This window comes from Lactobacillus kimbladii, assembly GCF_000970755.1.
GTDB lineage: Bacteria > Bacillota > Bacilli > Lactobacillales > Lactobacillaceae > Lactobacillus > Lactobacillus kimbladii.
Genome location: NZ_KQ034007.1, coordinates 1353097 through 1409452, shown reverse-complemented (window position 1 = coordinate 1409452; position 56356 = coordinate 1353097). Strand labels below are relative to the sequence as shown.

At 35.2% G+C, this 56356-nt stretch carries 71 protein-coding genes, 1 other RNA gene and 1 other annotated feature (1 of these 73 cut by a window edge); of the genes, 68 read left to right on the top strand and 4 right to left on the bottom strand.

The features are described from left to right. The 13 genes from JF75_RS07075 to JF75_RS07020 all read left to right on the top strand — a co-directional run. Positions 1-72 carry the final stretch of an autorepressor SdpR family transcription factor gene (locus JF75_RS07075; protein WP_034980372.1) on the top strand. Its footprint begins 207 nt before the window's first position, so only the last 72 of its 279 coding nucleotides appear in the window; its start codon lies beyond the left edge, outside the window; it ends in the stop codon at positions 70-72. Beyond that, the gene (locus JF75_RS07070) at positions 59-694 is read left to right on the top strand and encodes an SdpI family protein (RefSeq protein WP_046332433.1); all 636 of its coding nucleotides are present in this window, start codon (positions 59-61) and stop codon (positions 692-694) included. Before JF75_RS07075 ends, JF75_RS07070 begins: the two co-directional genes overlap by 14 nt. Before the next feature lie 255 nt (positions 695-949). Continuing rightward, positions 950-1711 (top strand): sulfite exporter TauE/SafE family protein, encoded by a 762-nt coding sequence (locus JF75_RS07065; protein ID WP_046332432.1) that lies wholly within the window; start codon positions 950-952, stop codon positions 1709-1711. A gap of 33 nt (positions 1712-1744) precedes the next feature. Next, on the top strand, positions 1745-2425 hold the full coding sequence (locus JF75_RS07060; RefSeq protein ID WP_045928425.1) for a histidine phosphatase family protein: 681 nt from the start codon (positions 1745-1747) through the stop codon (positions 2423-2425). Positions 2426-2478: 53 nt separating this feature from the next. Next, positions 2479-3366: a cation diffusion facilitator family transporter gene (locus JF75_RS07055; RefSeq protein ID WP_046332431.1), complete on the top strand. Its 888-nt coding sequence runs from the start codon at positions 2479-2481 to the stop codon at positions 3364-3366. A 17-nt stretch (positions 3367-3383) separates the two neighbouring features. After that, the gene (locus JF75_RS10590; RefSeq protein ID WP_167334215.1) at positions 3384-3560 is read left to right on the top strand and encodes a hypothetical protein; all 177 of its coding nucleotides are present in this window, start codon (positions 3384-3386) and stop codon (positions 3558-3560) included. Position 3561: 1 nt separating this feature from the next. Continuing rightward, positions 3562-4242 (top strand): 2,3-bisphosphoglycerate-dependent phosphoglycerate mutase, encoded by a 681-nt coding sequence (locus JF75_RS07050; protein ID WP_046332430.1) that lies wholly within the window; start codon positions 3562-3564, stop codon positions 4240-4242. Positions 4243-4326: 84 nt separating this feature from the next. After that, positions 4327-5262, top strand: a complete 936-nt coding sequence (locus tag JF75_RS07045) for an AAA family ATPase (protein WP_045928421.1) — start codon at positions 4327-4329, stop codon at positions 5260-5262. A gap of 141 nt (positions 5263-5403) precedes the next feature. Next, positions 5404-6567, top strand: coding sequence for a galactokinase (locus tag JF75_RS07040; RefSeq protein WP_046332429.1), 1164 nt, complete (start codon positions 5404-5406; stop codon positions 6565-6567). A gap of 15 nt (positions 6568-6582) precedes the next feature. After that, positions 6583-8061 (top strand): UDP-glucose--hexose-1-phosphate uridylyltransferase, encoded by a 1479-nt coding sequence (locus JF75_RS07035; RefSeq protein WP_046332428.1) that lies wholly within the window; start codon positions 6583-6585, stop codon positions 8059-8061. Positions 8062-8229: 168 nt separating this feature from the next. Further along, positions 8230-9057, top strand: coding sequence for a hypothetical protein (locus JF75_RS07030; protein WP_052726887.1), 828 nt, complete (start codon positions 8230-8232; stop codon positions 9055-9057). Then, a complete protein-coding gene (locus JF75_RS07025) occupies positions 9054-9644 on the top strand; it encodes a hypothetical protein (RefSeq protein ID WP_046332427.1) in 591 nt (196 codons plus the stop codon). Before JF75_RS07030 ends, JF75_RS07025 begins: the two co-directional genes overlap by 4 nt. 9 nt (positions 9645-9653) lie before the next feature. Then, positions 9654-10253 carry an ABC transporter ATP-binding protein gene (locus JF75_RS07020; RefSeq protein ID WP_046332426.1) on the top strand — a complete coding sequence of 200 codons (600 nt, stop codon included), beginning with the start codon at positions 9654-9656 and terminating at the stop codon, positions 10251-10253. 97 nt (positions 10254-10350) lie between these two features. On the opposite strand, the gene pepC is transcribed toward JF75_RS07020, so the two are convergent. Together pepC and JF75_RS07010 are read right to left on the bottom strand one after the other, a co-directional pair. Next, on the bottom strand, positions 10351-11697 hold the full coding sequence (gene pepC / locus JF75_RS07015) for an aminopeptidase C (RefSeq protein WP_046332425.1): 1347 nt from the start codon (positions 11695-11697) through the stop codon (positions 10351-10353). Between the two features lie 128 nt (positions 11698-11825). After that, a complete protein-coding gene (locus JF75_RS07010) occupies positions 11826-12140 on the bottom strand; it encodes a hypothetical protein (protein WP_046332424.1) in 315 nt (104 codons plus the stop codon). A 113-nt stretch (positions 12141-12253) separates the two neighbouring features. On the opposite strand from JF75_RS07010, the gene JF75_RS07005 reads away from it, so the two are divergent. The 23 genes from JF75_RS07005 (at position 12254) to rplL (ending at position 29216) form a co-directional block, all read left to right on the top strand. After that, positions 12254-12805, top strand: coding sequence for a dCTP deaminase/dUTPase family protein (locus JF75_RS07005; protein WP_046332423.1), 552 nt, complete (start codon positions 12254-12256; stop codon positions 12803-12805). Further along, positions 12806-14182, top strand: coding sequence for a DNA repair protein RadA (gene radA, locus JF75_RS07000; protein WP_046332422.1), 1377 nt, complete (start codon positions 12806-12808; stop codon positions 14180-14182). A gap of 73 nt (positions 14183-14255) precedes the next feature. Then, the gene (gene gltX, locus JF75_RS06995) at positions 14256-15755 is read left to right on the top strand and encodes a glutamate--tRNA ligase (RefSeq protein WP_046332421.1); all 1500 of its coding nucleotides are present in this window, start codon (positions 14256-14258) and stop codon (positions 15753-15755) included. Positions 15756-15931: 176 nt separating this feature from the next. Next, a complete protein-coding gene (cysS, locus tag JF75_RS06990; protein ID WP_046332420.1) occupies positions 15932-17356 on the top strand; it encodes a cysteine--tRNA ligase in 1425 nt (474 codons plus the stop codon). Positions 17357-17462: 106 nt separating this feature from the next. Continuing rightward, positions 17463-17759 carry a type II toxin-antitoxin system Phd/YefM family antitoxin gene (locus tag JF75_RS06985; RefSeq protein ID WP_046332419.1) on the top strand — a complete coding sequence of 99 codons (297 nt, stop codon included), beginning with the start codon at positions 17463-17465 and terminating at the stop codon, positions 17757-17759. Further along, complete coding sequence (locus JF75_RS06980) at positions 17756-18118, top strand: type II toxin-antitoxin system YafQ family toxin (RefSeq protein ID WP_046332418.1); 363 nt, start codon at positions 17756-17758, stop codon at positions 18116-18118. The genes JF75_RS06985 and JF75_RS06980 overlap by 4 nt, the downstream gene beginning before the upstream one ends. Positions 18119-18207: 89 nt before the next feature. Continuing rightward, positions 18208-18651 carry a Mini-ribonuclease 3 gene (locus JF75_RS06975; protein ID WP_046332417.1) on the top strand — a complete coding sequence of 148 codons (444 nt, stop codon included), beginning with the start codon at positions 18208-18210 and terminating at the stop codon, positions 18649-18651. Continuing rightward, positions 18638-19393, top strand: coding sequence for a 23S rRNA (guanosine(2251)-2'-O)-methyltransferase RlmB (rlmB, locus tag JF75_RS06970; RefSeq protein ID WP_046332416.1), 756 nt, complete (start codon positions 18638-18640; stop codon positions 19391-19393). Before JF75_RS06975 ends, rlmB begins: the two co-directional genes overlap by 14 nt. 210 nt (positions 19394-19603) lie before the next feature. After that, on the top strand, positions 19604-20179 hold the full coding sequence (locus tag JF75_RS06965; protein WP_052726885.1) for a sigma-70 RNA polymerase sigma factor region 4 domain-containing protein: 576 nt from the start codon (positions 19604-19606) through the stop codon (positions 20177-20179). A gap of 71 nt (positions 20180-20250) precedes the next feature. Further along, on the top strand, positions 20251-20469 hold the full coding sequence (locus JF75_RS06960; protein ID WP_045928407.1) for a P8 family protein: 219 nt from the start codon (positions 20251-20253) through the stop codon (positions 20467-20469). Positions 20470-20647: 178 nt separating this feature from the next. Then, entirely contained in the window at positions 20648-20797 is a 150-nt protein-coding gene (gene rpmG, locus JF75_RS10365; protein ID WP_081945356.1) for a 50S ribosomal protein L33, read from the top strand. Positions 20798-20800: 3 nt separating this feature from the next. After that, positions 20801-20971 carry a preprotein translocase subunit SecE gene (secE, locus tag JF75_RS06955; protein ID WP_045928406.1) on the top strand — a complete coding sequence of 57 codons (171 nt, stop codon included), beginning with the start codon at positions 20801-20803 and terminating at the stop codon, positions 20969-20971. 102 nt (positions 20972-21073) lie between these two features. Then, positions 21074-21622 carry a transcription termination/antitermination protein NusG gene (gene nusG, locus JF75_RS06950; RefSeq protein ID WP_038523578.1) on the top strand — a complete coding sequence of 183 codons (549 nt, stop codon included), beginning with the start codon at positions 21074-21076 and terminating at the stop codon, positions 21620-21622. A 126-nt stretch (positions 21623-21748) separates the two neighbouring features. Then, positions 21749-22174 carry a 50S ribosomal protein L11 gene (gene rplK, locus JF75_RS06945; protein ID WP_034980336.1) on the top strand — a complete coding sequence of 142 codons (426 nt, stop codon included), beginning with the start codon at positions 21749-21751 and terminating at the stop codon, positions 22172-22174. 70 nt (positions 22175-22244) lie between these two features. Further along, positions 22245-22937 carry a 50S ribosomal protein L1 gene (gene rplA, locus JF75_RS06940; protein ID WP_046332415.1) on the top strand — a complete coding sequence of 231 codons (693 nt, stop codon included), beginning with the start codon at positions 22245-22247 and terminating at the stop codon, positions 22935-22937. Positions 22938-23076: 139 nt separating this feature from the next. Then, complete coding sequence (locus JF75_RS06935; protein ID WP_084605748.1) at positions 23077-23943, top strand: phosphate ABC transporter substrate-binding protein; 867 nt, start codon at positions 23077-23079, stop codon at positions 23941-23943. A 1-nt stretch (position 23944) separates the two neighbouring features. After that, entirely contained in the window at positions 23945-24937 is a 993-nt protein-coding gene (gene pstC, locus JF75_RS06930) for a phosphate ABC transporter permease subunit PstC (RefSeq protein WP_046332414.1), read from the top strand. Between the two features lie 7 nt (positions 24938-24944). Next, on the top strand, positions 24945-25838 hold the full coding sequence (gene pstA, locus JF75_RS06925) for a phosphate ABC transporter permease PstA (RefSeq protein ID WP_046332413.1): 894 nt from the start codon (positions 24945-24947) through the stop codon (positions 25836-25838). An 11-nt stretch (positions 25839-25849) separates the two neighbouring features. Then, positions 25850-26650: a phosphate ABC transporter ATP-binding protein PstB gene (gene pstB, locus JF75_RS06920; protein ID WP_046332412.1), complete on the top strand. Its 801-nt coding sequence runs from the start codon at positions 25850-25852 to the stop codon at positions 26648-26650. A 15-nt stretch (positions 26651-26665) separates the two neighbouring features. Next, positions 26666-27421 (top strand): phosphate ABC transporter ATP-binding protein PstB, encoded by a 756-nt coding sequence (pstB, locus tag JF75_RS06915; protein ID WP_046332411.1) that lies wholly within the window; start codon positions 26666-26668, stop codon positions 27419-27421. 14 nt (positions 27422-27435) lie between these two features. Continuing rightward, positions 27436-28104, top strand: a complete 669-nt coding sequence (phoU, locus tag JF75_RS06910; protein WP_046332410.1) for a phosphate signaling complex protein PhoU — start codon at positions 27436-27438, stop codon at positions 28102-28104. 33 nt (positions 28105-28137) lie between these two features. Beyond that, positions 28138-28262: a sequence feature (ribosomal protein L10 leader region), on the top strand. A 37-nt stretch (positions 28263-28299) separates the two neighbouring features. Then, positions 28300-28809: a 50S ribosomal protein L10 gene (gene rplJ, locus JF75_RS06905; RefSeq protein WP_046332409.1), complete on the top strand. Its 510-nt coding sequence runs from the start codon at positions 28300-28302 to the stop codon at positions 28807-28809. A 41-nt stretch (positions 28810-28850) separates the two neighbouring features. Next, complete coding sequence (rplL, locus tag JF75_RS06900) at positions 28851-29216, top strand: 50S ribosomal protein L7/L12 (RefSeq protein ID WP_045928398.1); 366 nt, start codon at positions 28851-28853, stop codon at positions 29214-29216. A 118-nt stretch (positions 29217-29334) separates the two neighbouring features. Here the strand turns inward: rplL and JF75_RS10155 are convergent, their stop codons facing one another. Continuing rightward, positions 29335-30474 carry a C40 family peptidase gene (locus JF75_RS10155; protein ID WP_052726884.1) on the bottom strand — a complete coding sequence of 380 codons (1140 nt, stop codon included), beginning with the start codon at positions 30472-30474 and terminating at the stop codon, positions 29335-29337. A 128-nt stretch (positions 30475-30602) separates the two neighbouring features. Here JF75_RS10155 and JF75_RS06890 point away from each other — a divergent pair, with 128 nt between their 5' ends. The 24 genes from JF75_RS06890 (at position 30603) to JF75_RS06780 (ending at position 48927) form a co-directional block, all read left to right on the top strand. Beyond that, on the top strand, positions 30603-31625 hold the full coding sequence (locus tag JF75_RS06890) for a D-alanyl-D-alanine carboxypeptidase family protein (RefSeq protein ID WP_052726883.1): 1023 nt from the start codon (positions 30603-30605) through the stop codon (positions 31623-31625). A 31-nt stretch (positions 31626-31656) separates the two neighbouring features. Then, a complete protein-coding gene (locus JF75_RS06885; RefSeq protein WP_052726882.1) occupies positions 31657-32226 on the top strand; it encodes a L,D-transpeptidase in 570 nt (189 codons plus the stop codon). Positions 32227-32237: 11 nt separating this feature from the next. Beyond that, positions 32238-33185, top strand: coding sequence for an SLAP domain-containing protein (locus tag JF75_RS10150; protein WP_052726881.1), 948 nt, complete (start codon positions 32238-32240; stop codon positions 33183-33185). A gap of 99 nt (positions 33186-33284) precedes the next feature. Beyond that, the gene (locus JF75_RS06875) at positions 33285-34055 is read left to right on the top strand and encodes a hypothetical protein (RefSeq protein WP_046332408.1); all 771 of its coding nucleotides are present in this window, start codon (positions 33285-33287) and stop codon (positions 34053-34055) included. Between the two features lie 119 nt (positions 34056-34174). Then, positions 34175-34795 (top strand): class I SAM-dependent methyltransferase, encoded by a 621-nt coding sequence (locus JF75_RS06870; RefSeq protein WP_046332407.1) that lies wholly within the window; start codon positions 34175-34177, stop codon positions 34793-34795. After that, positions 34795-35304 carry a tRNA adenosine(34) deaminase TadA gene (tadA, locus tag JF75_RS06865; protein ID WP_046332406.1) on the top strand — a complete coding sequence of 170 codons (510 nt, stop codon included), beginning with the start codon at positions 34795-34797 and terminating at the stop codon, positions 35302-35304. Before JF75_RS06870 ends, tadA begins: the two co-directional genes overlap by 1 nt. Before the next feature lie 28 nt (positions 35305-35332). Continuing rightward, an RNA gene (gene ffs / locus JF75_RS10270) (signal recognition particle sRNA small type) lies at positions 35333-35426 on the top strand. Between the two features lie 57 nt (positions 35427-35483). Further along, entirely contained in the window at positions 35484-37289 is a 1806-nt protein-coding gene (dnaX, locus tag JF75_RS06860) for a DNA polymerase III subunit gamma/tau (RefSeq protein ID WP_046332405.1), read from the top strand. 20 nt (positions 37290-37309) lie between these two features. Continuing rightward, the gene (locus JF75_RS06855) at positions 37310-37639 is read left to right on the top strand and encodes a YbaB/EbfC family nucleoid-associated protein (RefSeq protein WP_045928391.1); all 330 of its coding nucleotides are present in this window, start codon (positions 37310-37312) and stop codon (positions 37637-37639) included. After that, positions 37640-38239, top strand: a complete 600-nt coding sequence (gene recR / locus JF75_RS06850) for a recombination mediator RecR (protein ID WP_046332404.1) — start codon at positions 37640-37642, stop codon at positions 38237-38239. Further along, the gene (locus tag JF75_RS06845; RefSeq protein WP_045928390.1) at positions 38239-38469 is read left to right on the top strand and encodes a YaaL family protein; all 231 of its coding nucleotides are present in this window, start codon (positions 38239-38241) and stop codon (positions 38467-38469) included. The genes recR and JF75_RS06845 overlap by 1 nt, the downstream gene beginning before the upstream one ends. Positions 38470-38571: 102 nt before the next feature. Then, a complete protein-coding gene (tmk, locus tag JF75_RS06840; protein WP_046332403.1) occupies positions 38572-39219 on the top strand; it encodes a dTMP kinase in 648 nt (215 codons plus the stop codon). Between the two features lie 5 nt (positions 39220-39224). Continuing rightward, positions 39225-39548 (top strand): cyclic-di-AMP receptor, encoded by a 324-nt coding sequence (locus JF75_RS06835; RefSeq protein WP_046332402.1) that lies wholly within the window; start codon positions 39225-39227, stop codon positions 39546-39548. Then, complete coding sequence (locus tag JF75_RS06830) at positions 39548-40408, top strand: DNA polymerase III subunit delta (protein ID WP_046332401.1); 861 nt, start codon at positions 39548-39550, stop codon at positions 40406-40408. Before JF75_RS06835 ends, JF75_RS06830 begins: the two co-directional genes overlap by 1 nt. A gap of 9 nt (positions 40409-40417) precedes the next feature. Next, a complete protein-coding gene (yabA, locus tag JF75_RS06825) occupies positions 40418-40753 on the top strand; it encodes a DNA replication initiation control protein YabA (protein WP_046332961.1) in 336 nt (111 codons plus the stop codon). Between the two features lie 12 nt (positions 40754-40765). Then, positions 40766-41620, top strand: a complete 855-nt coding sequence (gene rsmI, locus JF75_RS06820; protein WP_046332400.1) for a 16S rRNA (cytidine(1402)-2'-O)-methyltransferase — start codon at positions 40766-40768, stop codon at positions 41618-41620. 8 nt (positions 41621-41628) lie between these two features. After that, positions 41629-42366, top strand: coding sequence for an acyl-[acyl-carrier-protein] thioesterase (locus JF75_RS06815; RefSeq protein WP_046332399.1), 738 nt, complete (start codon positions 41629-41631; stop codon positions 42364-42366). Positions 42367-42421: 55 nt separating this feature from the next. Beyond that, the gene (locus tag JF75_RS06810) at positions 42422-42940 is read left to right on the top strand and encodes a folate family ECF transporter S component (protein ID WP_045928384.1); all 519 of its coding nucleotides are present in this window, start codon (positions 42422-42424) and stop codon (positions 42938-42940) included. 27 nt (positions 42941-42967) lie between these two features. Next, the gene (gene tsaB / locus JF75_RS06805) at positions 42968-43714 is read left to right on the top strand and encodes a tRNA (adenosine(37)-N6)-threonylcarbamoyltransferase complex dimerization subunit type 1 TsaB (protein ID WP_046332398.1); all 747 of its coding nucleotides are present in this window, start codon (positions 42968-42970) and stop codon (positions 43712-43714) included. Then, the gene (gene rimI, locus JF75_RS06800) at positions 43698-44249 is read left to right on the top strand and encodes a ribosomal protein S18-alanine N-acetyltransferase (RefSeq protein ID WP_167334214.1); all 552 of its coding nucleotides are present in this window, start codon (positions 43698-43700) and stop codon (positions 44247-44249) included. Before tsaB ends, rimI begins: the two co-directional genes overlap by 17 nt. A gap of 16 nt (positions 44250-44265) precedes the next feature. Beyond that, positions 44266-45315 (top strand): tRNA (adenosine(37)-N6)-threonylcarbamoyltransferase complex transferase subunit TsaD, encoded by a 1050-nt coding sequence (tsaD, locus tag JF75_RS06795; protein ID WP_046332959.1) that lies wholly within the window; start codon positions 44266-44268, stop codon positions 45313-45315. Positions 45316-45968: 653 nt separating this feature from the next. After that, positions 45969-46592: an ABC transporter ATP-binding protein gene (locus JF75_RS06790; protein ID WP_245190716.1), complete on the top strand. Its 624-nt coding sequence runs from the start codon at positions 45969-45971 to the stop codon at positions 46590-46592. Then, a complete protein-coding gene (locus JF75_RS06785; RefSeq protein ID WP_046332397.1) occupies positions 46589-47758 on the top strand; it encodes a hypothetical protein in 1170 nt (389 codons plus the stop codon). Before JF75_RS06790 ends, JF75_RS06785 begins: the two co-directional genes overlap by 4 nt. Next, positions 47758-48927: a hypothetical protein gene (locus tag JF75_RS06780; protein WP_046332396.1), complete on the top strand. Its 1170-nt coding sequence runs from the start codon at positions 47758-47760 to the stop codon at positions 48925-48927. Before JF75_RS06785 ends, JF75_RS06780 begins: the two co-directional genes overlap by 1 nt. Before the next feature lie 406 nt (positions 48928-49333). Here the strand turns inward: JF75_RS06780 and JF75_RS06775 are convergent, their stop codons facing one another. Beyond that, on the bottom strand, positions 49334-49738 hold the full coding sequence (locus JF75_RS06775) for a GNAT family N-acetyltransferase (RefSeq protein ID WP_046332395.1): 405 nt from the start codon (positions 49736-49738) through the stop codon (positions 49334-49336). A gap of 462 nt (positions 49739-50200) precedes the next feature. Here JF75_RS06775 and JF75_RS06770 point away from each other — a divergent pair, with 462 nt between their 5' ends. The 8 genes from JF75_RS06770 to JF75_RS06735 are packed head-to-tail and all read left to right on the top strand — an operon-like array spanning position 50201 to position 56162. After that, entirely contained in the window at positions 50201-51142 is a 942-nt protein-coding gene (locus JF75_RS06770; protein WP_046332394.1) for a cupin domain-containing protein, read from the top strand. A 40-nt stretch (positions 51143-51182) separates the two neighbouring features. Further along, complete coding sequence (locus JF75_RS06765; protein WP_046332393.1) at positions 51183-52013, top strand: MurR/RpiR family transcriptional regulator; 831 nt, start codon at positions 51183-51185, stop codon at positions 52011-52013. Between the two features lie 18 nt (positions 52014-52031). After that, positions 52032-52532: a PTS sugar transporter subunit IIB gene (locus JF75_RS06760; RefSeq protein ID WP_046332392.1), complete on the top strand. Its 501-nt coding sequence runs from the start codon at positions 52032-52034 to the stop codon at positions 52530-52532. 15 nt (positions 52533-52547) lie between these two features. Further along, positions 52548-53372 (top strand): PTS sugar transporter subunit IIC, encoded by an 825-nt coding sequence (locus tag JF75_RS06755; RefSeq protein ID WP_046332391.1) that lies wholly within the window; start codon positions 52548-52550, stop codon positions 53370-53372. Beyond that, complete coding sequence (locus JF75_RS06750) at positions 53372-54193, top strand: PTS system mannose/fructose/sorbose family transporter subunit IID (RefSeq protein WP_046332390.1); 822 nt, start codon at positions 53372-53374, stop codon at positions 54191-54193. The genes JF75_RS06755 and JF75_RS06750 overlap by 1 nt, the downstream gene beginning before the upstream one ends. Before the next feature lie 23 nt (positions 54194-54216). Next, entirely contained in the window at positions 54217-54474 is a 258-nt protein-coding gene (locus tag JF75_RS06745) for a preprotein translocase subunit YajC (RefSeq protein ID WP_046332389.1), read from the top strand. Positions 54475-54531: 57 nt separating this feature from the next. Continuing rightward, on the top strand, positions 54532-55728 hold the full coding sequence (locus JF75_RS06740; RefSeq protein ID WP_046332388.1) for a mannitol dehydrogenase family protein: 1197 nt from the start codon (positions 54532-54534) through the stop codon (positions 55726-55728). A 14-nt stretch (positions 55729-55742) separates the two neighbouring features. Further along, the gene (locus tag JF75_RS06735; protein ID WP_052726880.1) at positions 55743-56162 is read left to right on the top strand and encodes a PTS sugar transporter subunit IIA; all 420 of its coding nucleotides are present in this window, start codon (positions 55743-55745) and stop codon (positions 56160-56162) included. Positions 56163-56356: the final 194 nt, after the last annotated feature.

The window sequence follows — 56356 nt, the reverse complement described above, 5'->3', positions numbered from 1 at the left end:
AATACTTCTATTATAGAAGAAATTATGGGTTGGCTTGTTGATCTGAAAGGAGATCATGATGAAAAAGAATAGTATTCGTCAAACAGAATTAATCTCGCTTCTGCTAATCTTATTTCCAATTTTGACCGGAGCATTTTTATATAATCGTTTGCCGCAAAAAATGGCCACACACTTTGGGATGACTGATATGCCAAATGCTTTTAGCAATAAATTATGGGTTATTATTGGTCTGCCTTTTTTGGGAATTATCCTTCAAGTAATGGTATTTTTAATCTTACGCAATCAAAAAGAAACCAAAAATCTTGATTTTAAGATAGTTAATATTACCCTTTGGCTTGTTCCTGTTATTACTAATATCGTAAATCTGTCACTTTATGCCTATGCACTGGGTCATAAAGTAAAAGGCTCCTTTATGCTTAGTGCTTTTTTGGGACTGTTCTTTATTATTTTTGGTAATTATCTGCCTAAAGTTAGTCCCAATCATGTCGTTGGCATTAAATTACCATGGACTTTAAATAATACGGAAAATTGGCGTAAAACACACAGATTTGCCGGATGGATCTTTTTTATCAGCGGCATTGTTCTGCTTCTAACTTCTTATTGGGAAATGTATTGGTCGGTTATATCCATCACTATTATAGTTATTTTGATTCCAACTTGTTACTCGTATCTGTTGAGTAAGAAAGGATATTAAGTATCTTAAGAAACTGAGAGATGAATTTAAAACAAAATATTTATTTTAGAGAAGAATTGGCTTTATTATCGACTAAAGTTAATTCTTTTTATGTGTGCAAAAACTATAATGTTTCAGTAATTATTAGTTAGAGACTAATTTGTTAAATCCAACTTCAATATTAAATAGAAAATGGGTCAGAATTAAAATACCTGCTTAAATTATTTTTCAAGAGCATTATAATAGAAATTAAGTTTTAAAAGGGAGTTAATTTGAATGGCATCTATTTTTTCACTGATCTTTATACTAATAGGGGGTGTAGCCAGCGGTTTGTTGTCGTCAGTGGCTTCAATGGCTTCTCTTGCATCATATCCGGTATTGCTGGCAGTTGGTATTCCACCAGTTTATGCCAATGTCACAAATGATGCTGCCTTGATTTGGACTAGTATTGGTTCGACTATTTCTTCAACAAAGGAGCTTAAGGGACATTGGCACCAAGTCGCGTTTTACTCTATATTTACTATTGTAGGTTCTTTAATTGGATGTCGTTTATTGTTAGCTTTTCCATCGAGTGTTTTTGAAAAAGTGGTACCAATTTTTATTGCTGGTTCAGGTGTTATGGTAATTGTTTCAGGTAAGCATCATAGTCTAGAACCGCATAAAAGACCACTTTGGCAGGAAATTTTTTATATTGCTGCATTATTAGGGATGGGTGTTTACACCGGCTATTTTGGAGCCGCCGGTGGTGTAATTGTGCTAGTTTTATTAACTTATATTACTGATGAAAAGTTTATAGTTGTCAATGCAATTAAAAATGTCATCTGTGGACTGGCGAATCTGGTAGCACTAATAGTTTTTATTTTTACTTCTCGAATATACTGGATGCAGGCAATTCCTCTTGCTATTGGGATGTTTATTGGCGGTTATTTAGGAATGGATATTTTGCGTAAAGTTCCAGCCAGATATGTGCGTATCTTTATTGCAGCACTAGCATTTATTCAGGCTGGGTATTTCTTTTATAAGGCATATATGTTATAGTTTAAAGCACGTTAAATGAAAGGAGAATGCAAATTGGCAACAGAAATTTATATTGTCCGTCATGGCGAAACAATGTTTAACCAGTTAAACAAAGTTCAGGGATGGTGTGATTCTCCGCTGACAGTCAAGGGCATTAATGACCTAAAGGTAACTGCAAATGCCTTGAGCCAAGTTCATTTTGACAACATGTATTCTTCTGATTTGAAGCGCGCGATTGATACGGTTCACTTAATGAAGGACGCTAACCAGGTTTCAGAAATTGGCAAGATTAAAAAATTGCCAGAATTTCGGGAAGTGTTTTTTGGTTCTTTCGAAGGTGATGATATAGAGGAAACCTGGAATGAAGTTGCACTGGCAGCAGGTATTGGTCCGCAAACAGATGTAACCAAAATTATCAATCAAGTTGGAATTTATGAATTTCGTGAAGCTACTAAAAAGGCGGATCCACGTCATTTGGCAGAGAATAAAAAAGAGCTGGATGAACGGATGGTTAGGGCGATTAACGTTCTCCATGATCTGACTAAAAATGAAAAAAGAGTTTTAATAGTGTCCCATGGTGATTTTATCAAAACCTTAGCCATTAAATATTGGAACCAAAGTGATGGCCTCCATGATATTGTTTTTCCTAATAACGGTAGTGTTACTAGGGGAATAATTCGTGATAACGGTGATTTTGAAATTGTAGATTATAATGTAAATGCTGAAGATATGTAAAGCCCTGCTTAAAAGTAGGGCTTTTTTATCTTTATTGCTTGAAAGGAAAAAATATGAAAGATCATACCACAAAAAAATTTGCCTATGTAACTGCACTTAATGTTGTTATTACAGTTGCAGAATTTATTGGTGGTTTCGTATCTGGTTCTTTGTCTTTATTATCTGATGCGGTACACAATCTTAGCGATGTCGGTGCAATAATTATTTCGTTTGTGGCACATATCATCAGCAATAGACGCAGTAATAAGCGAAAAACTTTTGGCTATGACAGGGCTGAAACTTTGGCTGCCTTTACCAACGGTATTATTCTAATTTTAATTAGTATTGTTTTATTTGTGGAAGCTATTGAAAGATTTTGGAAACCAACAAAAATCAGTGGCGGCATAATGCTGATTGTTGCCATTATTGGTTTGATTTCAAATGTAGTTTCAATGTTGGTAATGCATCAAGGTGGACAGCAAAATCTAAATGTGCGATCCACTTTTATGCATATGCTAAGTGATGCTCTTTCCAGTGTAGCAGTTGTAATTGGTGCAATTTTTATTTATTATTGGAACATTAGCTGGATTGATCCGGTGATGACTTTATTAGTGTCGGTCTTCGTTTTTCACGAAGCTTGTGAAATAACAGAAAAGGCAGCAAATGTGCTAATGGAATCTAATCCTGACATCGATCTGGATGAAGTTAATAAGATAGTTTTATCTTTTCCTGAAATAAAAAATATTCATCATGTACATGTGTGGCGTTATAGCGATCGCTATATCATGCTTGATGCGCACGTTAACGTTGATGCTGATTTAACAGCTGGTAAATTTGAATTTTTAACGCAACAAATTAGTGCAAAATTACAAGAATTAGGAATTAACCATATTAATTTTCAAGCAGAATGTGAACGAGGAAAAAATGATAAAATGATTGTAAATGATCGTAATCAAGAGTAATCAGGAGAAAATTAAGGTTGAAAGTTAGTATTTTTACTGCCGTTATTGTTTTAATAGTAGGCTTATATGATATTGCTTATGCTTATAATAGACGTTACCGCAACCATAATCATGGAGTAACTCCTTTTATGATATTGGGTGTGATTTTTACAATTAGCGGCTTAGTTTTAATAATTATGCACTGGGTGAAATAAAATGGTCAAATTAGTGCTTGTAAGACACGGTGAAAGTACTGCTAATAAAGCCAATGTTTACACGGGTTGGAATGATGTTGCTCTAACTGAGAAGGGTCGAAAGCAAGCTAAAATGGCCGGCAATTTGATTAAGAGTATTACCGATTTTCACCCTACTCATATTCACACATCAGTGTTAATGAGGGCAATCATTACAGCAAATATAGTTGCAGATATTTGTAATTTTTTATATTTGCCGATTACCAAAACTTGGCGTTTGAATGAAAGGCACTATGGCAATTTACGGGGCATTAATAAAGACGAATCACGTAAAATTTTTGGTAAAGAACAAGTACTAGAATGGCGGCGAGGTTTTTATGCGATTCCACCTGAAGGTAAAAAAGTAACATCCAGACGTTATGCTAATTTTGATCCGCACTTTTTGCCGCAAGCTGAAAGTCTTTACCAAACACAACAGCGCGTTATGCCTTATTACTATGACAATGTTGTTAGCAGATTAAAAAAGGCTGAAGATCAATTAATCGTTGCTCACGGTTCGAGTTTACGAGCGCTAATTAAAAAGTTGGAAAATATTGATGATCAAGAGATTATTAATCTTGAAGTTCCAAATGCACAGCCAATAGTTTATACATTTGATCCGCAAATGAAAATTGTTGACAAAAAGATTTTACGTTGCTTTTAGTTCATAGTAAGGATTTCTACAAATGTATGTTAAAATTTATTACGATATCATTTAAAATTTACATTCTTAGTTTGGAGTAGAGGCATGCGTAAAATATTTTTATTACGAGGCGCACCCGGCTCCGGTAAATCTTCATTTATTGCTCGTCATCACTTACAGCCATATGCAATTAGTCGTGATCAAATTAGATTGTTGTTGGCGAATTTAACCTATTATTATGAAGAAGATACCGATTGCTTACACCAAGTAATTCCGCGTTATGCAAATGAGCAAACGGAAAAAGTGGTGGATTACCTCGTAGAAGAAAAAATGAAACGTGGCGAAACGGTTATTGTAGATAGTACGCATATCTTTGCGGAGAATATTGAGCATTATCAACCCTGGGTCGAACGTTATCGTTATGAGTTGTTTGTTGTTGATTTAATGTATCACAAGAGCTTGCGTAGTTTGTTAAATCGCAACGAAGTTCGCAGGCAATATGATTGGGTAAAGCCTGATGTGATTAGGGAAATGTTTTTATCTTACCAGGATAATCTGGATGTGCCTGAATGGGCTCACGTTATAAATCCCAATCAATTGGGCAGAGCACTTTCACAAAAAGAAAGCAATCTGGATCATTTTGCTCATGTTATTGCAGTTCCTGATCAAGTGACTGAAGACAATTTTCCCCATGTACACATTTCGAATTTCTATTTTTCGTTTAACGATTTGTTTACCGAAAAGTATGGCACCTACCGCAATGTGGTTACGATTGGGAAAACTAAAGAAGAGGTAGTCAATGACTTTCGATTGCCATTTTTTGTTTTTAAGTTTCATCACAAACATTTTTTAATTTCGGCTTTTCCGATTCGAAATGAAATGCTTGATCCGATTAAAAAAGTTAAAAGTGTGTGGTCATACTCTACTGGTCTGGCTAATCCAGCGGATTTCTTGGAATCATTTCCGCAAAGCCGTCCGCAGCATGTGCACCAATTTAATTTATGCAAGTTGCATCCCGATAGACTGCTACATATTTGGTAATAAACTTAAGAAGAGTTTCATGTTGATGTGAAACTCTTTTAGTTTGTTTTTGCTTTTTGGACAGGCATTGCTGGTAATAAAAAAAGAAGTATAATAAGTTTATTGACTTTTGATAGCGCTTTTAAAAAGGAACAGATAAAAATGAAAATTAAAGAACTCAAGCAAGAATTTAGTAATATTTATCATCAAGAACCAACCGGCTGTTATTTTTCGCCTGGTAGAATTAACTTAATTGGTGAGCATACTGACTATAATGGTGGTCATGTGTTTCCTTGCGCAATATCTTTAGGAATCTATGGTGCAGCTAGTCCCCGTGATGACGCTAGATTTTGCTTTTATTCTGCTAATTTTGCCGATATGGGCGTAGTAGAAACTGATATGCGCCAGCTGCAGTTTGCCAAAGAAGATTCCTGGGCAAACTATGCTAAGGGAATGCTCCATTTTATGCTCGAAAATGGGGCAAAGATTGAACATGGCCTTAACATTTACATTAATGGCAATATTCCTGATGGTGCTGGTTTATCTTCGTCTGCAGCCCTAGAAATGTTAATTGGTATTTTATTGCAGGACCAGTTTAAACTAACTTTTTCTAAGTTAGAAATTGTTAAAATGGGAGTCAAAACCGAAAACGACTTTATTGGCGTCAATTCTGGCATTATGGATCAATATGCAGTTGCTATGAGTAAAAAAGATCACGCCATTCTGCTTGATACCGAAAAGGTGGAGTCTGAGCTGGTACCACTTGACTTGAAAGATAATGTTATCGTTATTATGAACACTAACAAGAAGAGAACTTTAGCGGACTCAAAATATAATGAGCGCAGAGCTGAATGCGAAAAGGGTCTGCAATTTTTGCAGGAGAAACTGTCAATTCAATCGCTTGGTGAATTGGATAATTTAACTTTTGATGAGCATAGCTATCTTTTGCCAACAGAAAACCTGCTGAAACGCTGTCGTCACGCAGTCTGGGAAAATGAACGCACATTAAATGCTGAAAAAGCACTGCAAAAGGGTGATCTAAATGAGTTTGGTCACTTAATGAATGCTTCTCACGTCTCTTTAGAATATGACTATGAAGTGACGGGTAAAGAACTTGATACATTGGTTCATACTGCCTGGAAGCAACCTGGAGTTTTGGGTGCGAGAATGACTGGTGCCGGCTTTGGCGGCTGTGCGATAGCTTTGGTTGCCAAAAATAAGGTTGCAGCTTTTAAAAAGAATGTCGCAGATAGCTATCAAGAACAAATAGGCTATTTGCCCTCATTTTATATTGCAGAAACAGCTGATGGTACAAAAGTTTTATGATGTTGGAAAGTTGAGATGGATAAAACGAATCTAATTGAGAATTTCATTACGCAAGTTATTGCCCACAGCGATTTTACAGAACTTGATCGTATTTATTTGAGAAATAGAATTTTGGCCCTTGTTGGTGATGAGGCAAGAAAGGTAGCAACCAGTAAGAAGGATCTACTGGATCTTAAAGACGAGCTAATTCAGTTTGCCCAAAATTCAGGGAAGTGCTCAGCCAATAATTCCGCTATTGATGTCCTTGATGCACAATTAATGAATTTGATTGTCCCTAGACCAAGCGTTGTTAACCGCAATTTCTGGCAAACTTATGAGAGTTCACCACAAAAAGCGATAGCTGATTTTTACCAAATGGGTAAAGATAGTAATTATATTAAAACTAGAGCTATTGCAAAAAATATTTACTTTACAGCTGCAAGTAAATATGGCGACTTAGAAATTACAATTAATCTTTCCAAGCCGGAAAAGGATCCTAAAGAAATTGCAGCAGCCAAACAAGCCAAAGCAAATTCATACCCAAAGTGTCAGTTATGTATGGAAAATGAAGGCTACCTGGGACATGTGAATTATCCTGCGCGCACTAACCACCGTATCATTCGTTTTCAGTTGCGAAATGAAATTTGGGGTTTTCAGTATTCACCTTACGCCTATTTTAATGAACACTGTATTTTCTTAGCGCCAAAGCATGAACCGATGGTAATCAATAAACAGACTTTTGCTAATTTGCTGGAGATTGTGGCTAAATTTCCGGGTTATTTTGTTGGTAGCAATGCGGATTTGCCAATCGTGGGTGGTTCGATTTTAGCGCACGAACATTATCAGGGTGGCAAGCATCGCTTTCCCATGGAAAAAGCACCAATTTATAAAAAACTTAATTTTAAGGGATTTGATGATGTCGAAGCAGGTGTCGTCAAGTGGCCCATGTCAGTTATCCGGCTAAGAAGCAAAAATCAAAAAAGTTTGGTCAAACTAGCAGATAAAATTTTGACAGTTTGGCAAAGTTATAGTGATGAAAAAGTTGATGTTAGGGCGTTTACTGCTAATACGCCCCATCATACAATTACTCCAATTGCTCGTTTACATGGTCATACTTATGAACTTGATTTAGTTCTCAGAGATAATCAGACATCGGCTAAGTATCCTGATGGTATTTTCCATCCTCACTCTGATGTGCAGCATATTAAAAAAGAAAATATCGGTTTAATTGAAGTAATGGGATTAGCAATTTTTCCACCACGATTGAAACCTGAATTACTTGAGGTAAAAAAGTTTTTGCTTGACCAACCTAACAGAATTGCACCTGTGCATCTTGACTGGTCTAAGAAAATTAAAAGCAAGTATGAAATAACTAGTGAAAATGCAGATCAGATTTTGCAAAAAGAATTAGGTCTTGTTTTTGCTCGCGTCTTAGAAGATGCAGGAGTTTTCAAGCAAACCGCTGATGGGAAAGCAGCCTTTATGCGTTTTGTTAAGGAGGTCGGGCTAAATTAAATTTTGGATTTTGTTTAAAAGATCCATATGTGCAAAAGTAAAAATAAGACAATTTCCTATAAAAAATAGGTAAATTTTTTGTAACTTTTTTTGGCACACCATTTATTTGATAATTAATGTTATACTTGATATAGTATTCAAAGATATATTATTATGAGGATGGTGCAAATGCTAAGCCGAACCAAAAAATTTGTTCTGATTATTTTAATTATTTATCTTCTTTTGATTACCTGGCAATTTGTAACGGCTGCTAAAGATGGGGCAGGATTAATTCCAACAAACGGCAAAGCAGTTGACATTTCTGTAATGCTTTTCTTTTCCATTCAGCCGAATGGCTGGAATGAAAATATCATAAGTTTAGTTATGATGTTGGCATTCGTTCCAACTTTTGGAACAGGCCTCATAATCTATTTTAAAAATAATAATATGTTCGGCGCTGTTCAGCAAAGAGTCGGCTATCATAAATTTCTGAAAATCGGGGTCATTAACTCCTTTGTTGTTGGATTTCTGTTTTCTTTAATAACTAATATCTACCAGTTTGCATTGATTAGTGTATTTTATTATCCGTTTTTCTTTAAAACCAGACCTCTAAAATTATATATTGGTGCCAGACCAGGATATTTTTCTACTAACCAGCTGATCGATTTATGTTCGTATGTTACTTTAGCTGCTGTTGGTTGGGGTATTTTTGCTATTTTAATTTTCAGCATTGGTCTTTTTGTTTCAAAAAATAGTATTTATTTAGTTTTAGGTCCGTGTGTGGGTTTAGGTCTAACTTTATTGTCAATTTTAATATCCATGGGCAGTAAATTTTGGCTTTTTGTCTCGTATTCGTGGTTTCCATTTGCTGTACTTGCACCAGGTCAGTTTGCGTTAGGATCCCGCTTGCCGCCGATTAATTCCTATTTGCTTTTTATGGTAGTGGCGCTGCTTTATTTGTTATTTGCGGCTTACCTAATTAAATTATGGCAGAAGCAGAAAAGAAGGCTGGGATGATTATGCGTTTAAAGCGAATATCCCACAGACTTGTTTTAATTGGTTTTATCATATTTTTTATAGGATTAATAGGAAGCATTATTCTGATAAAAACAGGTTCACCAGAAACTATGGAATTGCCAAATGAATATCTCAATTTTCACTTGGTATCGTTGTATTTGCAGCCAACGGTCTTCTTGCTATTTTATAAGCAGGTACTTACTTTTCGTAACATCAACGTGTTTGTGACGGTGCGAAAAAAGAATAGGTCGATGATCATGCACTTAATGGTACTGGCTACAATTTATTGTTTAATTTTTGTATTAGGTCTTTTTGTTCCGTATTTTTTAACTGGTTACCCTTTATTTAAATTTGGTAGCCCTATTTTGGGCACTGAACTCATAATACTGCATGTATTTGTTCTTTTACTTCTACTTTGGTTGCTAGTCGGAGGCTACAACTGGCATAGGCCATACTTATTATTGTTAATAGTCATAATTATAGATTTAATTTACCATTACTATATAGAGAAAAATATTTTGATTAGTTATAGTCCTTTGTATGACGAATTATATAGGGCTATTCATGAAATTTATGGTGGCTTTTAAGGAGAAATAATGTTAGAGCTTAAGCAAATAAAAAAATCTTTCGGTCAGAAGCTGGTTTTAAAAAACGCATCTTTGCTAGCTAAGCCAGGAGAGCTGATTCATATCTCTGGTATTAATGGTTCTGGAAAGTCCACTATTTTTAAAATTATTACCGGTTTATTAGAGGCAGACAGTGGTGAAATTAGGCTGGATAAAAATGATATTGTTGGGGCACTAATTGAAAATCCTGATTTTTTAGAATATGAATCGGCAATGACCAATCTTCATTTTCTGGCTAATCTTAATAAACGGTTTAATGAAAAAGAAGTCAGAGGATTACTAAGATATTTTATGCTTGATCCAGATGATCCAGAACCTATTGCTAAGTACTCTGTTGGCATGAGACAAAAGGTTGGTATTATTCAAGCTGTGATGGAAAACCAAAATATTATTTTGTTAGATGAACCAACTCGTGGAATTGATCAGGAGAGTATTAGCTTATTTGTAACCATGTTGAAAAAATTAAAACAGCAAAATAAAATCGTTGTAGTTGCCAGCCATGATCAAATTAATGAACTTAAATATGATCGTCGATTCATATTGCATCATGGAATACTGCAAGACGAATAAAATAGCTTTAAATATTTGTTCAAACTAATAAAAACAGCATTGAGAAAATTCCTCAATGCTGTTTTATATTTTAACTAATTTTATATAACTAATAATCTTACTTAAATGCTAATGCTCCCATTGGATCCCAAGGTAATAATTGAATTGGGTCTTTAGCACCTTCATCAAAAGCTTTCTTTAAGTCATCAGGCAAGAATTTCTTGTTGATAACTGCTTGGTAAACAAAACTGTCAAACCAGGAATCGCTCATGACAAAGTAACCTTTAAAGCCAGGCTTTTCTCCCCAAGAGTTTTCAATCTTCCATTTAGTAGGCTTGTCATCAACTAAGTCAACACCAGTGATAACCATAGCGTGATCCATCATACTTTCACTGGAATCAAGCATGTCTGCCTTAGACATTGAAAAATCAACGTCAAATAACTCATCGCGCTTGTAAATATCTGTATCTAGCAAACCAAGTTGTCTTTCTGAATCTTTACCAACATTTGAACCAAACCAAACAACTTCGCCAGCTTTAAGTTGTTTAATAATCAGGTCTTTCATTTCAGAAATTTTGACGTTAAGATGGCGAACTTGCCGACCGCCAACAACATTACCCAAGTACTCAACGGAAAAAACTTTATGATATGGTTTATCATCTGTAGGTGAATTAATGATTGAAACGTGATCTTCCAAGTTCATGCCTACGAATTTATCCAAGAACTCCTTAGGCGTAATTCCTGATTCACGGTGATAATTACCATCATCATCTTTATATTCAAAGTCAAATTTCTTTGGCGGAACTCCTAATGAAATAGCCAAAATGCGGAAGACTTCGTTTAAAAAGTCATTCTTGCGTTGCTCAACTTCATTTTCTGACTTGCCAGCGTTAACTAAATTGCGTAATTCTAAGCCATCTTTACGCAAAAGGGTATTCAAAGTATCGTTTAAAGCACTTGAATTATTGGAATTGGCTGTTTCTGGATAAACTGACTTAGGTACGATTCCGTATTTCTCTACTAGTCCACAAAGCATGTCCCATTGACCACCGTCTTGTTGTGGTGTTGCAAACAAGAAGCTAACTTTACGGTCACCGAGTGGTTTCTTGGCTGAGGCAATCACATTTTCAAAGAAAAAGTTTGATTTTTCAAATTTATCCCAGAAATTAGTGTAATTTTGTGATAATTCAAAATCCTTAATCTTATATTCCTTTTGGATTGGGTGGCGCATAGTATTCAATGCAGAGAACATCCAGCAACGACCTGACTGCTTTTGATCAGCAGGCTTGCCAGTATCAATTTCTACTGAAAAGGTTGGTGTTAAATCAATCTTAGATTGCAGGTTTTGACTAGCCTTATAGATGCCATTTTCTTGGGCAGCATGACTGGCAATATTAATACCAGAGTGATTCGCTAAATCTTTTGTGAAATCATCAATGGCTGCACTTGTAATTTCTTTTGTCATATTAAATAGATCCTCCTTAAACAAATTAATACTATTTTAGCTTATCCAGCTGAAGTAGTCTATCTCTGAAAATTTAATTATTGTTAAAAAAGTATTTGTTTTTACTTTATCTATTTAATCTTTCAATACTAGAGAGAACCGTTTTTTGGACTTGGTTTGTGATACCAAATTGATTCAAAATCTGGATGCTCATTAAAGTAGTTAATAACTAAAGGATCAAGCGGCCAAACAGGCAGATGAGATTTTTGAGCAATAAACATTACTATTTTCATTTGATCGTGTAAAATCTTTTTACTATCTTTTTGGGGATTAATAAAAAGATGATTCATGACCCAAACTGTAGCATCTTTACGCTCAATTTTGTTCATCGTCCAGCTATAAATCATTTGGTCATTATCATCCTCTTCTTGAAAAAATTGGTGAGGATCATCTAAATTAAACATTTATTCTCCCTTCAAAATAAAAAATAAATTTTACGTATTTAAATTATATAAGATTTCAAATATTATCTGCAAATTAATGTAAAATAGTGTTTAAAAGTTTTAAAGGAGATAACATGGAAAAGATTCGGGGCTTTGAGATTGTATCTAAATATCAAAATAAAAATGTTACTTTACCAAGAAGACAAACGATTGCTAGTGCAGGCTATGATTTAGCTGCGGCAAAGGACGTATTAATTCCCAGCATTTGGCGGCTTAATTTTGTCCGTATTTTTAGATTAATTCGTAATGGCCACCAATTGTACGAACAAGATTATGAAATGGCTGAACATGTCCTTAAGCCGTTCTTGATTCCCACAGGAGTGAAAGCATATATGCCTGAGGATGAGGTATTATTGCTGGCAAATCGTTCATCAAATACTTTTAAAAGAAACCTTGCGTTGCCAAATGGAGTTGGTGTCATTGATTCTGATTATTATAATAATGATGCTAATGAAGGCGAGATTTTTGTTCAATTAATCAACTATGGGGTCAGGCCTATTCAGATTCATCAAGGTGACCGAATTGGTCAGGGAATTTTTATTCATTATTTAAAATCTGATAATGATGTTCCCATTGACAGACAAAGAATAAATGGCTTTGGGTCCACAAACAAGAAGGGAAGCTAAATGGCAAAACTAAAAACAAAGTATAAATGTCGTTCTTGTGGTTACATTTCTGCTAGTTATTTAGGGCGCTGTCCCAATTGCGGCGCTTGGAATCAGTTTGAAAAAGAAACTGAAGCAGTACAAAACCGTTCAACTAAAGGCAGTCCCAGCAGGCTTATCAAGAAAACTGGAATTAGTGAACCGGTTAAATTGGAAAATGTTAAGGCAGAAAAAGAAGAACGTGTACAAACCAGTATGGAAGAGCTCAACAGAGTTTTAGGCGGAGGTATTGTTCCAGGTTCATTAGTTTTGATTGGCGGCGACCCTGGTATTGGCAAGTCAACTTTAATGTTGCAAATTATGAGCGAACTTGCAAATCAATATAAAGTGCTGTATGTTTCGGGGGAAGAATCAGCCAATCAGATTAAGCTACGGGCTGACCGTTTAGGACTGCCAGCTAATGATATGATGCTTTATCCTGAAACAGACATGGAAGACATTCGCCAACAAATTTCCGAGCTAGAGCCCGATTTTGTTGTCATTGACTCAATTCAGACAATGAATGAACCAAGCTTAGATTCAATGACGGGATCAGCTTCACAGGTAAGAGAAGTTACTAGTGAACTAATGAAGATTGCCAAAATGGATGCTATTACCGTTTTTGTTATTGGCCATGTTACAAAAGAAGGCGCGATTGCCGGTCCTAAAATCCTAGAGCACATGGTAGATACCGTTCTTTATTTTGAGGGTGATGAACACCATGCCTACCGTATTTTACATTCTGTTAAAAACCGATTTGGTGCTGCTAATGAAATCGGCATGTTTGAAATGGTTAACAAAGGTTTGCAAGAAGTAACTAATCCTTCAGCCGTATTCTTAGATGAACGTTTACCAAAATCTACCGGTTCTGCAATTGTGGTTTCTTTAGAAGGAACGCGTCCTATTTTGGCAGAAATTCAGGCTTTGGTTACGCCCACAGCTTTTGGTTATGCCAAAAGAACTACTTCGGGCATTGACTATAATCGGGCGGGATTATTGCTGGCTGTTCTAGAAAAACGAGGCAACTTGATGTTGCAAAATCAAGACGTTTATTTAACTGCTACAGGTGGAATCCGTTTGAACGAGCCGGCAGTGGATTTAGCCGTCGTAATGGCTATTGCTTCCAGTTATAAAAATCAGGAAATTTTGCCAACTGATTGTTTTGTTGGTGAAGTTGGTTTAACCGGCGAAGTAAGACGCGTCAACCAGATAGATGCACGGATTAAAGAAGCTGCTAAAACTGGTTTTAAACGTATTTTTATTCCGAAGCACAATATGCGTGCTAGCCTTAAAAAAGCTGGCATTGAAGTTATACCAGTTTCAAGCATTCCACAGGCTTTAAAATTGGTTTTGGGCTAACGAACATTGAACTTTTTATCTATTACGGGTAAACTTAAATTGTTTATATTTACTTTTGAAAGAGGCATAAATTTTGGTTAAACAAAAAATTCGGGTAAGGTATGCCCCGAGTCCAACAGGGCACCTACACATTGGTAATGCACGAACAGCGCTATTTAATTATTTATTTGCGCGTCATAACAAGGGCACTTTTGTCTTAAGAATTGAGGATACTGACCAGAAGCGTAACGTTGCAGGTGGCTCAGAGTCGCAAATGGAAAACCTGCACTGGCTTGGTATTGATTGGGATGAAGGACCTGATAAGGGTGGAGATTATGGCCCGTATCGCCAGTCTGAAAGAAAAGACATTTATAATAAATACATTAAGCAGCTGGTTGCCGAGGGTAAAGCTTATTACTCTTATAAAACTGAGGAAGAATTAGAAGAACAGCGTGAAGAACAACGGGCAATGGGCATTGCACCTCACTACACATACGAATATGAAGGAATGACGGCAGATGAGATTGCTGAAAAGCAAGAGCAGGCAAAGGCAAAGGGCTTAAAACCTGTTGTTCGTATCCATATTCCCGAAATGGAAACATATTCTTGGGATGATATTGTTAAGGGACATCTTAGTTTCGAATCTGATACCATCGGTGGCGATTTTGTCATTCAAAAACGTGATGGCATGCCTACTTACAATTTTGCAGTGGTAATTGATGATCACCTGATGAAAATTACTCACGTTTTGCGTGGAGATGATCACGTTTCAAACACGCCTAAGCAATTAGCAGTTTATGAGGCTCTAGGCTGGGAGCCGCCAAAATTTGGTCACATGACTTTAATTATTAATTCGGAAACTGGTAAAAAACTTTCAAAGCGTGATGAATCTGTTTTACAATTCATTGAGCAATACAGAGATCTTGGTTATCTACCTGATGCAATGTTTAACTTTATTACATTATTAGGCTGGTCTCCAGTTGGTGAAAGCGAGATTTTCAGCCAGCGTGAATTGATCAAGCAGTTTGATCCTTCACGTCTGTCAAATTCCCCAGCAGCTTTTGATCAAAAAAAGTTGGAGTGGATTAACAACCAGTATATTAAAAAGGCCGATCGTGATACGCTTTTAGACTTAGCACTAAACAATTTGCAGGAAGCAAATTTGGTTGAAAAAGATCCTAATCCAGAAAAATTGGAGTGGGTCAGACAATTAGTTAACATTTATTCTGTACAAATGTCTTATACCAGGCAAATTGTTGACTTGGCAAAAATTTTCTTTAATGCTCCTAAGGATTTAAGTGAAAAAGAAATTGCAGAAATTCGTCAAGATGAGGCCAGACCAGTAATTGAGGAATTTAAAAAGCAAATTAATTTAATTCCACGGTTTACTGCTCCTCAAATAATGAATGCTGTACAAGCAACTCGCAAGGCAACGGGAATTAAGGGTAGACGCTTGTTTATGCCAATAAGAATTGCTACTACCAGGTCAATGGTGGGACCAGGAATTGGTGAAGCTATGGAGCTGTTAGGCAAAAAACGGGTGTTAGAACATTTAGATTTAACTCTGAAGCAAATGAGTGAAAACGGCTTATAGTTATCAAAACAGCGTATTATTCTATTATTAAATGAGAGTAATACGCTGTTTTAACTTGCAGTTAAACAAAATCAGATTATAGCAAAAAAGCAAGATAGTAAACTTTTAGTTAAAAAAATTGCTTACGATTTCTGGTAAAATTAAGATATAGAGTTTGGAAAGGTCAGTTAGCCACAGTGAAAATTTACAACACTTTAACTAATACTAAAGAGGAATTTAAGCCGATCACCCCAGGTCAGGTAACAATGTATGTTTGTGGACCAACAGTATATAATTACATTCACATTGGTAATGCCAGGAGCGTCATTGCATTTGATACCATCAGACGCTATTTGGAATTCCGGGGTTTTAAGGTAAATTTTGTGTCTAATTTTACTGATGTAGACGATAAAATGATCGCTGAAGCTAAAGCTGAAAATGTTACGGTACCTGAATTAGCTCAGCGCTACATTAAAGCATATCGTGAAGATATTGCAGCCTTAAATGTTGAGCCGGCAACACTTAATCCACGGGCAACTCACGAAATCACAGCAATTATCGCTTTTGTTAAGAAACTGATTGCTAACGGTTATGCTTATGAGTCAGATGGGGATGTTTATTTTCATACCAGAAAATTTAAGCATTATGGCGCCCTTAGTAGCCAAAATATTGCAGAGCTTGAAGAGGGTGCTTCTGAGCATGTTAATGAAGAAGAACAAAAGCGTAAAGAAGACCCAATAGATTTCGCTTTATGGAAAAAACAAAAGGAACCTGATGAAATAGCTTGGGGTTCTCCTTGGGGCAAGGGCCGTCCCGGTTGGCATATCGAATGTTCAGTTATGGCTACAAAATATTTAGGCGAAACAATTGATATTCATGGTGGTGGTCAAGATTTGGAATTTCCTCATCATGAAAATGAAATTGCTCAAAGTGAAGCAGCAAATGGTAAAACCTTTGTCCATTACTGGATGCATAATGGTTTTGTTACAGTTGGAGCAGATGCTGAAAAAATGTCTAAGTCACTGCATAATTTTGTAACTGTGCATGATTTGCTAAAAGAAGTTGATCCACAAGTGTTGCGCTTCTTTATGGCCAGTGTGCAATATCGCAGGCAAATTAATTATGCGACAGATAATTTAAAACAAGCTCAAATTATTTTACAGCGATTTAAGAATACTCTTAACAATCTTGAATATCGCCTTAAAGATGGTTCAACAAGCAAAAAGTCAGAAATTTTAGTCAATAAAATTCAAGACACTCAGCATAAATTTATTAGTGCTATGGATGATGACTTTAATGTTCAGAACGCTTTAACCGCCATTTATGATTTATTACCGGAAATTAATGCTAATATTAATGCCGAAAATGCTGATAAAGATGCTCTTAACCATTCTGCAGAATTATTAACGAAATGGTTAACTATTTTTGGAATAGATGTTCAAAAATTAATTAATGTTAATAATAAAAGCGACGACACAAAGGTCCAAGAGCTGATCAAAAAGCGCGAAGAGGCGCGTAAAAACAAGGACTGGGCTCAAAGCGATGCGTTGCGGGATGAACTCAAACAAATGGGTATTACAGTAGAAGATACACCACAAGGAACAAGGTGGTTACGTGAATAAGATTTATTTAAATGCATGATTTAATTTGATAACAATGAATCATTAAGCTGGGAAAAGTGTACATAATAGTGTACACTTTTTATAGTTGAAAGTGATGGTGAGATATATGGAAACACTGAATCAAACTTATTTTAGAAATAATATTAAATCTTGCTTGGATCTTGTAAATGATAATGATGATACAATTTACATTACCCGACCAAAAAATCGTGCAGTTGCTGTTATTTCAACTAAAAAGTTGGAAAAATATGAATATTTGGAATTATTTGCTAAGACCAAAGAGGGAACTACGGATCACGCTGTAGCAAGGGACAAGTTAATTGAATTAGGTGTACTGAATGACAATGATCCTGTAATAGATAAGGATAACTGGACAGAATTTTGGCAACAATTTAAGAGATGAAAAGACTAAGATTTATTCCTAGAAAAGATTTTCAAAAAGATTTAAAAGAACTAGCTCGTATTGATAAAACAATAATTGATGATGTGATGGCTGACATTGATTTACTTTGCGAAAATCAGCAATTACCAGCTGAATTTATGGATCATGCTTTAACTGGTCGCTTAGAGGGTTATCGTGATTTTCATGTTCGAACTCCTGAAAAAGGGAAGTCACCTGTTGAAAGTAATGATGTTGTTGTAATATATAGAATTGTAGAAAATAAGTTAATTGTAGTTGGATTGAGAGTCGGTAGCCATTCAAAGTTATTTAATGGACTTGATAGCTCGGTAAAATATAAAAACAATAGACTCAAAAATTAATTTAAAAAAATCATGGTGCTCTACGTGATGGAACTCAAGCAAATGGGTAATTACAGTTGAAGATACACCACAAGAAACAAGGTGGTTACGTGAATCAAACTAAAAAAATGATAGAAAATGAAGTTAATCCGGATACTCTAAATGGGCAAACATTAGCTTATCTGGGGGATGCAGTTTACGAAATCTTTATTAGGAGGCATTTAATTAAATGTGGCATTGTTAAACCTCAAGTCTTGCAAAGAAGAGCTACTCATTACGTATCTGCCAAAGCACAGGCTGCGTTAATCACCAAACTTCAGGAAGATAATTTGCTTACTGAAGGTGAAGTGGCGACTTTTCATCGCGGTCGAAATTCGAAAACCTATACTAAAGCAAAAAATACCAGTTTAGCTACTTATCAATTATCCACAGGTTTTGAAGCTGTTTGGGGTTACTTAGAACTCTTGAACAAAAAAGATCGTATAGAGCAGCTGACCGAATGGTGTATTAAAACTATTGAAAATGGGGGCATAGAGGAATATGACTTCAAGTGACAAAGACTTTGTTTTTGGCAGGCATGCAGGCCTGGATTATTTAAAAACTCAAGATGCCGATCATATCAACAAAATATTTTTACAGCAGGGCATTAAAGAAAATTTTGCCAATCAGGTATTTACCTTAGCTAAGCAGAAGGGGTTAATTGTCCAAACGGTACCCAAAAATAAGTTGGATAGACTGGTGCAGGGTGAGAATCATCAAGGTTTGGTATTAACGGTAGCTAGTTTTGAATATGCCGATCTGGATCAACTGCTCGATCAATTTGACCGCAGCAATCACGAACCGTTTTTACTGATGCTTGATTCAATTGAAGATCCTCATAATTTGGGCTCCATTTTGAGAACAGCAGATGCTACTGGAGTCGATGGCATTATTATTCCTAAAAGACGTGCTACCGGATTGACTTCTGTTGTAGCTAAAACTTCAACTGGAGCAATTGATTACGTGCCAGTAGCCAGGGTAAATAATCTGGTGCAAACTGCGAAGATATTGAAAAAACGGGGCTATTGGCTTTTTGGTACTGATATGAAAGGTACAGATTATCGACAGTGGAACAGTAATGGCAAAACTGTTTTGGTAATCGGCAATGAAGGCAAAGGAATTTCACGCCTTCTTAAAGAGCAGATGGACCAAATGCTGACTTTACCTATGGTGGGTCATGTGCAATCACTGAATGCTAGTGTTGCGACAGGCGTTTTGCTTTATCAGATGCTTAACAGCCGCAATCCTCTTAAATAGTTTTACTTACACTCTGATTAATCAGAGTGTATTTTTATGGTCAAATAAAGTAATATTCTCTTTTTTATTTAATGCGCTTTCAACAAATTTGGTTTTTTGTTGCAGCCGAGCTAACAGTAAAAAGTAGTTGCTGAGTTTGAACTTAGGTTCGATTTTTGGGCTTAGTTAGTTACTGTATTCTTCAATAAAAATTTAAATAGGAGCAATGAAATGAAGAATACTGGAATAAATATTAAAAGTGAGGCGGAACTTATTAGGCAAATAAAAAATGGTGAGGATGAAGCTTTATTAGACTTATGTTTTCGCTATAAGCCATTAATTAACAAAGTGAAAGGCATGTATCACGTGCGCTATTATGACAACCAAGATTGGGAACAGGATGCAATGATTATTTGTCATGCTTCGGCGAAAAGTTTTGACTTAAATAAAGGAAAATTTGGCAGCTATTTTAAAACACGACTGATTAATCATGCACGCTCACTTGTGAGATATGATAATGCCTATCGCAGGCAAGCGTTAAAACAATCAGTTTCCCTAGAAACAGCCAAGAAAAACAATTTATTGCCTTTAAATAAATCATTTGTTTCTATACCAGAAATTCCTTTAAGTGAAAATATTGCTATTTTAACTGGCAAGTTGTCTACTTTAGAGACTAATGCATTGCTAATAGGCCTGGGTATAGTAAAACAAAAAGATGTTATCGAAAAATTAAAAATTAGTAAATTAACTTTATCAAGAGCACGCTCGCGTCTGGCGCAAAAAATGCGTCAAACATTGCTCGATTAGTTTTTTATAGTTCTCTTATAAAAAGTGCGGTATAATTGTTGTTGTAGAATAAATTTTAGGAGGTAGTTAAGATGGCAGATGAAGTTATGAAGACTGCATTGTTAGATCGTCACATGAAAGAAGTTTTTGACTGGAGTGACTCAGATATTCCAGTAAGAGATGCCCTTTGGGATTATTTTATGGAAAAGAATGGTAGAGATACCATCAAGACGGAAGAAGCTATGCTTCCGTTCCTGAAAGACTCTGACGATAAAATCGAATCCTTCGTTAATGAAAATCTTAAGAAGTAAATCCGACTAATACAATGTTCTACGCACTGTGGTCACGCATTTGTTTGGCCACTATTAAGCAGCTGCTTGAAAGAGTAACTGCTTTTGTTATGTAATAAGTAAAATTCACAAGTAATTATTAAATTAATTGCTTAAGTTAGCCATTTTTGCTAAAATACAATAGTTTGGAAGTGAGATTATGGCAGTGAAAAAAGCATCATTAGCCTGCAGCATTTGCGGCTCTCGTAATTACTCAATCGCTGCAAGTAAGAATCGCACTCAGCGACTGGAATTGAAAAAATTTTGTAAGCATTGCGGTAAAATGACGTTACATAAAGAAACGAGGTAAATTATGGTTAAATTCTTTAAAAGTGTAGTTGAGGAAATGAAGTTGGTTACTTGGCCAACAGCAAAACAAAACCGGCACGACACTGCAATCGTAATTGTTTCCTCAATTTTGTTTGCTGCGTATTTAGGTTTACTTGATCTGCTATTTACTAATGTTACACAAATAGTGATGTAATAGCGCAGCTGTTTGATTTGTGATATAATTGCCTTAATTAGAAAAGCCCTCTAACGCAAGAGGCTTTTTTGTTTGCCAAAAATATAAGGAGAATTCGTAATAATGGTAGAAACTACTAAAAAGCAATGGTATGTGCTTCATACTTATTCCGGTTATGAAGACAAGGTTAAATCTGACTTATTGTCGCGGGCACAGAGTATGGGTATGCAAGACTATATTTTTCGAGTAATGGTTCCTGAACAGGAAAAAATTGAAAAAGTTAACAATAAGAAAAAAGAAGTAGAAGAAAAAATCTTCCCTGGTTATGTTTTAGTTGAAATGGTGATGACAGATGAAAGTTGGTTTGTTGTGCGGAACACACCAAATGTAACAGGATTTGTCGGTTCACACGGGGGTGGTTCTAAGCCATCGCCACTTTTAGAAGAAGAAGTCAACAGGCTCTTACGTCAACAAGGTGAACCAGCTAAAAGACCGCAAATTGACTTTGAAGTTGGAGAAACTGTCACTATTATTGACGGCGCCTTTAATGGCGTTGAAGGTAAAATTACTGAAATTCAACCAGATAAGTACAAATTATTTGTGTCTGTTGATATGTTCGGCCGTGCTACAACCACTGAACTTGATTATGATCAAGTAAAGAAAATTAGTTAGTAATAAGTCAATTATTGCAAAATTACTAATTCAATGATAATATATTAAAGTACTTTTATTATTGTGGGAGGAAAAGTAGGTAACTTTTCCATTTTAACCACGCACGGAATCAAGGAGGTTTTGACCGTGGCAAAGAAAGTTATAAATGTTGTTAAATTACAAATACCGGCTGGTGCTGCAACACCCGCTCCCCCAGTTGGTCCAGCTTTAGGTCAAGCTGGGATTAACATTGTTGGCTTTACTAAGGACTTCAATGCTAGAACTGCTGACCAAAAAGGCATGATTATTCCTGTAGTCATCACAGTATACGAAGATCGTTCATTTGAATTCGTTACTAAGACTCCACCAGCTCCAGTGCTTTTGAAGCAAGCTGCTAAGATTGACAAGGCATCCGGTGAACCTAATACTAAGAAAGTTGGTAAGGTAACCAAGGATCAAGTTAAGGAAATTGCTGAAACTAAGATGAAGGACCTTAACGCTGCTGATGTCGAAGCTGCTATGCGTATGATCGAAGGTACTGCTAGAAGCATGGGTATCGAAGTCGAAGACTAATCCTGTTATTTATAACAATTTAGGTGGGAGAGCTTTAGCTCGCTTGACCACATATTAAGGAGGAAATCACATGCCAAAGCATGGTAAAAAATATTTAGAAGCTGCTAAAAAAGTAGATTCAAAGAAATTATATTCAGTTGCTGAAGCAATGAAGTTAGTTAAAGAAACTTCATACGCGGGCTTTGATGCTTCAGTTGAAGTTTCATATAACTTGAGCGTTGACCCTAAACAAGCAGACCAACAAATTCGTGGTTCACTGGTATTGCCTAACGGTACTGGTAAGACTCAAAAGGTGATTGTTTTTGCTGAGGGTCCTCAAGCTGAACAAGCTAAGGCTGCCGGTGCTGATGAAGTTGGTTCTGACGATTTAGTTGAAAAAGTACAAAACGGTTACTTAGACTTCGATGTTGTTGTTGCTACACCAACAATGATGGCTAAAGTTGGTCGTTTAGGTCGTGTGCTTGGACCAAAAGGTTTAATGCCGAACCCTAAGACTGGTACTGTTACAATGGATATTGAAAAAGCTGTTAAGAACGTTAAGGCTGGTCAAGTTGAATATCGTGTTGACCGCCAAGCTGCTATTCATGCTGCTATCGGTAAAGTTTCATTTACTGATGAACAATTAGTTGAAAACTTTGATGCATTACGTGACGTTATTTTGCGTGCACGTCCTTCTGCAGCTAAGGGTCAATACATTAAGAGTGTAGCTGTGGCTGCAACGTTTGGACCTGGAATTAAGCTAGATCCGTTAAACTTGGATTAAAATTAAATAACTGATGGAAAACAACTTGTCTATTTGGCAAAGTTGTTTTTTTATCTCTTTGCGAGTATTTATGATTGGTCAATAATGAAAGTTTTGATAAACTAGAGCTGAATTTATTTGTCTAATTGAGGGAATTATTATGAAAAAAAATAATTTAGGCAAACTGCTAATATTAATGCTTTGTTTGCCATTTATTTTAATGGGATGTAGCCAGAGTCGGGAAAAAATAACAATAGTTGGCTCAAGTGCTCTGCAACCTTTAATAGAACAAGCAGGTAATGATTACCATTTAGCACATCTCAGCAGCAATATTGTCGTTCAAGGTGGTGGCTCTGGTACAGGACTAAGCCAAGTGCAAGCAGGGGCTGTGGAAGTTGGTACTTCTGATGTTTTTGCTGAAACGCAAAAGGGCATTGATGCTAAAAAGCTGGAAGATTACCCAGTTGCAGTTGTGGGAATTGTACCAATTGCTAATAAAGAGACTGGTGTTAAAAATTTATCCATCAAACAGCTTTCGGACATTTTCACAGGTAAAATCAAAAATTGGCGACAAGTAGGCGGTAAAAATCAATCAATCATTGTGATCAATCGTTCTCGCGGCAGTGGTACCAGATCCACATTTGAAGATCTTATCTTAAAGGGAAAAGAGGCTGTTAATTCTCAGGAACAAGATTCTAATGGTACTGTAAAAAAGATTGTTAATTCAACTCCGGGTACTATTTCTTATATATCTTTCCCATATGCCAATGACCAAAATATTCAAAAAATTAGTATTAACCACATTCAGCCTGATAATAAAAATATTCCTACGAATAAATGGCCTCTTTGGTCTTATGAGCACATGTATACGAAGGGCAAGCCTAATAAAGCAACAGCCGCGTTCATCAAATACGTATTAAGTAAAAAAGTGCAGAGGGATTTAGTTCCTAAAATTGGTTATTTAAGCATTCACGAAATGAAAGTTACGCGTGATAGTCAAAACAAAGTTACAAAGATAGGTAATTAAGATGGCAAAAAAAGAACAAGACTTACAACAAGTGGTTGAAGATGCACTTGCTGAGCAAAAAGTACCACATGTTAAGTTTAAAGGCATTGATCCAAGAAATATTGATGTTGACCGCCTGACCAAGCCTTCAAAAGAAACCAGACAGGAACGCTGGGGCAAAGGATTAACTTTTTTGGCGATTATTCTAATTGGAGTATTGATAGTTGCTATCATTGGCTTTGTAGGAATGCATGGTTTAGCTACATTTATTGATAATAAAGTTAATATTTTTCATTTTCTCTTTTCAACTGATTGGAATCCCGGAGCGGGTAAAAACCATGTTGGTGCAGCTGCAATGATAGTTACTTCTTTTGCTGTAACACTGCTGGCAGCGATAATTGCAACTCCATTTTCGATTGCAGTGGCTTTATTTATGACAGAATATGTATCTGGCAAGAGAGTACAAATATTGCAATCCTTTATGGAACTGTTAGTAGGCATACCATCTGTAGTTTACGGCTTTATTGGCTTGATGGTAGTAGTCCCCGCAGTTAGAGCCGTTTTTGGCGGAACAGGGTTTGGCATTTTGACTGCTACCTTAATTTTATTTGTAATGGTGCTGCCTACTATCACATCACTAACAGTGGACGCTTTTAAAGCAATTCCTAAAGAATTACGCAAATCTTCAGCTGCTTTAGGCGCAACAAAATGGCAGACAATCTATCATGTTGTTTTAAGAGCTGCACGTTCACGCATTATGACAGCAATCATTTTTGGTATGGCTCGTGCTTTTGGTGAAGCTTTAGCTGTGCAAATGGCAATCGGAAATGCAGTCTTAATGCCATATAACCTAGTTAGTCCGGCAGCAACATTAACTAGTCAGTTAACCAGTCAGATGGGCAATACGGTTATGGGAACCTTACCCAATAATGCATTGTGGTCTTTGGCGCTTTTACTCTTGATAATGTCTCTTGTGTTCAATTTCTTAGTTCATCTAATCGGAAAGAAGGGTTAGTGGTATTATGAATGCGAAAAAAACTAACCGAATTGCTGCTGGCGTGATTTATTTTCTCGTTGGGATAGTTATCTTATTGTTAATCGGAATAATTGGTAACATCTTGATAACGGGTGTGCCGCATTTGTCATGGCATTTTCTGAACTCTGAATCCTCTTCTTTTAAAGCAGGAGGAGGAATACGGGACCAGCTATTTAACTCGTTATATCTTTTATTATTGACTTTATTAATTTCGTTACCAATCGCTTTAGGTGCTGCTATTTATCTGGCAGAATATGCTCCAGATAATTGGTTTACGCAATTAATTAGAACTACAATCGAAATTTTAAGTTCCTTACCATCAATAGTTGTCGGACTTTTTGGTTATCTGCTATTTGTGGTACAGTTTGGCTTGGGCTTTTCGATTTTAGCAGGAGCTTTGGCCTTAACTTTCTTCAATCTACCTACTTTAACCAGTAACATAGAAGAGGCTATTAAGGGTGTACCACAAACTCAGCGTGAAGCAGGATGGGCTCTAGGTTTATCAAACTGGAAAACCATTAGGGGTATAGTTTTACCGGCAGCGCTGCCTGGAATAATCACTGGCGTCATATTAAGTGCCGGCCGTGTATTTGGTGAAGCTGCAGCATTAATTTATACTGCAGGACAAAGTGGTTCTACCGTTGATTATTCTAATTGGAATATATTTAGTCCTACTAGTTTTTTAAATATTATGCGGCCTGCTGAGACTCTTGCGGTTCACATTTGGAAAGTTAATACTGAAGGTATTATTCCTGACGTTAATGTGGTTTCTGCTGGAACATCAGCTTTATTGGTAATTGTTGTCATCATCTTTAATTTTGGTGCCAGGGCACTAGGAAATTGGATATATAAACGGCTGACAGCCGCTAAAATAAAGTAAGGAAGCTTTTTATGGAAAATTGGCAAGATCAAAAAAGCTATATTAAGACTTTTACTGAAGATGAATGTGCAATTTCTACCCAAGATCTAAGTGTATTTTATGGTGGGACTGTACAAAAGCTTTTCAATGTTAGTTTAGGTTTTAAGAAAAATACTATTACTGCTTTGATTGGAGCTTCAGGTTCAGGTAAATCAACTTTCTTGCGCTCGCTTAATCGTATGAATGATCGGGTAGCGCGTGTTGACGGCAGCATTATGTTTCATAGTCTTGATGTTAATCAAAGTAAAATTAATGTTTATGAACTACGTAAGGCAATTGGTATGGTCTTTCAAAAACCTAATCCTTTTCCAAAATCGATTAGGGAAAACATTACTTATGCCTTGAAAGCAAATGGTCATCGCAATAAGAAGAAACTTGATCAGATTGTCGAAGAAAGTCTTAAAGCTGCTGCCTTATGGGATGAGGTTAAAGACAAACTCGATCAGAGTGCTTTGGCACTTTCCGGTGGTCAGCAACAAAGACTCTGTATTGCACGAGCGATCGCTTTAAAGCCAGAAATTTTACTTTTGGATGAGCCTGCAAGTGCTCTTGATCCAGTTTCTACTGCTAAATTGGAAGACACTTTAAAGCAATTGCGGAAGAAATATACTATGGTAATGGTGACTCACAATATGCAGCAAGCTTCAAGAATTAGTGAGTATACTGCCTTTTTTCATCTGGGACATGCGTTAGAATATGATACGACTACTAATATTTTTACTAATCCACAAGGTGAGATTACTGAAAAATACATTCAGGGTAGTTTTGGATAAAAAGGGGCGGTAATAATGACATATGTGATGGAAGCCAGAAACGTTAAATTAAAATACGGTGATTTTGAAGCTTTACACGGAATCAGTTTAGCATTTCCCGCTCAAAAGTTGACTGCTTTGATTGGGCCTTCTGGCTGCGGCAAATCTACCTTTCTACGTTGTCTAAATCGCATGAATGATGATATTGATGGTATTAACATTACTGGTGAAATTTTATTAGAAGGAAAAGATATTTATCATTCTCATATTGATTTGGTAGGATTGCGTAAAAAAGTGGGGATGGTATTTCAACAGCCCACGCCTTTTCCGTTTTCAGTCTTTGATAACGTAGCTTATGGTTTGCGCATAGCTGGCGTTAAAGATAAAGAATTAATTAAGCAGCGAGTTGAAGAAAGCTTAAAGCAAGCTGCCATTTGGAGTGAAACTAAAGACAGCCTGCAGCGTAGTGCCCTTGCTTTTTCAGGTGGTCAGCAGCAGCGTATATGCATTGCACGTGCATTAGCTATCAGGCCAGAAGTAGTTTTGCTTGATGAACCAACATCTGCTCTTGATCCAATTTCTAGTGCTGAAATTGAGGAGACTTTAATGGCGTTAAAGCAAAAATATACTTTTATTATGGTGACACACAACTTGCAACAAGCGAGTCGAGTTTCTGATCAGGTAGCATTTTTAATGAATGGTGAATTGATTGAATCCGGTTCGACACAGGAAATGTTCTTAGCACCGCAAAAAGAAATAACAAATAATTATCTTAACGGCCGTTTTGGCTAATATGGAGGTGGATTATGCACGAAATATTTTTAGACGAATTGAAAAAATTGAACGCACAGTTTATGGAGATGGGAGTTTTAGTAAATGACCTGATCGATAAGGGTACACGTTCTTTCGTCGAACATGATAAAAAAACAGCTCAACAAATGATTGCCGAAGACAAGGAAGTCGCAAAAGAAGCAGTTAAAATTGAAAAAAAGGCTTTGGAATTAATGGCATTGCAACAGCCGGTTGCAACAGATTTTCGCGTTGTTATTAGTATCTTAAAAGCTACAACGGACTTAGAAAGAATTGGCGAAAATGCAAACAGTATTGCCGTTGAGACTGTCAGAGTCAAAGGTAACCCACGTCTGCCAGAAGTTGAAAAAGTAATTTCCAACATGACCCATCAAGTACGTGAAATGTTGGTTCAAGTGTTAACTGCTTATGTTCAAGAAAATGAAAAAGATGCCAGAAAAATGGTACTTGGGCATGCTAAAGTTTTTAAGGACTATAAAAATGCCAGACAAATGATTATTGATGGAGTAGAGCAAGAACCTGATGCTGCTGTGGCATCAGCTAGTTACTTTGTTATTATCAGGCTGCTTGAAAGAATTAGTGATCATATTGTAAATTTGGCTAGTTGGGTTATTTATAAAACTTCTGGTGAATTATTCGAGTTAATTAAACCAAAAAAGAAATAATTGACTTGCATTTAAAATGTAATCCTGTTATATTTAATAAAGTAAATTCTACCTAAGACTCGGGTGGCATGACGCCTTAATATCCCGCCGAGGCCAGAAGATAATGAAGAGTTTATAACTCCATGTCTTTCTTGGCATGGAGTTTTTTTAAGGCCTTATGGAATTTATTAATAAATTTAATGGAGGTGAAATAGATTGAGTAAAGCTGCTATTGCTGAAAAAGAAAAGTTTGTTGATGCATTTGCTGAAGAGCTAAAGGCTGCAAAAGCAATTTTGATAATTGATTACCTTGGTTTAACTGTTGAAGAAGTTACTAACATGCGTAAGGAACTTCGTGAAAACGATGTTAACATGAAGGTGGTTAAGAATACTTACTTAAGACGCGCTGCTGCTAAGGCTGGCATTGAAGGTCTTGATGACACTTTTGTTGGTCCAACTGCTGTAATCTATACTGATAATGCTGATGATATTACAGAACCAGCTCGTATTGTTTCAAAATACGAAGATGACTATGATGTTATCGACATTAAGGGTGGTATGTTAGAAGGTAAATTGACTTCTAAAGAAGAAATCAAGGAACTTGCTGCCATTCCTGGTCGCGAAGGCTTACTGTCAATGCTTGTTTCTGTATTACAAGCCCCAGTACGCAATTTTGCATATGCTGTTAAAGCTGTTGCTGATTCAAAAGATGAATCTGCAGAATAAATAAAATAATTTATATCTAAAATTTCGGAGGATAAATAAGTATGGCTTTAGATACTGATAAGATTATTGAAGACTTAAAAGGTGCTTCAATTCTTGAATTAAATGACCTGGTAAAGGCTATTGAAGATGAATTTGGTGTTTCTGCTGCTGCTCCAGTTGCTGCTGCAGGTGCTGCAGGCGGCGAAGCTGCTGCTAAGTCAACATTTGATGTTGAATTGACAGAAGCTGGCCAAGAAAAAGTTAAGGTTATTAAGGCAGTTCGTGATATTACCGGACTTGGTCTTAAGGACTCAAAAGATCTTGTTGATGGCGCTCCTAAGAACGTTAAGGAAGGCGTTTCTGAAGACGAAGCTAACGACATTAAATCTAAGCTTGAAGATGTTGGCGCTACAGTTACATTGAAATAATTGTGGTCCAATCGGACAAGTTAAAAAAAGGCGTATTTGCAATTTGCAAATACGTCTTTTTATTTTTCAAGAGATTTTATTAAAATTGGACTTAAGCTAAAGGCTTTTAATTATTTTTTTACATAATTCTTCTGACAATACCATCAGGATAGTGAACTGATAAATACTTTGAATTGCGTGAGTTCCAGAAATTGTCTTGCAGACTGGAAACTCCAACCCCACCATTGTCAGTGTATGGACTATCATGTAAAAATAATCCTTTTCCGAGGTACATTCCAACATGGGCTAAATGACCATCGTCTTTATCATCGAAGAAAATGAGATCGCCACGTTTTTTGTTTTTATAATTAACGGGTTTGCCATTATAACATTGACTAAATGTGGTTGATCCTAGATGATGGCCTGCTTTAGTAAAAAGATAATTCATAAAACTAGAACAGTCAAAATGTCTTGATTTTTCGTCATATTTGGAATGACCAATCATTTTTTCACCGATTTTGATAATGCGTTCAAGCGACTTTTTGTTGCCTTCTAGAGCCTTTAAATTATATTTGATATTTTGGCCTAAAATCCAATAATTTTTCCCTTGATGTTTAAAACGATAATATACTGCATGCAAGTTAGTATGGGCAATCATATTGACAGGAACCCATTTATTCTTCAAATGCAAATTTTTGCTAGTTCCTATTTTTCTGGCATCATTAGTGTGAGCAGGTAAGTTATACAATTTGGCATTTCTGACAATTTTCATTTTATAATTGATTTTATTTTTAGTTAATAGAAACTGATTGAAAGCTTTTTTATTTAACCATCCGTACTTGGTCTTAACAAAAGTTCCTTTGTTAGTTTTCGCTATTTTGCTATAGCTAATTTGTCTTTTATACCAATTTTTGGCTGATCTTTTTTTACTGGTTAATGTTTTACTAAAGCGATAATGGGTTTGGTAAATTTTACCACTACTTTTTTTCTTAGAATAGACAACCTTTGGCACTTTTTTGTGCTTTTTATTATTGTTAATTGCCCCGTTTGAACCAGAGTTATTATCGTTCGTATTAGAATCTTCTATCTGATTAATGTCAGAATTAGAATCATCACTAGTGTCAGAATTAGATTGAGTTTGCTCTTTTTGCTCATTGTTCTGCTGATCAGCAATACTTGGTGTATTAGTAGTTGCAGCAGAAACTCTTTCATTAAAAATAAATGTGCTCATAAGCGATAAGCTGATAGCCACTAAAAATAATTTGGATTTGCTTAACATTTTAGCTCCAATCAATTTTAAAAAAATTTAACTACATTTACCATTTTATAATATAATAAAATTTATAGTTAATTAATTTTAAAATATCACTTGTAATTTTAAATTTGAAAATGTTTAGGGAGGTATAGGTGCAAGTCAAAAATAAGTGTATTTGTGGCTTTTTTTTGGTAATAGTAGCTTTTTTCGTTAGCGCTTCAGTAGCTCATGCTGATGAAGCCATTCAAATTGACAGCAATAGTGCAAACAATAAAGTGGATCAAAAAACTAAAAAGAAAAAACATAAAACTACAGTTTATAGTCACACTCAAGACAAATCAGTTGGCCAATATACTAAGTATATTCATGGAAAAAAGCCTAAAACCAAAGCAAAAGCTTACCTAGTTTTGGATCGTAAGACTGGAGAAGTACTGTTGGCAAAAAATGCGAAGAAGCGCTATTTAACAGCATCTACTGGGAAACTAATGACAATTTATTTAGCCAGGCGCAAGCTTGCCCGTAATCCGCATGATTGGCAAAAAAAGCTCAAGTTTTCCAGCCCTTTGGTAAAAATGGCCAAGAATCCCAACCTTAACTGTTTTCATGTAAAAAAGGGAAAAAAGTATACTATCAAAGAGATCATGTCTTCAGCAATAATTGATTCCGACAATAACTCTGCAATTCGATTGGGTCAATGGGTTGCAGGTTCAAATAAGAAATTCATCAAAATGATGAATAAACAGGCAAAGCTATGGCATCTTTCTGCAAATTTCGTATCAGCTTCAGGGCTTGAAAACAGTGATTTAGCACCTTATGGTTATTATGTTAAAGGTGCTTGGAGTTCAGGAAACTTATTGTCGGCAAAAGATCTAGCAATAATTGGTTATCATGTTGCTCATGATTATCCCAGTTTGATGAAATTTTTTGCCACACCTGAGATGTATGTGGCAGGCCAGAAATTACATAACTATAATGATACGTTACCTGGTCGTAAGTATAACGTTAAATCCTTAAAAACAGACGGTATGAAAACAGGTTGGACGCCACGCTCAGGCTATTGTTTTGTTGGTAGCTATAAAAAAGGCACTGGAAGAATTGTAGTTGTACTGCATGACAAAAATGAGTTTTCGGATGCCAATAAATTAGTAAAATTTACGTATAAGCATCGTAGTTAGTCGACATATTAAAGAAGGTGAGTAATAGATAGTGAAAATAAAAAAGAATAAATTTGTAATAGTTTGCTTTTTAATTATTATTGGAGGATTCATATTAAATTTTGGGCAAAAGAAAATCTTTGCAAAATCCGTTAGTGAAATTCCACGAGAATATATGCGTAAACCGATTAGTTATACTAAATCTTCTGAAATTAAACCATATCCTCAAGGGATGAGCGCTAAAAAAGATAAGATAGTAGTTTCATTAAAAAAGCAACGCGCGTATTTGATTCGTGGTCGCAAAACCAGATACGAATTTTATGTTTCAACTGGAGCACATAACTCAACACCTAAGGGACATTTTCGTATTAATACTTATCGGGCACCGTGGTTTTATTCTGCCAGTGAGAAAATGGGTGCAAGATTTGCAGTAGGTTGGCTGCAAGGTGGTTTATATCTTTTTCATGAAAATCCGCGTAATATTCACCACAAATTAATTAAAAAGTTAGCTAACAAATTAGGTAAAAAGCCAACCTCTCATGGTTGTATTTATTTAAGCACAAGCGATGCAAAATGGTTTTATCAAAAAGCACCAACTGGACTAAGAGTTATTATTAAATAAAGGAGAAAGCAATGAAAAAATTTAATTATCGTAAAACTGTCGCAGTACTATTAACTTTTACAAGCATGGCAAGCGGTCTGTCTTTCGGCTCAACGACCACAGAAGCTAAGAAAGTTTCCAGCAGTGTGGTTTTGAAAGCACCAGCTGTTAAAAGGGTAAAAGTCAAAAAAAGAACATATTACTATAATAAAAAAGGCAAGAAGTTAAAGAAAAAGATTTTAAAAAAGGGTAAGAAGCTAACAGTTGTTAAAAAAGCCAAAAAAATAAAAGGGAAAAAATTTTATCGGGTAACTAAAAATAGATTTGTTCTGGTAAAAGATGTTGCAAATATTAAGTCAAAGGTTAAAAAGCAACAAAAACAGCCTGTAAATCAACCTACTCAATCTAATCCAGGCAATTCCGCCAATCCTGTAGATACTAATACACCAGCAAGTTCAGCTAATTCAGGCACAACACAACCTGCTCAAAATAATTCCTCAATTGCTGATTTTTCAATTAGTGAATTTAGGCAAGAGTTTTTAAAAGAATTAAATAATGAAAGAACAAAACGGGGGTTAAATACAGTAACAGAAGATTCTCGTTTAGATGAAGTTGTACAGGAAAGGACCAAACTACTGCCTAATAATTTTGCTCATGTGGATGCGAATGGAAAATTTATCTTAAATGACTTCTTTGATAAGGCCGGAATTAGTCGTAACAGTACCTCTGAATGTCTAGCGATGTTTCCTTGGGGTTGGACAATGGATCATTCAAGTAACCAGCTTGTTGAGGCTCCACATGGTGGCACTAGTGCTTTAGTAGCCGATAACATGGTTTATGAGTATATTTATGATGACGCTGCATCCAATTGGGGTCACCGTGACATTCTGCTTAATCCTAAGGATAAGACAATTGGACTTGGTGCAGTAGTAGATAACAACAGCGATCAAATTTATTCATCGGTTGGAGTTACATATTAAGTAAAAAAATCTAAACTCGTCAAAGGTTGCCTGGTGACAATAAAATACGACTGCTTCAATAAGTAATTTGATTAAATAATAACGTCCTTTGAGGTAAAAATGAAGCATCTTAAAACTGCCAAAATTTTGGCTTACATAACTATAGGGTTAGTCAGTCTAGCCTTGCCGTTTACTACAAAAAGTTCTGAAATAAAGGCCTCTTATAATGAATACAATTATTATAGCCTTAAGCATCTAATTCCAAAAAAACATCCTAAAAAGTATGATTACTGCTATAAACTACAAAAAAAGGCCTCTAAAAAAGCCTATGCTAAGAATCCCTGGGTTCATATGAATGGTTATGTTGTCACCGATCATAGTGGATACACAAAATACACTAAAAATATGAAACCAGTTAAATCTTCATATTATCCGAGATTTAAACAATTAAAGGCTCACGCGGTTAGTGCCGACTTTTCAAAAGGTAACTTCATTATGCACTATAAAACTAGGGATAATGCAATAATTCATGGCATAGCTTTTAAGAAAAAGCAGAATATCAAGGTCAAAAGAATTAAATTAACTCCTAACATTTTGCTTAAAGCTTTTTATAAAGACTTTATTGATCCAAAAGGGGGTTTTAAATTAAAAAAGGGTAACGAAACAGATTTTCTTGCATCTAAAAAGCAAAAACACTTTTATCGGAATTGGAAGATTGATAGCTCTGATACTATGAAAGATACCGTAGCTGATTTTATGGATACAGTTCGTTTTGGTGATGTTGAGATAAATGATCCCAGTTACGGCTATCATTATATATTCTTTAAAATAGATAAATTTAAAAAATATAAAAACTATGTGAAGTTTCGCATGCTTTACGGTATTTACTAAAATCCAAGAAACTAATTATGTTGGAAAACATCTTTTAAACATAATTAGTTTTTTTATATTTGCAAAAATTTATATGTCCGCTAAAATTATCTGGATAAGGTTTTAGAAATGAGCGAATTATGACTGAAAAACAAAACCAAATGTATTTTGCTGAGAATCCCACTTCTCAGCATGATGAGCATATAATTGATTATCAAGTCAACGGCATTGATCTCAAATTTACCACTGATGCCGGAGTTTTTTCGAAATTACGTGTTGATTATGGTTCAGGTGTTTTAATTAAAAAAATGGTTGATGTTGTTTTCCCACAAAACAATATTTTAGATGTTGGCACTGGATATGGGCCAATCGGTCTTTTTGCAGCTAAATTTTGGCCAAAGCAAACAGTAGAAATGATAGATGTCAATGAACGAGGATTGGATCTTGCGAAACAAAATGCTGAGATTAATCACATTCATAATGTCGCCATTTTTTCCTCTGATGTTTATAGCAATATTTCATCAGCAAAGAAATATGGCTTAATTCTGACTAATCCACCGATTCGAGCAGGTAAAGAAGTTGTTTCCAATATTTTGTCTGGTTCGAAAAATCATTTGGTAAGTGATGGGGTTTTACTAGTAGTAATTCAGAAAAAACAAGGTGAACCGAGTGCGCGTAAATTATTAACAAAAACTTTTGGCAACTGCACCATTTTAAAAAGAGATAAGGGTTACTATGTTTTGCAGGCGGTGAATAATTAATGCCATTTTCAAGTGCAGAAAAAAAAGACTTTATGCAACTAGCTTTTCAGCAGGCAAAAAAAGCCCAAGATTTAGGAGAAGTTCCAATTGGTGCGATTGTGGTAGCTCCCGATGGGCAAGTTATCGGGGAAGGCTTTAATCGCCGTGAACTGGATCAAGACTCTACGCAACATGCTGAAATGATTGCTATCAGGGAAGCCTGCAATAAACTTGGTACTTGGCGTTTAATTGACTGTAGTCTTTTTGTCACCCTAGAACCCTGTCCAATGTGTGCAGGTGCGATTATTAACTCTCGCCTTAAGAGTTTGTATTTTGGAGCACTTGACCCTAAAGCTGGTGCAGCTGGTAGCGTGGTTAACCTTTTTGATATTGAAAAGTTTAATCATCACCCTAACGTTATTCGGGGACTATACCGTGAAGAAGCGAGTCAGATGTTAAAAGATTTTTTTAAAGAAATTAGGCGAAAACAAAAAGCAGAAAAGGACTCCGGCAAAAATTTCGCAAATTAGTGGAAAAATACCTTAAAATACGTTAATATATCTTATGGGCAATGTTTGACCTCCAAAGCGTGTCAGGACCGGAAGGTAGCAGCACTAAGGTTGCTCGGGCATGTGCCTTTTATTAGACAATTACAAACTCTTAACTCTTGCGAAAGAGTTAAGAGTTTTTTACTAGGGAAGACTGATCAATGGCTTATCAAGCGTTATACCGCAAATGGAGACCTCGCACTTTTGATAGTGTGGTTGGTCAAGATGATATTACGGATACTTTGAAAAATGCAATTAAGCGCGGTACAATCTCCCATGCCTTTTTGTTTGCTGGTCCACGGGGAACTGGAAAAACTTCCTGTGCAAAAATTTTGGCTAAGGCATTGAATTGCAGCAATTTGCAAGATGGAGAGCCCTGTAATAAGTGCGCCAATTGTCTTGCAGCCGACAAGGGTGCAATGGCAGACATTATGGAGATCGATGCGGCTTCTAACAATGGCGTTGATGAAATACGTGATATTAGAGATAAAGTTAAGTATGCCCCAACTCAGGGCAAGTATAAAGTTTATATCATAGATGAGGTCCACATGTTGTCTATGGGTGCTTTTAATGCTTTACTTAAAACATTAGAAGAACCGCCAGAGCATGTTGTTTTCATTCTGGCCACTACGGAATTGCAAAAAGTGCCAGCAACTATCATATCAAGGACTCAGCGTTATAATTTTAAACGTATAACTCAAGTTGACCTTGAAAAAAGAATGAAGTATATACTTGAGCAAGAAAAAATCAATTATGATGAAAAAGCCTTAGCCGTAATTGCTCAGGTAGCTGATGGTGGTATGAGGGATGCCTTAAGCATTTTAGATCAGCTTTTAAGTTTTGACAAAAACAAAGTTGAATATGATGCAGCTCTGGAAATAACAGGTTTTGCTGATAAAGAAAAGATCGAACAGATTCTATTAGCAATTTTGAATAATGATACAACTGAAGCATTGTCTTTGGCGCAGACAGAACTTGAAAATGGTGCCAGCTCAAAAAACATTTTAGATGAGCTCATTGAAATGGCGACTAATGCGTTAATGGTTGTCAAAACTAAAGATAATAGTCAGAAAAACTTTTTGAACGATGACTTTATAAAAAAAATACAAGATGTAAATTCTAACCGTTATTTTCAAGTGATTGCATCAGCGAATACTGCATTAAATGATTTACGCTATACTAATCAGCAACAGATTCCACTAGAAGTCTTTTTAGTTGAATGTGCTGGCAAACAAAATAGCAAAGTAGATTCTGAAAATGTTTTGGCTAGTTCAGAAAGTCAAAGGAATGCAAATACTGATTTGACTAGTGAATTAGAGGCATTAAAAAAGCAGGTTTCAAACTTAACTAAAAAAGTTTCTAGTTTAAGCAAAAAGCAAACTCAAAATAGCGATAAGATTTTTCATCTTGATAGTGCAGTTTCTGATCGAATCGATGAAAATAAAAGTAAAAATTCCAAAGCAAAAACTGCTTCCAAACCTAGAAAAACAATTAGAAGTAGAAAAAAGGCTAATGAACAAAATCGGAAACAAGTTTATCATGTCTTAGAAAATGCCACTAAGGATGATCTTGTGGCTATCAAAAATGTTTGGCCTGATCTGCAATCAGTTTTAGGCGTATCGCAACGAGCTTTGCTAGATGTGCTAGAACCTGTTGCAGCTAGTTCAGATCAGGTAGTAATGAAATGCAAATATACTCTTTGGTTTGAAAAAGCCAGCGAAGATGGTAATTTATTAATTGTATTGACAGATGAAATTGCTAAATTTACTAAGCATAGCTATGAAATAGTGCTGGTACCTGATGAAGACTGGTCTACTGTTCGGACAGAATTTTTGCAAAAGCATGGTAAAGAACTGCTTAACAAGCAAAAACAATCAGATTCAGGACCTGAACAACACGAGTCAAGCAACCAGGTTGTAGAAAAAGCTAAAGAGTTATTTGGTGACACAGTAAATGTTAAAGACTAAAATTTAAAGGAGAAATTAATATGAGTAAAAGACCTAATTTTGGGGCTATGGGCGGCATGAATATGCAACAAATGATGAAGCAGGCTAAGAAGTTGCAGGAGCAGATGGCTCAAGAACAACAAAATATTACTGCACAGGAATTTGTAGGCAAGTCAGCAGATGACTTGGTTGTAGCTACTTTTAGCGGAGATCGCAAATTGAAAAATATTACTATTGATAAAGATACGATTGACCCTGACGATCCTGACATGTTGCAAGATTTGATTATTGATGCGGTTAATAAAGGATTAGCAGAAATAGACCAAGCTACCCAGCAAAGTTTAGGAAAGTATACGAAGGGCATGATTTAATTGCAGTATCCAGCACCAATTGCGCATTTAATTGATTCTTACATGAAATTACCTGGTATTGGTGAAAAAACAGCTACAAGGCTTGCATTTTATACTTTAGATATGCCGGATGAAGATGTTCATAGTTTTAGTACTGCACTAAAAGAGGTGAAAGAAAAACTTCACCGTTGCTCTATTTGCGGCAACATTACAGAAAAAGATCCGTGTACTATATGCAGTAATCCTGAACGTGATCAATCGACAATTATGGTAGTTGAGCAGCCTAAAGATGTGATGGCTTTTGAAGATATGGGTGAATATAATGGGCTATATCACGTTTTGCACGGGGTTTTATCACCAATGGATGGTATTGGCCCAGAAGAAATTAATATTAAGTCATTAATAGTTCGTCTGCAAAAGCAGGATCGCGTAAAAGAGGTTATTTTGGCATTAAATTCAACTCCAGAAGGAGAATCAACGGCTATGTATATCAGTAAGCTGATCAAGCCGTCCGGTATTAAAGTAACCAGGCTAGCTGCAGGTTTGGCCGTTGGGAGTGATATTGAATACGCTAATTCAATTACTTTGAAACGAGCAGTACAAGGGAGAACTTCAATCTAATGGCACGTAACAAAATTAAAAATATGGGTGATGAGTGGCTCATGACCACTATTGAAAACTTACAGGAACAGATTGCTGTTCAAAAAAATCTTGATCCGACAACGCTTGATATGTCTGAAGATAATGTAGTAACAGGTAAAATTTTAAGAGCCAAGTATTCATTTTTATATGATGAAGCACGACATCGTCATACAAGATTTAGTGGTTTTACCAATGCAATTTCAGAGTAAAGTCCTTTTCCAAAAGGGCTTTTTATTTTGATAAAAAATTAAAAGTACGTTGGGGTGTTCATATAAAGAGAACTCTTGTAAAATAGAAACATGGAGAGTTTTATGAAGAGTTATTTTATCAGTTTTGAAGGACCGGATGGATCTGGAAAAAGTACAGTTTTAAAGCAAGTTGTGGCAGAAATTGCTCCTAGACTTAAGACACAATATCTAGTGACTCGGGAGCCAGGGGGATCAAAAATTGCTGAGAAAATCCGCCAATTAATTTTAGACCCAGTTAATGAAGAAATGTCTGCCAAAACTGAAGCTTTGCTTTATGCAGCTTCTCGCAGTCAGCATATGTTTGAAACAGTCATACCAGCACTTAAAGCAGGGAAAATAGTTTTTTCAGATCGTTTTGTTGATAGTTCATTGGCCTATCAAGGTGCAGGACGAGAATTAAGTATTGCTGCAGTAAAACAGATTAATGATTTTGCTACAAGTAAAATTGAGCCTGATCTAACTATTTTTCTGGATGTTAAGCCGCAAGTTGGATTAACCAGAATTGCCAAGGAACGTGCCGGCAAAGAAGATCGCTTGGAACAGGAAAAATTAAATTTTCATCAAAAAGTTTACCAGGGTTATAAAAAAGTAATTAAGGCTCATCCTGAAAGAATAAAGGTAGTTGATGCAAATAAACCCTTTAATTTAGTAGTAGAAGATTGTGTTAAAATAATTGCAAACCAATTACCAGCAGATTTATTAAAGGACTGATTAAAATGAAGTTAATAGTTGCAATTGTTCAAAAAGAAGATGCTAATAGGCTGCAGCGTACCTTTGTCAAGGAAAGCATTCGTGCGACTAAGCTTGCTACGACCGGAGGATTTTTAAGTGAAGGTAATACTACTTTTCTTATCGGAATAGATGATAAACATGTTAAGCAGGTTTTGCGCATCATTAAGGAAGAGTCCAAATCTCGTGAAGAATATATGAATCCTAATTTGGTGATGACAGGTTTTGAAATGAGTAGCCAACCAGTTAAAATAACAGTTGGGGGAGCCACTTGTTTTGTTTTGCCTGTTGAAGAATTCAAGCAATTCTGATGTTTGTCAATATTCAAGAAAGGGGCAAGAAGCAGTCTAAACTTTTGCGGCAAGCTTTTGAGCAAAACAAATTGGCCCATAGCTATTTATTTGTTGATGCCAATGAAATTCAGGCATTAAATACTGCCTATTGGCTAGCTTGCCTTTTTAATTGTAGTGGCACTGAAAAACCGGATGGTACGTGTCAGAATTGCAGGCAAATTATTTCCGGCAACCACCCTGATGTGTTACTGGTGAAGCCTGAAGGCAAGCAGAATTTGGGAATCGATCAGGTCAGGCTTTTAAAGGAAGAATTAGCTAAAAGTCCAGTTCAAAGCAACGTACGTTTTTTTATTATTAATGAAGCCCAGAAATTAACTTTGCCTGCGGCTAATGCTTTACTTAACTTGTTGGAAGAACCTATCGCACCTGTTGTTACTATTTTAATTACAAATAATACCGATCAAATTTTGCCCACAATTCGTTCACGTACTCAAATTATTAATTTTACTAATAATGAAAAAGAGAAAGGCAAAAGCGCGGAATTGCTGGCAAATGGGTTTAGTCCAAGTGAAGTTGACTCATTGGAAGATACTGCTAAGTTAGATAAAAAGACTAGGTATTTTTACCAAGAAATGCTTGAACACAATTCACTTTCACTAGTGAGTGCACATCAGTTAGCGGAAATGGCTAAAAGCAAAAGTGAGCAAAATTATATTCTTTTTTTACTTAAAAAATGGGCTCAAGCTGAATTAAACAGCAGTAATCAAGAAATCGGGGCAAGGATGTTAAAGTATTTGCTTGAAATTGACAAAATGCAGTACAGCAATGTCAATTTTCGCAATTTATTGGACTTTCTTGCTTTGCAATGGAAAAGGTAGGTGTTTAAGGTGGATTCTTATTCAAAGTTAGAGCAACTTCATGATTCAATGGTTAGCATGACCAAAACAATCGAGAGTTTAGAAAATAGTATTTTGGAAACATTGAAAGAAAATACTGAATTAAAAGTAGAGAATCAGTTGCTGCGTGAAAAAATGGACAAAATGAATAATGCCCACAATAACACCGTTAAAACTCAGAGTGGTCTTGAATCTTTACGGCAAATTTACAGTTCAGGTTACCATATTTGCAATATGTACTATGGCTCTCACCGTGATCCCAATACTGACTGCATGTTTTGTTTGGATATTCTTGATAATTTTGGCGAAAAGAAGAAAAAACATTAAAGGATTGATTAAATGCAAAGGCAAAGTAGTTATGGCCAAGACAGCGGCAAACTTTATTTAGTGCCAACTCCGATAGGCAACCTTGAAGACATTACCCTTAGAGCAAAAAAAATTTTACAGGAAGCTGATTATATTGCTGCTGAGGACACTAGAACAAGTGGAATTTTGCTTGAAAAAATTGGGGTCCATAATCATATGCTTTCCTTTCACAAATACAATTCAAAAGAAAGGGCACCGGAATTAATCAAGCTAATGAAAGAGGGAGCGGTTATCGCTGAGATTAGCGATGCCGGGATGCCCGTCATTTCTGATCCAGGATATATTCTGGTGCAAGAATGTATCAAAAATAATATTCCCGTAGTTCCTCTGCCCGGCGCTTCCGCATTTACTACTGCCCTGATTGCTTCTGGCTTTGACGCCCAACCTTTTACATACTATGGCTTTTTACCCCGTAAAAAAAGTGAACAACAGCCTTTTTTTGAGCAAATGAAAAAAGCTCATGCTACTTCTATTTTTTATGAAGCGCCACACAGGTTGACAAAAACTCTCAATAATTTATCTGAAATACTGAATTCTGAGCGTAAAATTGTTGTTGCCAGAGAGCTTACTAAAATTCATGAAGAATTTATTCGTGGTACAATCAGTGAGGTTACAAATTATTTTGGACAAAATCCTCCCCGCGGCGAATTTGTTGTTTTAGTTTCTCCAAACACTGTTAAGGAAAAACAATTGTCTTGGACAGAATTGATTAAATTGGTCAATCAGTTAGTTTCCAAGGGAGAAAGTAAAAAATCGGCGATTAAAACAGTAGCTCAGGAAAATCATGTTTCCAAAAATGAGTTATATGAACGTTATCATCAAAAGTAGGTGAAAGTATGAAGTATAGTGAAAAGCATATAGTAAATTATTATGAGTGTGATGAAAATAAAAATTTGAAATTGCCTGCAATGATTGATTTAATGATGAGCGTTTCAGAGCATCAATTAGACTCTGGTAATGGCAGTACAAATGCACTAACTAAAAGGGGATTAGGTTGGGTTGTAACACAATACCATATTAAAGTGGCACGCCTGCCTAGACCAAATGAAGAAATTATCATCACAACGGAACCATTTGGCTATAATCGTTTTTTAGAATACAGAAATTATGCTTTTACAGATCAAAGCGGAAATGAACTAATAACTGTTAAGAGCGAATGGGTGCTATTTGATTTAAAAACTCGTAAGCTGGTTTCCACAGACAAAGAAATGATGGCTGAAATAGGCGTTCCACTTCTAAAAAAATTACCTCGTTTTCCTAGATTAAGAGTTCAGGATAAATATCAAAAAGAGAGACAATATCGGGTTCGTTATGATGATTTAGATACAAACCATCACATGACCAATGGCCACTATTTTAACTGGTTCATTGATACATTGGACCGTGACTTTTTGAAAAACCATATTGTCAAGACTATTGATATTAAATTTAACCTTGAAGTGCGCTATGGTGAAACACCATATTCGCGCGTGAGCGTAATTAAAAGCGAAACAGGTATTAAATCTTATCATACAATTGCAGATGAAGACAAAAATGACAAAGCTGTTTGTGAACTAACTTGGCGCAAATTATAATATAATTGTTTTTTGTGTTCTTACACAAATTAATTGAAGAAAGAAAGTGCTGCAAATGACTATTAAAGAGATGCTTAAGGTCGAATTGCGTGATCTTGTCCTTTTAGGAATTATCGTGGCAATGAAAATTATTCTTAGTCGTTTTACAGTTGGAACAACTATTGTGCATGTTAGCCTGGGATTTATTGGCAGTGTGATGCTGGGTTACCTTTTTGGTCCAGTCTGGGGTAGTGTAGGCGGTGGAATTAGTGACTTAGTTTCATCAGCTCTATTTGGCAATCAAGGGGGCTTTTTCCTCGGTTTTACTTTAAGTGCAATGATTGGCCCCTTTATCTATGGTTTAGTGTTTTACCAAAAACCAGTCAAAGTCTGGCGGATAATTCTTGCGACTCTATTAGTAACTGTTTTCGTTAATATTGGGTTAAATACTTTATGGGTGCACCTATTATACGGGATGGACTTTCGCGTTGTCCTTATTCAACGAATACCTAAAGAAGCGATTACGCCGTGGTTAGAGATGATTATTAGTTACTTTGTTTTGAACGCCATTTCACGCGTTAAAATCAAAAGGTAATTTTGAAAAGAGTATAAAAATTTTAGAATGAAAATTTTGAGTATGTCCACTGCGACAAATAATTTAAGCGTAGCTTTAAATGACGACAGTAAAATTATTGCGGAAAAAAATGAATATGATGCCCGCAATCATAGTGCACATTTAGATCCTTTAATTGACCAAATTTTAAAAGAACATAATTTGAAATTAGCTGAAATTGATCGTTTTGCTGTTGCGATAGGACCGGGTTCATATACCGGTTTACGTATTGGAGTTACCACCGCTAAAATGTTTGCCAGTATACTTCATAAAGATGTAGTAGGCATTTCTACTTTACAAGCACTGGCTGCAAGTTGTGCAGAAGAAGGCACTTTAATAGTAGCTGGAATTGATGCCCGTAATGATAACTATTTTGCTGGTGCTTATATAAATAAGGAAAATGATTGGGGTCCTGAATGTGTAATACCTGATGGGCACTATCATATTGACACACTTTTAAGCGCAGTAGCAGAATATTGTGCAGATAACAATCTGGAAAATGTTATTTATGTTGGTTCTGGTTTTGAAAAGCAGGAAGGGACTATCAAAAAGACAAATATTTCTTTCAGTTTTGGCACGGAAAAACAGAATGTTGTTCATGCTGGTTTAATAGGTAAGCTGGCTCTGAATGCTAAACCTGATGACCCTGATCAATTATTACCGAATTATTTGCGTCGCACGCAAGCTGAAATTGACTGGCATAAAAAGACCGGGGAAGCTTATAAACCAGATAGCAATTATGTGGAAGAAGTTTAAGCATTTTGGGTCTTTTTGGCTTTTAGCAAAAGAAAAAAAGTTTATTAAGTTTGCCCCAGAAAAAATCATTGTGAATCAATCTAGTCTGAGTATCAGGCAAGCCCAAGTTAAAGATATTTCTGCAATATTGTTATTGGAGCGAAGTCTTTATCAGGGTAAACAACCGTGGAATTCATTGGCTTTTCATACTGAAATAAGTAGAAATGATTCACTGTATTTAGTTGTATTGCAAACTCAGTGTGTCATTGGCTTAATTGGTGTGCATTTTGACGGTAGTAATGCACATATTACTAATCTGATGGTTGATTCATCTTGGCAAAAACTGGGAATTGGTACTTATTTAATTAAAAAAGTAATTGAAATTGCTAAAAATAAAAACTGTAAAGAACTTAGCTTGGAAGTAAAAGATAATAATTTTACTGCTCAAAATTTATATTATAAGTTAGGTTTTACAGTGAGTTTTGTGTGGCCTAATTATTACCAGAGTTCGCATCAAGATGCTTTTAACATGGTGCTTAAATTGGCAAGTGACTAAAAGAAAGGGAATTAAATTGGTAAATAAAAAAGACATCCGTATTTTAGCTTTTGAAAGCTCGTGTGATGAAACTTCAACATCTGTTGTAAAAAATGGCAGAGAAATAGAAAGTTTGATTGTAGCAACTCAAATTAAGAGCCATCAACGTTTTGGGGGTGTTGTTCCTGAGGTTGCTAGTCGTCATCACATTGAGGTTATAACTCAAATTACCAATGAAGCACTAAAAGAAGCAAACGTAACTTGGAAAGATATTGATGCAATTGCTGTCACCTACGGACCGGGTTTAGTTGGGGCACTTTTAATCGGTGTCAGTGCCGCAAAAGCTGCTTCAATGGCTACAGGCATCCCTTTAATTGGCGTCGATCATATTATGGGTCATATAATGGCAGCGCAGTTAAAAGAAGAAATTGCTTATCCAGCATTAGCTTTACAAGTTTCAGGTGGTCATACTGAAATCGTTTTGCTCAAAGATCCGACTCATTTGGAAATTGTTGGTGATACTAGAGATGATGCGGCAGGAGAAGCTTATGACAAGATTGGCCGAGTTTTAGGGGTTAATTATCCGGCCGGTAAAACTATTGATGAATGGGCTCATCAGGGGCAGGATACCTTTGAATTTCCGCGAGCAATGATTAAAGAAGATGATTATGATTTTTCTTTTTCGGGTTTAAAGAGTGCGTTCATTAATACTTGTCACCATGCTGAACAAATTCATCAAGACCTAAATAAATATGATTTGGCTGCTAGTTTCCAAGCTGCAGTAATAGATGTCTTGGCTACCAAAACTATTAGAGCAATTAAGCAATATTCTCCAAAAACTTTTATTATGGGCGGAGGAGTCGCTGCTAATCATGGTTTACGGGACAGAATGAATAGTGAAATAGCTGATCTGCCTCGGAACATACAACCGAAAGTAATTTTGCCAGAGTTAAAGTTGTGTGGCGATAATGCTGCAATGATCGGTGCTGCAGCCTATAACTTGTACCAAGAAGGAAAATTTACTGATCTTACTTTAGATGCTGATCCATCTTTAGAATTACCTTACGCTTCAGAAATGCTGCAATAAAATAAACAATAAAAGAGTCTGTGAAAAAAGTAGATCTGTGATCTTACTAAAAGAGCCGGCGAATCACTAAAAAAGTGGTTTGTCGGCTTTAGTTTTATTAAGTCAAGAGGGCTAGCTTTTCCTAGACCTTTTTTGTCATTATACGTTTTAAGATTAACTATTTTAAACATTAAATTTATGTATCAATTACTGAATGAGCGTGATCAGTCCTTTGATTGAGAAGAAGCAGAGTGAAATCGACTAATTAATGAAGCATATTATCAAAACTCTGAAAAGATTTGAATTTTATCTTATTTTGATAATTTAGTCATAAAAATGACCCCCAAATTTGTTTTAAATTTAGGGGCTACTTCAAAAATCATATATGACATTTTTTAATTTAGTTATCCTACCAGATTATAATAAAGTCAAACAGGTAAAATAGGAAATCAAAAAAATAAGTTCAAGAAATACAAAATTTGATAATCATTTTGATTATGAATTTTATAAAGATGAACTATTAATAAAATTAAAATATAACCAAGTTCTTACAAATAAATAGGGGAAATGTTTAAACTCCTAATCAAAAAAACAATGAAATTGATATAATTCAATGATATCCTGATATAGTATTCTATCATTTCAACTTAATTCACCACTCAAAAGAGGAGACTATGATGCTAACTGTACAAAACCTATCGCTCAAAACCAGGCAGCCAATCCTGCATGATTTTTCTTATCAATTTGCACCCGGTCAATTTTATCAAATTGCTGCAGAAAACGGTTCTGGTAAAACAAGTTTCTTGCGTGCTGTTACGGATCTAATTCCAGCTTCTTCTGGTAAAGTCTTATTAGACGGAAAACCATATGCCAAAAATAAGCGTAAGCTTTTTTTCTTTGAAAGCAATGAATGGTTGAACGTCAATTTAACTAGCCTTGATTACTTAAAATTCGTGAAAAGCCAATGGCATTCTAATGTCGACCTTGATCAAGAACTTGATTTGCTGGGTGTACGTGAGTATGTCAAAGTTCCGATTAAAAAGTATTCGCTTGGAATGAAGCAAAAATTGATTGTGGCCATGTACTTAGTTAGTGACGCTGAATATTACTTGATGGACGAGATCACTAACGGTCTTGATGAAGAAAGTCGCACAGTTCTTTATGAAAGACTAAATGATGAGGTGACTCAGCGTAATAAATGTATTATTCTAACGTCTCACTATAGCAGCGAGATAAAAGTGAATAACTTACACCGGCTTGTTTTACACAAACAAATGATGCACGAGGTAGAACAATGAGCTCATATTTTTCATTGCAACTAAAAAAAGTTACTAAACACAATCTATCAATTATTTCAGTGGTTATTTTATTATTAATTTCTTTTGGCTTATTATACATGAAGTCTACGCAGCTCAGGGGTACTGGTTCTTTAAAAAGAGATGCTCAAGGTCAGATTGCCATGAAAAAGGAAGCCTTACAAGCGGATCGTCAAGCACTCAAACGATATTCACCGCAAGGAAAATCATACAAGGCCGTTGAAAAAGATATCAAACAAACTGAAATAGGATTAAGAAAAGATCAAGCCTTTGTGGATAATATTGACCACAATCACTGGAAACAAGTATATGAGGCCAAATTAAAAAGGGAACAAAAAGGCAGATTGACTGATCTAAGTTCAGATGAAAAAGATGGACATAAAAGTATAATACTGCGTTTAAAATATCTCATAGTTCACCCTATGCCTTATGAAAGCGATAGCGCAGTCACTGGAATACAGTTTCTATTAGATTTGAATGAAAACTATTTGCCCGTCTTATTTAGTTTAGTAACGATTTTTGTTTTGACTTATTTATTTACTGGTTCTTATAAAAATGGTCTTGACATTTCGACTGTCTTGCCAATTAATCGCTTGCAAAGTACCCTGACTAATAATATTGTTGGGCTACTAGTTGTCAGCTTTATTTTTCTTTTACTAAACTTGTTAGTTTTCGGTGGAGCAGCGAGCATTTTTGGTACTGGTCGCAGTGACTATCCTTACATCATTCACCATCTAGTTAGCGACCACTTGGTGCCAGGAATTGTTCCGACCGCCAAATTGTTGCCCCAAGCAGCTATACTGCAGCTCTTAAATTTCATATTTATGATTTTGTTTGTGCAGCTGGCTGCTAAAATCTTTCATAACCAGTTACCGACTCTGTTAGTTTCGCTATTGCTTTTATTAGGCGGTCATTTTATTACAATTTTTATCATTCCGTTGGAGAAGATTGCGCAGTGGCTTCCTGGTAGCTATTTAGGAGCCTTAAATGTTGTATCAAACCAAACAGCCTATGCAATGGATAATTCCGCGATTAACTTTTCAAGTGGTGTGTTTACCTTAATACTAAGTTCTATATTATTATTCTTGCTGGTACTTTTAATTGATGGCATTACAACTATTGCACATAGAAATGGGAGATTGGCATAATGTCCTATTTGGCTTTTCAGCTTAAAAAAGTATTTAAGAATAAGCTAACCCCAGTTTGCTTAGCAATTTTGCTCTTATTGATGGGTATTGTCTTATTCATGAATATTCGTACTAATCCCCAGTTTTCCTTGCAGGCGGGGGCTAAATCAGAGATTGCTTACCGCCAAAAAGAAATTAACCGGCAGCAAAGATTACTTAAACATGATAAACAAAAATCAAAAACTGAAGTTTACCATGATACTAAAGCTGCTATTAAGCAAAACCAAGATGCAGTTAAGCAAGATAAACAAGTTCAAAAAGCGGCAAATAAAGGCAACTGGCGCAAAGCCTACACGATTATGTGGCAACAAAAAAAGCGAGAACAAACTATTACATCAAATGGCCAAGATTCAACAGGCCTTAATTCAAGGACAAACGTAGAGAAAAAATTGCAATTCTTTAACTACTTACGCCATGAGCCTTTGCCTTATGAAAGTCAGGATATGCCAGTAACAGGCTGGCAGTTCTTACTGCAATTAAATCAGCAATATTTGCCTTACGTATTTACTCTTGTTGCTCTGTTTTTATTAACTTTGCTTTTAACTGATTCTTACCATCAAAAGTTAGATACGGCGCAGTTATTACCGCTTGAAAAAAATAATTTAATGATTTCGAATACCATAGCAGGAATAGTCCTGATTCTTGGTGGTTTTTTAGGGATTAACTTAGTATTATTTATTGCAGCGTCCCTTATTTCTGGTACTGGTAGTTTATCCTTCCCTTATATCGTAGGTCAATATACAGTTAGTGGTCCTCTTATTAAATGTGTAACTACTGGCAGCTTTATTATTAAAGTAATTGTATTGCAGGCACTTACCTTGATCTTCGATGTTGTCTTAGTTCAGTTCCTTGCCCGAATTTTTCGTGATAAATTACCAGCATTACTTATCGCTATTCTACTTGTCCCAGGGCTCAACATTGCAACTATGATAGTTGAGCCGTTGCGTAAGATTTGCGTCTGGTTGCCAATGACTTACCTGAATGCAGTTGACATAGTATCAGGCAATTTAGGAATGAATTATCAAAATGTGCAGTTGAACTATACGTCAGGTCTTTTAACGCTGTGCTGTTCAATTTTAATAATTACTATTATGATTTTACTGTCCAGTCATATAAAATATAAAGAATAAAATTTTATATTTCTTAAATCAACGTTTTTACTTTTAATTTAGTATTATCATGATTTTAGATCGTTCATTTGTTTATTTAAATTATGCTTACTCAAAAGTCTTTTAAAACTAAGTGTAAAAATATATAACAAGCAATAACATACTCGTTATTACAAAATGGGAAACTCATTTCATAAGAGTTTCCCATTTTGATTAAATAAATATATACAAATTTAATATTCAATAATATCTTAACTTGCTGTGTAAATTTTATTGCTACAGTATTATATATTCTAATCAGGTAATAAGGTACCTACCATGATAAAGTCAACTAGATTGGTGTGAGTTCTTCTTAAAACTAAAAGATAAAATATTGAGCAAAGGAGTCTGGGAAAAGATAGTTTTTTCCCAGACTCCTTATTATCTCTTAAAAATCTTTGTAGAAAGCAATCAAGTTGTATTTGTCACACGGATTAAAATTACAACTCTCATAAAACCTGCGCGTTTTGACGGTATTTTCTGTCAACAAAACTTTCTGTCTTACAGAATTATATTTCTTTAGCACGCTGTTTATTAATTTCGTACCAATTCCTTGTCTTTGATAAGCAGGATTAACAAGTAAATCTTGGATATAAATGATGGTCAGACCATCACCAACTACTCTGATTAATCCAACTAACTGGTTTTGATCATAAGCGCCAATAGCAAAAAGCGAATTTACAACTGCCTTTTGCAGTTGCCGAGGATTTTGCGTATAGGAACTCCAACCTACGCTTGTGTATAAATTTATAAGTTGTTCCATAGCGATATTTTTGTTAGCTATATATTTCATTTTTATTCCTCCTTAATTAATAATTAAAGAGCAGTGCGTAATTTTTCCATGTGTACCTCTCAATTTATTTTTGATAGAGCCAGTAAAATTATTATCTTTAAGTTTAAACAACTACAATTTTAAAAGCAATAGTATAATGATCTTTTTTGCGTCTGATAATTATTACGTATTTATAAATAAAAAGAAAATTTTATTAATAGTTAATAAAAAAAGCTAGCACTAGCTAGGAATAGAAACGGTAGATAAAAGGCTAGTTAATCTTATTTTGGAGTTGTGTTAACTTAATATATATTATTTTAGTCAAGTTAGTAACATTTTCAGGAGCAACCACTATGTTTATTAATTCATACAATTCAATAAAAAATATTATTTTTGAATTATTAGGTTTACAACTAATACCCACTATGCTAGTATAAATATGAAACCGGTTTCTAAATTTCTTTTAAATGTAAAGGAGAAAAAGTGAAAAATTCTAAACAAATATATCATGTTGAACCTATTTACAAATCCTTTATTTGGGGAGATGAAAAATTAAAAAAATTTTTTAACTTAAAAACTAGTCAGGAAAAAATAGGTACAGTCTATCACGTTATTGGTGTTCCAGGCCATCTAGATAATGTTGTTAAGGAGACAGGAGAACATTTATCTGCCTTTTATAAAAACAATGCTGAACTTTTTGGTGTTAAAAAAGATTATTTTCCCGTACGTATGACAACAACAGTCAATAGTAATTTTCAATCCTACCAATTACATCCAGATGACAAGTATGCTTTTGAACATGAGAATGAGCCAGGTAAAGTTTCTGGAGCAGTTGCACTGACCGAGTCGGATAACGTTAAAGAAATGCTTTTTGGTAATAAAGCAACAAGTCGTCAAAATTTTAGAGAAATGATAGATCGACGAGATTGGGATAATCTTTTTGACAAGATAAAAGTTAAGGAAGGAGATTTTGTTCACACACCTGCTGGTGTCATTCATGGTGGTTATGGTGATGGAAAAATAACTTCAACTTTTGGGACTGATGGGGATATCACTTATAGGTTTTATGACAAGGATAGAAATGATCCTTCCCGCCCATTAAACATAGATGCAGTAGTAGATTGTGCTAACATCCCTGAAATTTCTAATTTGGGTGCTACAAAACCTAGAATTGAGCAAAAGGAAAACATTAAAATTTATCATTATTATGATGTAGCTGGAGAATATACAGCAAAGCGTATTAAGACAATTGATAACTGTACTTATCATTATCCTGGGTTTATTTTCTTTGCATGCGTAGGAGGCTCTGGTTCGATCAATAATATTGATATCAATTTAGGTGAAACAATATTCGTTCCACGAGAATTTGGAAAATTGTATTTTAAAGGTAAACTTGACTTAATAATGATTTCTTATAAAGACTAGAAAATAATTTAATCATGTTGTGTATGTAAAGTTGAGAATTATGTTTGAAAACAAAATAAAAAGTTTATATCCAAAACTAACTCTAAGTGAGACCAAGATCGCAGACTATTTATTAGCTAATTTAGGACATATACCAAATATGTCATCTTTCGAATTAGCTAAAAAGGCAAAAGTCGGGCAAGCAAGTGTGATAAGATTTTCCAAAAAAATCGGTTATTCAAATTTTGGAATGTTAATGAAAGATATTGTTAACTCTAAAACTACGGATGATAGTCCTGAAATAAATTTGGCCGATCCACTTGCTGTGATGCTTGAAAAAATCAAAAGAAACTACTTGAAAAATATTGATTCAGCATATGATAGTATCAATGTTGATTCATTAGAAAAAGCAGCTGAATTACTTAACACAGCTAATAATATTATTTGTTTTGGTCATATGGCTACAGGAGGTATTGCAGAATACCTTGCACAGTCATTAATTGAAGTTGGAAAAAAATCTGTTTTTAATGATTCTTTGTTTAAAACAAAACAAAGTATACGTTTTTGTGATCCCAAAAAAGATGTTGTTGTTTTAATTAGCAAATCAGGCGAAACAACCGAAACAAATGAAATAGCAAAGTTTGCAAATAAAGAGAATATACCGGTTATTAGTATTACTAATTTAGGACAAACTTCTTTAGAAAAACTTTCAACTGTAACCATTAATTTTTTATATGATGCTGTAAGAACAAGACTAACTGCATATACACAGACAGGTGGATTAATTTTTGTAGTTGATGCATTAATTCTTTCTCTTTATAGAGAAGATTATTATAAATATCGAGATAAGTCGAAATCATACAGAAAGTTTACTAGATTTGATAATAAATAAAGAAGAGGGTAGGTATTAATGATTTCACATTATAGAGTAGATATGCGAGTTGTTCACGGACAAACCACTACAATTTTAAAAAAGAAATTTCCTTTAAACTCAATTATAGTGATTGATGATGAGATTGCTAAAGATAAACAAATGATCAGATTATATGCAAATACAGTTTCTGGAGGAATTAAAGTAATTGTTTTAAACACTGAAAGAGGTTTTGCGAATCTCAAAAAAGCCGAAGATTCAAAATTAAACTATTTCATTATTATGAAAACCCCATTGACTATGAAAAAGTTAATACAAATGGGTTATAAATTTAAAGGGGTTGTCACCATTGGACAGCAATTTATTCGGGATGATGCTCCTAGTTACTTAAAATCAGTCGGTAATACTGAGGATGAATGGGAAGCAATTGAATATAGCCATAATCATGGCACAAATATAGTGTTTGATCCATCATGTAAATTTGAAAATATTTCTTATGAAAAAGCAAAAACTGAACATGATAAAGTGATGAATTCTTAAAAAGGGGGGTTTAACATGCTGGCTTTGAGAAGTGCTTTAGTAGCATTGTTTTGTGTATTTTCAGCTAGTGGAAGTGCACCAATAGGTGGTTATCCTTTAAAGTATATTTTGCAACGTCCGTTTATAGGCGGACTAATAGTAGGTATAATTTTTGGCGATATACAAAGAGGAATAATTGTTGGTTGTGCAATGCAGTTAGTGTATATCGGAATGTTTGCAGTCGGTGGTGTCGGAGCAATGGATTTAGGAATAGTTTCATTTCCATGTGTTGCGGTTGCCGTAGCTTCACATATTGATATCAGTGCTGCAATTGCAATTACCACTGCACTCGCTACAGTTTATCAGTCACTTGATTATCTTGTACGTGCAGTTTCTGTACCTTTCGGTGAGGTAATGAAATCTGCTGTAAGGCAACAAAATTGGCATAAATTTAGTTGGGGCTATGTTGGATTGCCAACTATTTTATACATCTTTGAGCGTGGTGTAACTAGTTTTATATTAGTTTATTTTGGTTCTGGCCCAATAAAGGCATTTTTGAACTGGCTCCCGCAAAATATTATGAATTCTTTCTCTGCTTTAGGTATGGTTTTACCAGCAATTGGTATGGCCGCTTTAATGGTTTTTCTTGTTAATGATGGCTGGGGAATTATTTTCTTCATTTTAGGCTTTGCAATGAATCAATATTTGAAGTTGACACCTATGGGTATGTTATTTCCAGCCATAGTAATTGCCTATTTATACTATCGAACTATTAACAACAGTTCAAAACCTGCTTCTGAAAACGATAATGATGTATCCGAGAGCGATGATAGGATTTATGGAGAGGAGGACATTTTATAATGACTAAAACTATTAGAACTACACCTCTAACTGAGAAAGAAAAAAATAAATTGTTTACCAGATACATGCTTTTTGGTGCTGTAGGTGTTGACCCTGTCTATTTACAAGGAAAGTCTTGGCCTTGGTGGCTAATGCCTTTTTATAGAAAATATTATAAAGGAAAAGAGCTTAGCGAAAATTTACTCCGGCATTTTACTTGGTACAATACTGAACCGATTCTTGGTTCAATCATATTTGGTATTGTTTTAGGTATGGAAGAAAGAAAAGCAATCCATCAAGACATTAGTGGTGAAACAATTACAGCTATAAAGTCAAGTTTGATGGGTCCTGTTGCTGGAATAGGTGATAGTTTAATTCAAGGTACTCTCATCCCAATATTAATAACGCTTGTTATTGCGGTTTCAGGTAAAAGCGGTAGCATCCTTGGACCTGTCCTTTACATTATCATATTACTATCTATCATTCTTACACTGGCATATGGACTATTTAAACAGGGATTTAAATTGGGAAAAGATGCTATAGATTATTTTGGTAAAGTAGGTATTAACAAGATAACAAACTCTATAGCAGTTTTTGGTTTAATTATTGTTGGAACACTTGCCTCTTCAATGGTAAAAATCCCTTTAAAAATATCTTATTATAACGGTAATAAAAAAGTTCTTTTATCGGATACGCTGAATGGTATTTTTCCAAATATAATTGCGCTATTAGTTATTCTTTTGTTTTATTGGTTATTAAAGAAGAAAAACTTAAAGATGCAAAGTCTTTTTTACATTGTTATGGTTGTCACTATAGTGATTTCTTTAGTTGGAATAATCTAATTTTGAATTAGGAGAAGGACTATATGGAAGATTGGTTAATGATAATAATTGTCGTGCTATTATTTCTTTATATATTGCTTATAGTTTTAAAGAGTTTTAATAAGCGCAAAAAATATCTTCAAATGCAGTCCCAAGTAAAAATTGGTGAACAAGTTTTGTTTTCCAACGGCTTAGTAGGTCAAATTAAAAATTTAAACAAAGAAAAAGCAACAATAGAATGTGGTAATGCCGATTTGGAAGTTGATCGCGCGTCAATACAAATGATACTTAAAAGAAGATAAGTAAAAAGTATTTTTTCAGATAGGTTAAACATTAGTTAGATTATAAAAGGTGATTTCATGAAAGAAGCTTTAATTGTTGGTGCAGGACTAAGTGGCAGGGGCATGCTGGGTGAAATGTACAATTCTGATAATTTTGACATTACATTTGCTGATACAAACTCTGAACTTATAGATGGATTAAAAAAACAGGGATATTACACAGTGAAAATGACTGATATTAAATCTGGAGTATTTAAAAAAAGTACCATTTCACATTTTCACACTCTTGATGTTCTGAGGGATCACGATAAATATATTCAAAAGCTCGCAACAACAAAATATATTTCTAGTGCATTAATGCCAGAAGACTTTGAACTTTTTGCAAAAAATATAGCTGAAGCAATAGAATACAGAAACAAACACAGTATTAATAATAAAATATATATAACTTTAGGAGCTAATTATGTCGGTTTAAGACAATTGGTGATTACTTTAATAAGAAAATATTTAAAAGATAACGAATATGATTGTGAAAAACAAAATGTTTTTTTAATCATGAGTATTGTTAATCGCAAAAACTTGATGCCGGAAGAGAAGGAAAAAACTTCAGACAAATATCAAGTTGTTGGTGATAATAAATCTGTATTAAGAGTGGACAATAATAAAAGCCTGAGTGAAGAAAAGGATCTGCCTAACTTTTTTGTTTTGGAAAATAATCTTGATGCTGCAATGGCAGTTAAAATATGGACCGGAAATGTTGTTCAGTGCTCTATGGCCTTTGTTGCTCTTTCAAAAGGTATGCAATTTACTGATGAAGCGGCAAACGATGAACAGGCATCAAAGTATGCGTACTATGCCTCAAAAGAAGCTTTTGCTGGAGTTCAAAAGGAATACAATTTAAATCCAAGAACAGATGAAGAAACAAAATACACAGTAAATATCTTTAAGAGTAAAGATTTCCGCGATAGTCTTTTTCGTATAACCAGAGAGCCATTACGTAAGTTTAAACATAATGACAGATTTATTGGGCCCGCGCTGTGTGCTTTAAAACATGGTATTTTACCCTTCTACATTACAAAATGTTTAGCTTACGGATTTATATACAAAAATGAAAATGAACCAGATACACTAAAAGTTCAGAATAAAATTAAAAACGAGGGGATAGATAACGCTATAACGGAATTTTGTGGGCTTAATATGAAAGACGAAAAAGAAAAATTAGTACATGACCTCATCTTGAACAACTATCTCGAATTAGTTAAATGTGATTTGTAAAGGAAGGCTTTTAGTTGAAGAACAAAATCATCTTAGTCTCTCACGGCGATTTGGCAAAAGGAATGAAAAACTCTGTAAATATGATTATTGGTAATACAGATAATTGTGTTGATTTTTGCTTGCAACCCGGAGAAAGTAATATTGAATTAGCAAATAAAGTTGAAGACTATATTAAGAAAAGTGGTAAAAACGTTTATATTATAGTAGCTGATTTACTTGGAGGAAGTGTATCAAATGCTGTTTCAAGACTTAATGAAATAAACGATGTGTTTCTGATTAACGGCATGAATAGCGGATTAGTAATTTCATTGTTATTAGAAAGCGAAAAATTAAACGAACAAAAAATTCAGAATATAGTTGAAGAAAGCAAAAAAGGAATTGGCTTAGCAAGACTTTCTGACGATAATATTAGTAATGAATCTGATATCATTTAGATTTTAAAAGCTTTAACATTTAGTGAATAATTCTCAATATAAAATTTTGAATATTAAAAGAGCTAAAAGATTGAAGTTAACCCCTAGAATTGGACGTTAACATTAATTCATGTTTGCTAAGGCCGTATTCCGATATTCAATCGGGGTGCGGCCTTTTAGCGTGTGCCTGATTCTAGCTTGATTGTAGTATTTAA

What these genes read in the sequence shown, in the direction of transcription:
- tadA (WP_046332406.1), top strand. Translation starts at nt 34,795, where the DNA reads ATGCCATTTTCAAGTGCAGAAAAAAAAGACTTTATGCAACTAGCTTTT.
- JF75_RS06780 (WP_046332396.1), top strand. Translation starts at nt 47,758, where the DNA reads ATGTCCTATTTGGCTTTTCAGCTTAAAAAAGTATTTAAGAATAAGCTA.
- pstB (WP_046332412.1), top strand. Translation starts at nt 25,850, where the DNA reads ATGGAAAATTGGCAAGATCAAAAAAGCTATATTAAGACTTTTACTGAA.
- JF75_RS06765 (WP_046332393.1), top strand. Translation starts at nt 51,183, where the DNA reads ATGTTTGAAAACAAAATAAAAAGTTTATATCCAAAACTAACTCTAAGT.
- JF75_RS06960 (WP_045928407.1), top strand. Translation starts at nt 20,251, where the DNA reads ATGGCAGATGAAGTTATGAAGACTGCATTGTTAGATCGTCACATGAAA.
- JF75_RS06980 (WP_046332418.1), top strand. Translation starts at nt 17,756, where the DNA reads ATGAAAAGACTAAGATTTATTCCTAGAAAAGATTTTCAAAAAGATTTA.
- JF75_RS07045 (WP_045928421.1), top strand. Translation starts at nt 4,327, where the DNA reads ATGCGTAAAATATTTTTATTACGAGGCGCACCCGGCTCCGGTAAATCT.
- JF75_RS06830 (WP_046332401.1), top strand. Translation starts at nt 39,548, where the DNA reads ATGTTTGTCAATATTCAAGAAAGGGGCAAGAAGCAGTCTAAACTTTTG.
- JF75_RS07035 (WP_046332428.1), top strand. Translation starts at nt 6,583, where the DNA reads ATGGATAAAACGAATCTAATTGAGAATTTCATTACGCAAGTTATTGCC.
- rlmB (WP_046332416.1), top strand. Translation starts at nt 18,638, where the DNA reads ATGACTTCAAGTGACAAAGACTTTGTTTTTGGCAGGCATGCAGGCCTG.
- JF75_RS07020 (WP_046332426.1), top strand. Translation starts at nt 9,654, where the DNA reads ATGTTAGAGCTTAAGCAAATAAAAAAATCTTTCGGTCAGAAGCTGGTT.
- JF75_RS06870 (WP_046332407.1), top strand. Translation starts at nt 34,175, where the DNA reads ATGACTGAAAAACAAAACCAAATGTATTTTGCTGAGAATCCCACTTCT.
- JF75_RS06775 (WP_046332395.1), bottom strand. Translation starts at nt 49,738, where the DNA reads ATGAAATATATAGCTAACAAAAATATCGCTATGGAACAACTTATAAAT.
- JF75_RS06810 (WP_045928384.1), top strand. Translation starts at nt 42,422, where the DNA reads ATGACTATTAAAGAGATGCTTAAGGTCGAATTGCGTGATCTTGTCCTT.
- JF75_RS07050 (WP_046332430.1), top strand. Translation starts at nt 3,562, where the DNA reads ATGGTCAAATTAGTGCTTGTAAGACACGGTGAAAGTACTGCTAATAAA.
- rsmI (WP_046332400.1), top strand. Translation starts at nt 40,766, where the DNA reads ATGCAAAGGCAAAGTAGTTATGGCCAAGACAGCGGCAAACTTTATTTA.
- dnaX (WP_046332405.1), top strand. Translation starts at nt 35,484, where the DNA reads ATGGCTTATCAAGCGTTATACCGCAAATGGAGACCTCGCACTTTTGAT.
- pstB (WP_046332411.1), top strand. Translation starts at nt 26,666, where the DNA reads ATGACATATGTGATGGAAGCCAGAAACGTTAAATTAAAATACGGTGAT.
- JF75_RS07055 (WP_046332431.1), top strand. Translation starts at nt 2,479, where the DNA reads ATGAAAGATCATACCACAAAAAAATTTGCCTATGTAACTGCACTTAAT.
- JF75_RS07025 (WP_046332427.1), top strand. Translation starts at nt 9,054, where the DNA reads ATGATTATGCGTTTAAAGCGAATATCCCACAGACTTGTTTTAATTGGT.
- JF75_RS06815 (WP_046332399.1), top strand. Translation starts at nt 41,629, where the DNA reads ATGAAGTATAGTGAAAAGCATATAGTAAATTATTATGAGTGTGATGAA.
- nusG (WP_038523578.1), top strand. Translation starts at nt 21,074, where the DNA reads ATGGTAGAAACTACTAAAAAGCAATGGTATGTGCTTCATACTTATTCC.
- JF75_RS07040 (WP_046332429.1), top strand. Translation starts at nt 5,404, where the DNA reads ATGAAAATTAAAGAACTCAAGCAAGAATTTAGTAATATTTATCATCAA.
- secE (WP_045928406.1), top strand. Translation starts at nt 20,801, where the DNA reads ATGGTTAAATTCTTTAAAAGTGTAGTTGAGGAAATGAAGTTGGTTACT.
- rimI (WP_167334214.1), top strand. Translation starts at nt 43,698, where the DNA reads ATGTGGAAGAAGTTTAAGCATTTTGGGTCTTTTTGGCTTTTAGCAAAA.
- tmk (WP_046332403.1), top strand. Translation starts at nt 38,572, where the DNA reads ATGAAGAGTTATTTTATCAGTTTTGAAGGACCGGATGGATCTGGAAAA.
- pstA (WP_046332413.1), top strand. Translation starts at nt 24,945, where the DNA reads ATGAATGCGAAAAAAACTAACCGAATTGCTGCTGGCGTGATTTATTTT.
- rpmG (WP_081945356.1), top strand. Translation starts at nt 20,648, where the DNA reads ATGGCAGTGAAAAAAGCATCATTAGCCTGCAGCATTTGCGGCTCTCGT.
- JF75_RS06790 (WP_245190716.1), top strand. Translation starts at nt 45,969, where the DNA reads ATGATGCTAACTGTACAAAACCTATCGCTCAAAACCAGGCAGCCAATC.
- JF75_RS06740 (WP_046332388.1), top strand. Translation starts at nt 54,532, where the DNA reads ATGAAAGAAGCTTTAATTGTTGGTGCAGGACTAAGTGGCAGGGGCATG.
- JF75_RS10155 (WP_052726884.1), bottom strand. Translation starts at nt 30,474, where the DNA reads ATGTTAAGCAAATCCAAATTATTTTTAGTGGCTATCAGCTTATCGCTT.
- JF75_RS07030 (WP_052726887.1), top strand. Translation starts at nt 8,230, where the DNA reads ATGCTAAGCCGAACCAAAAAATTTGTTCTGATTATTTTAATTATTTAT.
- JF75_RS07005 (WP_046332423.1), top strand. Translation starts at nt 12,254, where the DNA reads ATGGAAAAGATTCGGGGCTTTGAGATTGTATCTAAATATCAAAATAAA.
- pstC (WP_046332414.1), top strand. Translation starts at nt 23,945, where the DNA reads ATGGCAAAAAAAGAACAAGACTTACAACAAGTGGTTGAAGATGCACTT.
- JF75_RS06750 (WP_046332390.1), top strand. Translation starts at nt 53,372, where the DNA reads ATGACTAAAACTATTAGAACTACACCTCTAACTGAGAAAGAAAAAAAT.
- radA (WP_046332422.1), top strand. Translation starts at nt 12,806, where the DNA reads ATGGCAAAACTAAAAACAAAGTATAAATGTCGTTCTTGTGGTTACATT.
- JF75_RS10150 (WP_052726881.1), top strand. Translation starts at nt 32,238, where the DNA reads ATGAAAAAATTTAATTATCGTAAAACTGTCGCAGTACTATTAACTTTT.
- tsaB (WP_046332398.1), top strand. Translation starts at nt 42,968, where the DNA reads ATGAAAATTTTGAGTATGTCCACTGCGACAAATAATTTAAGCGTAGCT.
- JF75_RS06745 (WP_046332389.1), top strand. Translation starts at nt 54,217, where the DNA reads ATGGAAGATTGGTTAATGATAATAATTGTCGTGCTATTATTTCTTTAT.
- JF75_RS07070 (WP_046332433.1), top strand. Translation starts at nt 59, where the DNA reads ATGAAAAAGAATAGTATTCGTCAAACAGAATTAATCTCGCTTCTGCTA.
- JF75_RS06755 (WP_046332391.1), top strand. Translation starts at nt 52,548, where the DNA reads ATGCTGGCTTTGAGAAGTGCTTTAGTAGCATTGTTTTGTGTATTTTCA.
- JF75_RS06855 (WP_045928391.1), top strand. Translation starts at nt 37,310, where the DNA reads ATGAGTAAAAGACCTAATTTTGGGGCTATGGGCGGCATGAATATGCAA.
- rplA (WP_046332415.1), top strand. Translation starts at nt 22,245, where the DNA reads ATGCCAAAGCATGGTAAAAAATATTTAGAAGCTGCTAAAAAAGTAGAT.
- JF75_RS06835 (WP_046332402.1), top strand. Translation starts at nt 39,225, where the DNA reads ATGAAGTTAATAGTTGCAATTGTTCAAAAAGAAGATGCTAATAGGCTG.
- JF75_RS06875 (WP_046332408.1), top strand. Translation starts at nt 33,285, where the DNA reads ATGAAGCATCTTAAAACTGCCAAAATTTTGGCTTACATAACTATAGGG.
- JF75_RS06985 (WP_046332419.1), top strand. Translation starts at nt 17,463, where the DNA reads ATGGAAACACTGAATCAAACTTATTTTAGAAATAATATTAAATCTTGC.
- JF75_RS06965 (WP_052726885.1), top strand. Translation starts at nt 19,604, where the DNA reads ATGAAGAATACTGGAATAAATATTAAAAGTGAGGCGGAACTTATTAGG.
- JF75_RS07065 (WP_046332432.1), top strand. Translation starts at nt 950, where the DNA reads ATGGCATCTATTTTTTCACTGATCTTTATACTAATAGGGGGTGTAGCC.
- JF75_RS07010 (WP_046332424.1), bottom strand. Translation starts at nt 12,140, where the DNA reads ATGTTTAATTTAGATGATCCTCACCAATTTTTTCAAGAAGAGGATGAT.
- JF75_RS06935 (WP_084605748.1), top strand. Translation starts at nt 23,077, where the DNA reads ATGAAAAAAAATAATTTAGGCAAACTGCTAATATTAATGCTTTGTTTG.
- JF75_RS06785 (WP_046332397.1), top strand. Translation starts at nt 46,589, where the DNA reads ATGAGCTCATATTTTTCATTGCAACTAAAAAAAGTTACTAAACACAAT.
- pepC (WP_046332425.1), bottom strand. Translation starts at nt 11,697, where the DNA reads ATGACAAAAGAAATTACAAGTGCAGCCATTGATGATTTCACAAAAGAT.
- rplL (WP_045928398.1), top strand. Translation starts at nt 28,851, where the DNA reads ATGGCTTTAGATACTGATAAGATTATTGAAGACTTAAAAGGTGCTTCA.
- JF75_RS06760 (WP_046332392.1), top strand. Translation starts at nt 52,032, where the DNA reads ATGATTTCACATTATAGAGTAGATATGCGAGTTGTTCACGGACAAACC.
- JF75_RS06845 (WP_045928390.1), top strand. Translation starts at nt 38,239, where the DNA reads ATGGCACGTAACAAAATTAAAAATATGGGTGATGAGTGGCTCATGACC.
- phoU (WP_046332410.1), top strand. Translation starts at nt 27,436, where the DNA reads ATGCACGAAATATTTTTAGACGAATTGAAAAAATTGAACGCACAGTTT.